The following is a 57,671-nucleotide window of genomic DNA, read 5'->3' as shown; positions in this document are numbered from 1 at the left end:
AAAAGTACAGCGTACGAAGGACCTGTTAGTGACTTTTAAAGCGGTACGATATGCAACAGGGGATCATTACCTGCTTACAGTGGGAGTTAATGGACCAGGAGCAGTCAGTGTAAAAGAGTTTGACGTTATGAATGTGGCTAGTCCGAATTCGAACCTAGAAGCATGCCGAGCGGCATGGCAAGCTCCAGAAGCGACATATTCTTTTGTCGTGACAGGTGCGACTGCCGAAACGCAAGTGTGGTTTTTGGGAGGAGCTTTTGATCAACGTGCCGGCAATTGGCCTAAAACGACAAATCGTATTTTTATAGATGATGTAGTCGTCACTGTTAAATAATTTATCACCTATAATTAACCCAGATCAAAGTCCGTGTAGAGTATTCCGCACGGGCTTTTTAATAACATTCAACGATGAGAAAGAAATTTCACTATAGCAGACGTTCGTTTATTCAAGCTTCTTTAGTGACGGGGTTAGGTTTGTCTTTAAATCTATACGGCTGTACAAAATCTGTAGCCGAACCAACAAAAGAACCTACTACCCCAGATTCTGGAGGAGGGGATGATGGTAAGTTCAGCATTACGGGGGTGCTTATTGCTGCATATATAGATGCGACCAAAGGTTCAGAATATAGTATTAGTGGAAAAGGATTTGCAGTCGGTGATCAGCTCTACTTTGAATCGCGGGCTAATATGACAGCAACAGGAAAACACACCATAACGAGTAAAACTGTCACAGCAGATCAGATTAGTTTTGTTTTCCCAATGGATATTCCTTCGGATAGCTATAGGATATCTGTAAAACGGGGATCACAGTCGTTGCTGTTGGGGACGACTATCCTTAATCTATACTTTAACGCTAATATACCAGATAGGGCGGGGATGACTATAAAAGGTGTGGTGTACGCTGCAGGTGCAGGATTGGCCAATGTGGTTGTATCAGATGGATTTGAGGTGACCACAACGGACGAAAACGGAGTCTACTATCTGCCCTCAACAAAAAAGGGGAGGTATGTTTTCGTCTCCATCCCGGGGAACTATGAGGTGGTAACAACAATGAATGCACCGCAGTTTTTTCAGCGGCTCAACCAACCGATAGATGTTGTTGAAACCAAAGATTTTGAACTTAAAGCGGTCAATAACGAGAAACATACGGTCATGATATTGGGCGATATGCACCTGGCACGACGTACGGATGATCTCAATCAGTTTCAAAAAGGTTTCTTGCCAGATGTCAATAAATCTATTCAGGCCTATAAGAATGCAGGAAATAAAGTGTACGCGCTGACGCTCGGTGATATGACATGGGAAAGCTATTGGTATTCGAATAATTATGCCCTGCCACAGTACCTGACCGAGATGAATAAAATAGAGGCTATGGTATTCAATACGATGGGCAACCATGATAATGACCCTAAGGCGGTTGGCGATTGGGAGTCTGAAAATACCTATAGATCGATTATTGGACCTACTTATTATTCCTTCAATCTGGGTAAGATCCATTATATCGTATTGGACAATATCGAGTACCTGAATGTAAATGATGCGAGAAATTACAATACGAAAATCGTGGAAAACCAGATCGAATGGTTGAAAAAGGATCTTGCTACATTAACCGACAAAAGTACACCTGTAGTAGTCGCGATGCATGCACATTTGCATAGTAATCCTTCATTAAATAGTAGTGGTAGTGAGACATCAGGCTATAGGATTATTAATGCGGATGATTTTGTCAATGCGTTAAAAGCTTTCACGACGGTGCATGTGATTACGGGACATACACATATCAATTATAATGTAGAAACGGCGGCGGCACCTAATATCATGGAGCATAATACTGGAGCGGTGTGTGCGACCTGGTGGTGGACAGGCAATGTAGGCTACGCTGGAAATCATATCTGTAAAGATGGTGCGCCAGGTGGCTATGCTATATGGGAGATGCAGGGTAGAGATTTGAAATGGAAGTACAAAGCGATTGGTGAGAACGAAGATTACCAGTTTAGAGCATATGACCTTAATAAGGTACACTTGACCAGGGAAAAATATGCGCCTGCATACAACGGCGCAGAATGGAACAACTACGCCGCTGAATATGCGAATGCAAGTACAGCCAATGAGGTGCTGATCAATGTGTGGAATTATGATAAAAACTGGAAGGTAGAGGTAATAGAAAATGGACAGCCTTTGAAGGTAACCCGTGTGCGTATGCGGGATCCATTACATATTATTTCGTACTCTGCGCAAAGATTGAATCGGAATGCGGTACCTACGGAAGATTTTGTAACGTCTTTGACGGCCCATATGTTTAAGGTGAAAGCTTCATCGCCAACTAGCACGTTACAGATCAGGGTTACAGATCGCTTTGGTAAGGTTTATCAGGAAAGTATGGTGCGGCCTAAAGCCTTAGGGTATTTAATGAAGTAGTCGAGTACGTCATGTCGCAGCGTCACGATTGTCGTCGACGAGCTTCCAGTATCGATTTATCGGGGACCTTGTGGAGACATCTATGGGCTATCTAGACGGTGAATATAATATTTATTGGTGTTAAAGTTTTTTAGAAATGAAATTCATATTAATATCTATTATTGGGATTTTTACGATTGTTTCCGCCGCACAGGCACAAACTGAATTTGGTCTCAAGGCAGGAGCTAGTTTTTCGTCTTATAAATGCGCTGATTCGGAAGTGCTTGGAGAGACAAAACCTCTTACCAGTTTTTATTTAGCAGGATACCTCGATACCCGTATTGCTTCAGGACTTTATTTTCAACCTGAAGTATCATTGCAAGAAAAGGGGAGCAAGCTGGTAGAGTCGCAGGTAAGAGGGGCATGGCAGATTGAACAGAAAACCAAATGGTTGGATTTTGCTTTTAACTTTTTGGGTAAAGTGCCTGTTGGGCAAATAGGTAAGGTATTTGTTGGTGCTGGGCCTTATGTTGGATTTGCGATGGACGGGACTAATGAATATACCGAAAAAGGTACTACCACAGCCGTGATTATATATGATGATAATGCCATGAGAAGCTTTGATTATGGCGTCAATTTTTTAACAGGGATTAAATTTGCCAAGCGATTTTCTGTGACAGCCAACTATCGGGTGGGGATGGCTAATATTGCAGAGAGTGGCTTCAAATGGTCAGATAATGTTAAAAACCGAGTGTTTTCTGTAGGTTTTGGGGTTGCTTTATAAGTGTATTTGGCGATAAACAAGTGTCTTTTTGCAATGCTAGTCGCTTGATTTATAGAATAGAAGAGGATGAAATTCAAATTGTCAAGTGTCGCTATCACTATGATTAAACAAAAAAGGAGCTTTTAAAGCTCCTTTTTTGTTTCTATTGATATCCTAGAAGTTTCATAACCTGCTTGGAGTTTTGCTCCTCGCCGAATACTTCGTAGTTGAATGTCTCGTCTCTATTACGTCGGATGATCACGTGTTTTGGAGATGGTAATAAACAGTGGTGTATACCGCCATAGCCGCTTAATACATCTTGGTAAGCACCTGTATGGAAGAATCCAAGGTATTGTACCTTACGTGTCTTAGGCATAAACACGGAGTTCATATGTGCTTCCTGATTGTAATAATCCTGTCCGTCGCAAGTAATACCACCTAGATTGACACGCTCGTACTCCGAATCCCAGTTGTTGATCGGTAATAGAATGTATTTTTGGTTCAACGCCCATACGTCCGGTAGGTTGGTAATGAATGAACCATCGATCATAAACCATTTCTCACGGTCATTCTGTAGCTTACGTCCTAATACTTTGTAAAGTATGCCTGATGCCTCAGCCACCGTATACTTACCAAATTCGGTAATAATATCCGGTTCCATGACCTCGTGGTGCGCACAAATCTGCTTGATACGGTTTACGATCTCATTGACCATGTATTCGTAATCGAAATCATGAACCAAAGAATCTTTAAACGGCATACCGCCACCGATATCCAAGGTATCTAGATCAGGGTTTACTTTTTTGAATTTACAGTATAACGTAACGTATTTCTCTAACTCATTCCAGTAGTACGGGGTATCCGAAATACCGGAGTTGATAAAGAAGTGTAACAACTTTACTTTGAAGTTGGGGTTGTCCGCGATCTTATTATTGTAAAACTCGATAACTTCTTCAATACGGATACCTAGACGCGAAGTATAGAACTGCGAATCAGGCTGCTCTTCGGAAGCGATACGGATACCTAAAGCACAAGGTTGATCCAATTCGATCTCATCGTCATATAGGTTAAACTCTTCCTTGTTGTCTAATACAGGAATGATGTTGGTATATCCATCGTGAATCATGTCGATGATATACTGCTTGTATTGATAGGTCTTAAAACCATTACAGATTACTGTAATGTCTTTGTTGACCGTACCCGCGCGTTCTAGAGAGTCGATCATAGGCATGTCAAATGCCGATGAAGTCTCCAGGTGGATGTCGTTTTTAAGGGCCTCCTCTACGATATGTTTAAAGTGGGAAGATTTGGTACAGTAACAGTACTTGTACGACCCCCTATAATCATGTTTAAGGATAGCGGTTTGAAAAAGAATCTTCGCCTGTTGAATTTTTTTGCTAATTATAGGTAGATAGGTAAACCGCAATGGAGTTCCATATGTCTCTATCATTTCCATTAAATTCAAATCATGGAAGTACAATTCGTCGTCGATTATTTCGAATCCGTCTTGCGGAAAACCAACACTTAAGTCAAGAAATTCCTGATAGCTCTGCATTTTTTATTATTTTTGGCAAAGATATGCTTTCGTAATGAATACCTAAACACTTTGGGTGTTATTTTTATCGTTCATTATCAATGGGATATGAATATTACATAATATTTACATGACTAATTCTATACAATTTACGCTCGTCCAAGAAACTGTAGCGGCGGTAAAGTCGCTTTATGGCGCTGATATTCCAGAAACTCAGATCACTTTGCAGGAAACCCGCAAGGAATTTGAGGGTCAAATAACCATTGTCACGTTTCCGGTAACTCGATTTTCGAAAAAGTCGCCTGAGCAGACGGGAATGGAAATTGGCGAATATTTGCAACAGCATATTGACTCGATTTCGGGCTATAACGTCATCAAAGGGTTCTTGAATATCAGCTTGTCCGATGCATATTGGATCTCCATGCTCAATGACAGGATCTCTAAACCGGATTTTGGTCAGTTTGCAAAAAATGGGAAGAAACTGATGGTGGAATATTCTTCGCCAAATACCAACAAACCACTGCATCTCGGCCATATCCGCAACAACTTATTAGGCTATTCGGTCGCAGAGATATTGAAGGCGTATGGTTATGATGTTGTCAAAGCTAATCTGGTAAATGACAGGGGGATTCATATCTGTAAGTCGATGCTGGCTTGGCAACGATTCGGTAATGGAGAGACCCCAGAATCTGCCGGGATGAAAGGTGACCACCTTGTGGGCAAGTACTATGTTGTATTTGATAAAGAATATAAGAAGGAAATAGAGACCCTGAAAGCGGAAGGACAGTCCGAAGAGGAAGCTAAGAAAAATGCGCCTCTGATCAAAGCAGCTCAAACTATGTTGCAACAATGGGAGGCTGGAGATGAGGAGGTCATTTCTTTGTGGAAGACGATGAACGGCTGGGTATACGCAGGTTTTGAAGCGACATACAAACAGTTGGGCGTTGACTTTGATAAATATTACTACGAATCGAATACGTACCTATTGGGTAAAGATATCATTCAGGAAGGATTGGAAAAAGGGGTTTTCTTTAAGAAAGAAGATAACTCGGTCTGGATCGATCTGACAGCCGAAGGCCTGGATGAAAAGCTGGTACTCCGTGGTGACGGTACTTCGGTATATATCACACAGGATCTGGGTACAGCACAGCTAAAATACGACGAGTTCCACATGGATGAGTCGATTTATGTGGTGGGCAATGAGCAGGACTACCACTTTAAGGTGTTATTTGCGATATTGAAAAAACTGGGTAAATCCTGGGCAGAGGGATTATTCCATCTTTCGTATGGAATGGTCGACTTGCCTTCGGGTAAGATGAAATCCCGTGAGGGAACGGTTGTTGATGCCGATGATCTGATGCGTGAAATGGTCGATACCGCAAAGGAACGTACCGAAGAATTGGGAAAAACGGAGGGGTTTGACGAGGAAGAAAAAGCACAGCTTTACGATATGATCGGTATGGGGGCGCTGAAGTATTTCTTATTAAAAGTAGATCCGAAGAAGAGGTTGCTTTTTGATCCAAAGGAGTCGGTCGATTTTCAAGGACACACAGGGCCATTTATTCAGTATACACACGCTCGTATCAAGTCGGTATTACGTAGGGCATCTTTTGACAGTGCTGCTGCTACTGTGGTGCCTTCTTCTTTTTCGCCTTACGAACGGGATCTTATCTTGGCGCTATCCAACTACCCGATGGTAATTGAATCTGCAGCAAAGGAGTTCAGTCCGGCACAACTGGCAAATTATGTTTATGAAGTGGCCAAGCTGTACAATAAATTCTATCACGAAGAAAGTATTCTTAAGGCAGAGCAGGAGGATGTGAAGACTTTCCGTCTGCATCTATCTGCAGCATCGGTCCGTATCATCGCTGAGAGTATGCGCATGCTGGGGATTGATTCGCCAGAGAGGATGTAAGTGAAAAGAGAAGTTATTTGGTTAACAAGTTAACAGGATAATCCCGATTAGATCGGGACAGGCAAGATCACAGAATAACAACATAATAGGTGTTCACTTTAAAGAGTTAGAAAAATGAAAAAGTTTAAAGTTGGGTTAATAGGATTTTCGATAGGAGGTTATGTATTTCATGCGCCTTTTATCGCTAGTAATCCAAATCTTGAATTATACAAAGTAACTGCTCGAAAAGAAGAGCAACAGAAGATGTTGGCCGAACGCTATCCTAATACTATAGGCGTATTGTCTGCGGAAGATATTATCCAAGATCCGGAGGTGGATATTGTGGTTATCGCTACTTCAAACGATGTTCATTTTAGCTTGGCCAAAGCGGCTTTAGAAGCGGGTAAAAATGTGATTGTAGAGAAGCCGTTTACCAATACGACGGAAGAGGCAGATATCTTAATAGCATTGGCCAAGGAAAAAGGTGTATTGCTATCGGTGCACCATAATGCACGGTTTCATTCGGACTATAAAACAGTGCAGAAGGTACTAGCCTCAGGAAGGCTGGGACGTGTAGTGCATTACGAAGCTCGGTTTGATCGGTTTCGTAACTTCTTGCGCGAGGGTGCTTGGCGCGAAGCTGCGCTTCCAGGATCGGGTATTCATTACGATTTAGGAGCTCATCTTATTGATCAGGCATTACAGTTGTTTGGTTATCCTGATGCAGTGTTTGCAGACTTGAGAGCACAGCGCGATGGGGCCAAAGCAGTGGATGATTTTGAGTTTATTTTATCCTACCCGAGTTTAAAAGTTTCGTTAAAGGGACAGATGCTCGCTAAAGAACCTACGCCAAGATTTGCAATATACGGTATGAATGGCTGTTTTGTAAAACGTGGTGTAGATCCTCAGGAAAACATGTTGCGTGCTGGTGTACGTCCTGAAAATGACCCTAAATGGGGGGTGGAACCAGCCGAGATACAGGGGAAACTCTCTTTGTTGGAAAATGGTGAAGATGTAGAGGAATATGTGCTTAGCGAAATCGGAACGGGACAGGATTTTTATAAAAACATTGTCGCGGCGTTGTCGGGAGAGGAAGAATTGTTCGTCAAACCGGAACAGGCTAGGGATGTAATCCGTATTTTGGAACTGGCAGAACAATCCTGGGCGGAACAAAGAACGGTGAAAACTGAAGGACAGTTGATTTCTTAATGAAAAATAAGTGATCAAGTGATCGGGTTATCAAGTTATCAAGTGAACAGGATAACTCGATAACTCGATAACATCATAACTTTTATAACTTGAATAACTACGACGCTATTATAATAGGGGCTGGGGCTTGTGGGTTAATGTGTGCGGTACAGGCTGGATTGTTGGGTAAGAAAACGCTTGTCCTGGAACGTAACGATAAACCAGGGGCCAAAATATTGATCTCTGGTGGTGGACGTTGTAATTATACAAATCTATATACCTCTACCGATAATTTCGTATCGGAGAATCCAAAATTTCTGAATGCAGTCTTTGCACAGTGGTCTGTGGATGATACGATAGCGTTTTTTGAGAATTTCGGACAGATTACGGGGCAAGAGAAGACACTAGGTCAGCTTTTTCCCGTATCGAATAAAGCTAAAGATATCGTAACCACATTTACCCAATTGATGTACGATACAGGGCAAGATATCTGGTTAAATACCTTGGTTAAGGAGGTGACTCCAAATGGAGAAGGGTATCGCGTCACTATAGAGCGGAATGGGAAAATGGAGGACCTACAGACTTCCAAGGTTGTCTTTGCTTCGGGCGGACTCCCTGTGGCGAAGCTGGGGGCTACTGATTTTGCCCTGCGTACCGCTCGTCGATTGGGATTAGAAATCGTACCGACAGCACCTGCTTTGGTACCACTTACTATTACGGGGAAAGATGCTGAATGGTATGCTTCGCTTTCTGGAAATTCGGTTTATGCCCGGGTGTATAGCGATAAAATATCTTTTGAAGAGAATATACTGTTTACCCATTGGGGGCTAAGCGGTCCCGCTATCCTGCAAATATCTTCGTACTGGCAGCCGGGTGAATCTTTTACCATGGATCTTTTACCAAGATTTAAGCTACAGGATCTAATTGCTGAAGAGCGTAATTTTGGCGGCAAACGTACTGTTGGACAGATGCTGCAAAGCCATTTTACCAAAAAGATGGTGGATGCCTTAGCTCGTTTTTTACCGGTGGATATCAAGATAGCTTCGCTTAGTAAAGCGGATGCAAAACTGGTAGTAGAGACTATTCATAAGTTTAAAGTCAAAGCTGCTGGTGATAAAGGCTACGACAAAGCTGAGGTGATGCGTGGCGGTGTGTCTACGACGGAGTTAAAAGCTAAAACATTGGAATCTAAAAAATATCCAGGGTTGTATTTTGGAGGCGAAGCAGTGGATGTAACAGGTTGGCTGGGTGGATATAACTTTCAATGGGCCTGGGCCGCAGGCTATGCGATAGCGCAAGATATATAGAAGGAGGTGATGGAGTTAACAAGTTATCCGGTGAACAAGTTAACTAGATAATCCCGCTTATATCGGGATAGGCAAGATAACAGGTTAACAAGATAACTCGATAACAAGATTACTTTCTATTCTTATAAATACTATCTACAATAACCGCGATAGCACCGTCTCCGGTGACATTACAGGCTGTCCCGAAGCTATCCATGGCAATGTACAAGGATATCATTAAAGCTTGATTCTGCGCATCAAAACCTAACATGGAAGCGATAACACCAATAGCAGCCATGATAGCGCCGCCGGGTACGCCGGGTGCAGCAATCATAGTAACTCCCAACATGCATACAAAACCTATCATCTGAATAGGGTCTATTGGCATACCTTGCATAAGCATCAGGGCTACAACACAGGCTACAATCTTTAACATACTGCCCGCAAGATGTATGGTGGCGCACAAAGGAACGGTGAAGTTGGCGATGTCTTCACTGACACCAGCTTTCTTTGCCTGCGCCAAAGTGACCGGAATGGTGGCTGCAGAAGATTGGGTGCCCAATGCCGTGAAATAGGCCGGCAGCATCGTGGACAGAAGACGAATCGGATTCTTTTTGCCGATAATGCCGGCTATAACAAATTGTGTCAGGAGCAAGAGGACATGCATGATGAAAATCACGCCGATGATCTTGATGAATACATACAATATCATTCCGACTTTGCCTGAATAGGTCATATCCAAAAAGATCCCGAAAATGAACAAGGGAAGGATAGGAATGATCAGCTTTTCAATTATAAACGATATTATTTTTTCAAAATCTATTGCTGCTTTTTCCAAGGTGGAATCTTCTAAACGTGCTAAACCTATGCCCACCAGAAATGCAAACACCAACGCGGTCATCACGTCAAATAGTGGCGGAAAGCTTAATGTAAAATAAGGTGTGAGGGCTTTGGTAGACTCTGCGATGTCGGTAGCTACCTGTCCTTGGATAAGAGAAGGAAAGATAGCCATACTACCGAAGTAGGAAGAGAAACCAGCAAATAAGGTCGATCCGTAGGCTATAGCGACGGTCATTAACAGGAGTTTGCCGGCGGTCTTGCCTAGCTTGGAAATAGCAGGAATAATCAAACCTACAATGATCAACGGGATCAAAAACTTGAGCAGTTGATCAAATAGAGAATTGAAAGTGGCAAAAATACGACCTATCGGCTCGGGAATAATATAGCCTATACCTATGCCTAGCGCTATGGCTAGGACAACGCGGAACAGAAGATTGTCTATCAGTTTTCTCATGTTCTTACTTTAATAAGCCTGCTCTTTTTAATAGGGGTTCTACCTGTGGTTCCTGCCCTCTAAACCGTAGATACAGCGTCATAGGGTGTTCGGTACCTCCTTTGGAAAGGATGTTGTCTTTGAATTTTGTTGCGATTTCTTTGTTGAAAATGCCATTTTCCTTGAAGTAGTCAAAGGCGTCTGCATCCAGTACTTCGGCCCACTTGTAGCTGTAATAACCGGAAGAATAACCCCCATTGAAAATATGGGAAAAGCTGGGACTCATCGCATTGTCTGCGACATCGGGGTACAGTTGTGTGGAAGCAAACTGCTCGGTTTCAAAAGCCTTTAGGCTCTTTATGAGGTTTGGATCGCCACCATGCCAACCAATGTCCAATAAACCAAAGCTGATCTGTCTTACGGTAGCCATTCCTTCTTGAAAAGAAGCAGATTCTTTTATTTTCTCGACCAATTCCATCGGTATGTTCTCTCCGGTCTCATAATGCTTGGCAAATAGTGCTAGCGCTTCTTTTTCGTAGCACCAGTTCTCCATAATTTGGCTCGGCAGCTCTACAAAATCCCAGTATACCGAAGTGCCGGAAAGGCTGGGGTAAGTGGTGTCGGCCAACATGCCGTGTAGCGCATGTCCAAATTCATGAAATAAAGTGGTAACCTCTTGAAATGTCAATAGGGAAGGTTTGGACGGTGTTGGTCGCGTAAAGTTACAAACGATAGATACATGTGGACGTTCTTGTATGCCTTGATACTGGTACTGCGGCTTGAAAGAGGTCATCCAGGCACCGTTGCGTTTACCCTTGCGGGGGAAGAAATCGGTGTAAAATATAGATACGAGTTCTCCGGCATCATTGGTCACTTCAAAGGTTTGAACCTCTTCGTGGTACTTGTCGATTGTAGTTATCTCTTTGAAATGTAACCCGTACAAAAGCCTTGCTGTTTCGTAAGCGCCCTCCAGTACTTTTTCAAGCTGAAAATAGGGTTTTAACTTTTCGTCATCGAGATTGAACCGCTCTTGCTTTAACTTCTCGGCATAGTATGCACCATCCCATTTTTGCAACTGGCTGATTCCATCTGTTTTCTTTGCGAAATCCTTAAGTTCCTGAAACTCGCGCTCTGCTGCCGGTTTTGCTTTTTCTAATAAATCTTGTAGAAACTCCTTTACTTTGTCGGGAGACTGCGCCATACGTTCTTCTAGAACGAAGTGAGCGTGTGTCGCATAGCCCAAAAGCTGTGCCCGTCGAAAACGTAATTGCGCTATTTTAAGGACATTACTTTCATTGTTGTATTCATTGTTCTGAAATGCTTTGCGTCCTGCTGCAAGGGCTAATTCCTGACGTAGCGCTCTGTTGTCGGCATAGGTCATAAATGGAATATAACTCGGGTAATCTAGCGTAAATAACCACCCCTCTTTTTCTTGGCTTTCTGCCTGGGCTTTGGCGGCTTCAATGACGCCTTCTGGTAGACCGGATAAATCGGCTTCCTCTTCGATTAGGAGCTGGTAAGCATTGGTCTCCGCAAGAATATTTTCGCCGAATTTTAATTTTGTAACGGCGAGTTCTGCATCGATCTGGCGTAATTCTTCTTTATCTCCATCTTGAAGTAAAGCCCCGTTACGGACAAAATCTTTGTATGATTTCTCCAATAGGGTATGTTGTTCTGCTGTGAGACGGAGATCGTCCCGCTGCTCATATACTTGTTGGATGCGTCTGAATAGATCAAAATTTAAGGTGATATCATTGCCCAATGCAGAAAGCTTAGGTGCTATTTCCTGGGCTATTTTTTCCAGCTCGTCGTTGGTCTCGGCAGAATGTAGATTGAAAAATATATTGGAAAGGCGATCTAGGGTCATTCCTGAAAAAGCCATGGCTTCTAAGGTGTTTAAGAAACTAGCAGGCTCGGGATTATTGACGATGGCATCGATCTCATCCTTTGTCTTTTGTATAGCCTCTTCAAAGGCTGGGATATAATCCTCTATGTTGATTTTTGAAAAGGGCGCTGTATCGTACAGCGTATCAAATTTGCGTGTTAGTATTGACATGGGTGTAAAGTTAACAAATATTTGTGCGGATTCTATCCGCACAAATAATGTGAAAAGTTATTACATCTCACGCTCTACGTCTTTGTCTCCTCTTCCGGATACGTTGACGATAGCTAAAGCATTTTTGTCTTTTAATAATTTAATAGCCAACGCTACTGCATGGGCACTCTCGATGGCTGTTGTAATACCTTCTAAGCGTGATAATAATTTATAGGCATCGATGGCTTCTTGATCGGTCACCGGATAATACTGCGCACGGTTGGTATCTTTGAGATAAGCATGCTGTGGCGATATTCCTGGATAATCTAATCCGGCAGCGATGGATTTGGAAGCGATCGGTTGGCCGTTGTCGTCGACCAAACAATAAGAACGTGTACCTTGAAATACGGTAGGCTTGCCGAAAGAAAGTGTAGCGGCAGTATTGGGGTAAGTCCCATCTCCACCTCCTTCTGCGCCGTGGATTGCTACCTTATTGTCTTCCAAAAAACCTGAAAAAAGACCTATGGCATTGGATCCTCCTCCTACTGAAGCGAATATGCTATCGGGAAGGCGGCCTTCAAAAGTTAGTATTTGCTGTTTCGCTTCTTGGCCGATAACGGACTGAAAATAACCTACCATTTTAGGGTAGGGGTGTGGCCCTACATGCGAACCTAAGAGGTAGTAAGCCGTTGGATTTTCGATGTAATAACCCAATGCGGCATCAACAGCATCTTTTAAAGTCTTACTGCCCAGTTCGGTGGCGATAACCTCCGCCCCTAATAAGCGCATACGACGGACATTGAGTGCCTGTCGCTCGACATCTACAGCGCCCATAAATACCTTGCAAGGGATATTTAACAAAGCTGCTGCTGTGGCAGTAGCTACACCGTGCTGACCGGCGCCTGTCTCGGCGATGATCTCTTTGGCTCCCATTTTCTTTGCCAACAGTATCTGACCGATCGCATTATTGATCTTGTGGGATCCGGTGTGATTGAGGTCTTCACGTTTTAGATATATCGTAGAACCTACGTAGGCACTTAGATTTTTAGCATGAAATAGTGCTGATGGTCTTCCTACGTAATTTTTCAAGAGCTGGATAAACTCTTCATTGAATTCGGTTTTTTTAGCTTCGTTGTCAAAAAAAACTGCAAGTTCCTGCAGTTGTTTTTCGAGTACAGGAGGGATATAAGATCCTCCATATTCTCCATAGTTTCCCTGATAAGCGAGCATGGATGGGTTTGGTTTGACTTCGATCATGGTTGTATGCTGTTGTTAAATTGTATGCTAAACTTAGAAAAATTACGGTGAATAAACAATAAGATAGAATCCGCATAATGGAGATGTATGGGACTTATTCAGATGGTAGCTATGCGTATCATTAGTAAAGGGCCTCTACTGGGCAATCTTGATGATTTCTGTAGAAGGCCCTATTATAGTTAGTGATTGGTTAAAAACTTGTTAATTTAATTGCAGGGAGGCTGGGCCGAACTCTTCAAAATGTATCGCATCATGCGATACTCCATTGGCTATCAGGTAATCGTAATGTTTACGGATAAAGGGTGCCGGACCACAAATATAATAGTCTGCTTTAGATCCCAGAATTTCATTTTTCAATACATCTAATTCGACACGGCCTGGATATCTATTTCCCACTGGAGCAGTTATATCCTCGTAGAAAATATGTTGATTGATCTGTTGGTAAACACTACTAATCTCGGTAAGTCTGTCCTTAAATGCGTGTATCTGCTCGCTACGGCAACCATGAATCCAGGTTACGGGGGCATGGTCTATCTGTGGCCGCGAAACAATATCTTCTAACATTGAAAGTAGGGGAGTCTGACCTACTCCTCCACTGATGAAGACCTTATGGGCATGGCTCTCTTTGTTCAGAACGAATGAACCAGCCGGGGCGCTTAGATCGACAGCGTCGCCTTCTTGTACATGGTCGTGTAGGCGGTTACTGATCATACCATCGGGATGTTGGCTACCCACTTCGCGTTTTACAGAAATACGATAATATGCGCCATTGGGCGAGCTGGATACGCTGTACTGACGGGGTTGTAACAAGTTGAGCTCCGGTAGAAACAAACGTAGACTGATGTATTGCCCTGGAAGATGATCCGCTACCTGTCCTTTGTCTGATGGGTAGAGATAGAAAGAGGTGATCTGTGAAGACTCTCGTACTTTTTGCTTGACAATGAATGGACGCCAGCCCGTCCAACCTCCTTGTTTGGAACTCTGTGTATCATATATTTTTTGTTCATGACCACTCATGATGCTAGCGAGTTGCTGATAGGCTAGTGTCCATGCTTCTAATAATGCTGGACTTGCGGATTCACCCAATACCTCAGAAATGGAGGCTATCAAATGTTTTCCTACAATGGCATAATGTTCTGGACGGATATCTAGGCTGGTATGTTTTTGACCGATATGATCGACTGTAGGCATTAAGGCGGCAGGGTTTTCAATATGTTCGGCATAAGCGAGCACGGCTAACGCTAAAGCAGTCTGCTGTTTGCTGTTTTGTTGGTTTCCCATATTAAATACATGTTTTAGCTCTGGATTGTACGCAAACATACGTTTGTAAAAATGGCTAGTCAATAGGACACCCTGCTGACGTAGTATAGGGGCAGTGCTTTTTACCAGTTGTATTTGTTCTTTTGTCATCGTGTATTAAATTATTAAAGGATATTTTTGTCTTTTATTGAGAGGCTTGTTTATTGTATAGTGGATATTTTTGTCTTCTATTTGTTAAAAAAAACTATTTGTTCAGTGTGAGTGCTCCAGACAATAGATCTTGGTTAAACTCGCCTATACTTGTATTATAAAGCATGTGAGTCAACTGATTTCTTACTTTTTTAAATTCGTTGTGAAGGGGGCAAGGGTTGCTTTCGGAGCAATAGCTTAATCCCATGCCACAGCCAGTGAATATTTCATCCCCCTCTAAACAGGTGATAATATCGGCCAGTGGTCTATTCATTCCATTCGATTCAATATAGAACCCGCCATGGGGACCCTTAATGGAGGATATGATTCCTGTTTTAGTGAGTTTTTGCAGTATTTTGGCTAAAAAATGCTCAGGTGAATTGATGTTTTCGGCAATCTCTTTTATACCAGGACGACTGCTACTGGTCGAGTGACTGGCAATATAAAAAACGGCCCGCATCGCATACTCACATGTTTTTGAAAACAACCCCATTTTGTCTAATTACCTTCTACGGCCTGTTGTACGCGTTCTACCCGATCTCCTTTATATAAAGATAACCTGATAATGCTATTTACAGATGCTTTGAGCTCATGGACCACATTACTTTCTAGACTGATAAGAGAGCCTTTGGGCAAGTCGTGGCGTTGGTTGCCTACACCAAAATCTATAAAACCATCCACAACTTCAATGACAATAGGGAATGGCGCTTTATGCGCTTTAATTTCTTGACCCTCGCGAAATACAATGCGTATTTCTTTGCTATAGTCGTTATTGATCAATACTTGCGCCGAAGGGTGGTTCTCCGCGTAGTTGATGTTTGTTAGTAGTGACGTAATTTCCATAACATTAAATTCCCTTTAAAGGGTATTTCATAGATCAAAGGTAGTGATTATTTAATAAAAGATGAAAATGTCTTTTATTATTTTGTCCTTAATTTCGTATACTAGCATATATATAGCCAATAGTATGACAATGGAAAAGGTAGGATTTATAGGTTTAGGTAGTATGGGGTACCCCATGGCGAAGAATTTGGAAAGAGCCGGGTTTCCACTCTCCGTATATAATAGAACGGCAGCCAAGGCTACAGCCTTCGTTGCGCAATCGAAGGTGTCGCCAAATGTAGAGACATTGGTATGCAATAACGATGTTATCTTTACAATGTTGACCGACGACGAGGCGGTGGTCACAATATATGATATCATTTTACAGCAGGATATCGAAGGAAAATTGTTTGTAGATATGAGTACAATCTCGCAAAAACGAAGCCTGGGACTTGCAAGGGCCTTGCGTAGCAAGGGGGCTACTTTTGTAGATGCTCCGGTGGCTGGAAGTACGGTGCCCGCAGCCGAGGGGACATTGATCATTATTGCTGGGGGGGAGGTAGCGGATATTGCCCGCGCTAAGCCTTATTTTGACAAGATGGGCAAGTTAACAAAGCATGTGGGGGTAAATGGACAAGGGATAGCTGCGAAGCTCGCTATTAATTATTTTCTATCCACGTTATATCAGGGATTAGCCGAGACGGTTCTTTTTTCGGAAAGCTTGGGGCTAGCCCGGAAAGATATGTTAGAGATTATTAATGAAAGTGCAAGCGGTAGCGGAGCGACTAAAGTAAAGACTCCACTTCTGCTAAATGAAGATTATAAGCCTGCTTTTGCGTTAGATCTGATGTTGAAGGATGTATTGCTGGCACAGGAAGCAGGAGTAGATTACCCATTGACCAACCCGCTGATTGAGACTTACCGTACGGCTCAAAAAGAGGGCTTGGGACAACAGGATGTAATAGCGGTTATCAATTGTTTACGAAAAAAATAACTTGGAAAACAGATGAAAATATATACAGCTCAACAAATGAAGGAGATAGACAAGGTGACCGCAGAACAACAGTGTATCTCTAGTTTTCAATTGATGGAACGTGCTTCCGGGGCGCTTCTGTCAGCTTTGAGCCGTAGATTTGTGTTGTCAAAGCAGCGCTTTGTGATTTTCTGTGGAAAAGGAAATAACGGCGGTGATGGGTTGGTCCTCGCTCAGTATCTTCGCCAGCATCTGGCCAGAGTGACGGTGTATCTGCTGGAGTCTGATTCGTATTCGAAGGATAATATAGAGGCACAGAAGCGTAACCCCATTTCGCTGACTCAGAAGTTTTCACTTGATGAACAACTGGATATACCAACAGATGCTGTAATATTGGATTGCCTGTTTGGATATGGTTTAAAGAGGGAACTGGATGTTACATGGAACCGTCTTGTAGAGGAGATCAATACCTCAGTGTGTAGCGTTATAGCTGTAGACATGCCATCAGGATTACTCTCTGATAGTCCTACTCCAAAGGAGGCCGTGGTGGTATATGCCGATGAAGTCTTGACTTTTCAGAGTCCGAAGCTAGCGCTACTCATGCCGGAAAATCAAAAGTTTTTTGGATCTTTCGAGGTCTTGGATATCGATCTTAGCAAAGATGCTACGGATGCAGTTGATTCGCCCTATTCGTACGTGACAAGGGAGGATGTTAGGATGTTTTATAAGAAGCGTAAGAAATTTGACCATAAAGGGGTATTCGGTCACGCACTTATTATTGGAGGAAGTCATGGTAAGATCGGTGCTGTACAACTGGCTGCGAAAGCGGCGTTACGATCGGGATGTGGTCTACTGTCAACTTATGTCCCGGAATGTGGCTGCCCGATTATTCAAACAGCAGTGCCCGAAGCGATGGTTATTACGGATGTACAAACAAATTTGATTTCTTCTATGCCCCAAGTGATGACATATCAGGCGGTAGGTATTGGGGTAGGAATGGGGACAGATGAAAAGACAAAGGTTGCGTTTTGTGAATTTTTATCGGCATTAGAACATCCTCCTCTGGTGCTCGATGCTGATGCCTTGAATATATTGGCGGAAGAGCCTACTCTGTTGTCGAAAATCCCGTTGCATAGCATCCTTACCCCGCACCCCAAAGAATTGAAAAGAATAATCGGGAACTGGGATAACGACTGGGATAAAATAGAGAAAGTGAAACTCTTGGCTGCAGAATATGAGTTGCATATATTGATCAAAGGTGCTAATAGTGTCATTGTTTTACCGAACGGGATGGTTTATTTCAATAGTACTGGGAATGTGGGCATGGCTACAGGCGGGAGCGGTGATGTGCTGACGGGAATCTTGACGGCACTAATCGGTCAAGGATATACTGCAGCTGATGCTTTGAGAATGGGGGTATACCTGCACGGTAGGGCCGCAGATATTGCTGTGCAGCAATATGGAACTTATGGTTTATTGCCTTCGGATATTATCAGTTCTTTGCCGCAGGCTTTTTTGGAACTGGAAAAGGGGGAGTAAACTTATTCCATAAACTCTTTTGGGTAGACCACTACACCTGACTTATTCTTAAGAGCATCCTCGGTCAGACCTATAACCATACAATTTTCTTTGGGTACTTCAAAAGGAAGAAAAATTCCATAATCTTTGGCCTTTTCATATCCAAATTTAGGATAGTATTTTTCGTGGCCTAACACTACAATAGTGTCAAAACCTAATGCTTGAGCCTTGCTGTGCGCATGTCGAATCAGACTACTGCCGATACCTTGATTTTGATAATGGGGATGGACCGCCACAGGTGCTAAGGCGAGGGCGTCCATTGTCGACGAATCGCTGACAATTTGAATCTTGGACAAAAGGAGATAACCGATAAGCTGTCCATCAATTTCTGCAACAAAGGAGAGTTCTGAAATGAAGTCTTTCGATTTGCGAAGTCGATCTACTAAATGCTGTTCCTGATGGTCGCTGTGTGTCTCCGATTCGAAAGCGGTGCGTATCAAATCAAATACTGCTGCATAATCTTGTGGGAGCTCCTGCCTGATGTTCATACGTACTAATATAGTGGATAAAATTTGGATATTAACGTAACAGATAAATAATCAAAATTAATTGTAGATATTGTTAATATATGTAAACCATTTTAGTTAAGTTTGGAATATCGTAATCTCAACCTAATCAAAACGATAAGCCATTAATGAAGTATTATTGCTCTTTTTTCTGCTGTCTTTTATTCTCTTCGCTATGTTGGGCGCAGGATGAAAGAAAGGAAGTTGTTTCTTTTGAAGATGCCTATAAACGCATATACAATATTACAAAACTTTCGGAGGAGCGTCCGCGTATCGATGGTAAGCTCGATGAAAATATATGGCAGGAACAAGGCGAATGGTCTGAGAAATTCTCACAGGTTATCCCTTTTGAACGTGCCTATACAGCATCTTGGACCCGAGTGAAGCTTTTTTATGACGACGTCAACATTTATATAGGGGTCTATTGCAAGGATGTGCGTCCAGAGACGATGAATGCTTTCATCGGAAATAGAGATGATAATAGTAACGGGGATCTGGTTAGTATTGCTTTTGATACCTATTATGACTATAGGGTGGCCTCGGAGTTTAATATTAATCTGGGTGGAAATAAGACAGATCTGACTGTTACAGATAAGCTGTCTGTAAATTTGAGCTGGAATGCGGTGTGGGAAGGACAGACGCATATCAATAAAACAGATTCTTGCTGGACTGCTGAATTACGTATTCCTTTTAGCCAGTTGCGGTATAACCAGAAAAATGGGGATGGAAAATGGGGACTGCATGTGCGCCGTATCATTCGTAGGAATAATGAAGTGCAGAATTGGAGTTTGATCCCGATTAAGAATAATGGTCATGTCTTTTCTTTTGGAGAGATGCATGGTATGAGCGAGCTACCTAAACCGAAGGGAATTGAATTTTTACCATATGCAATGGCTAAATTTACGAAAGAGCCTAAAATCCTGAACAGTCCTTTTCAGAAGGGAAATCGGTGGGGACGAAATATAGGACTGGATACGAAGGTGGCATTGAATGACTTTACGATGGATCTTACGATCAACCCGGATTATGGTCAGGTAGAGTTGGATCCTTCGGTGATGAATCTGTCTGCTTACGAAATATTCTATGATGAAAAGAGACCGTTTTTTTTGGAAGGTAAGCATATTTTAGAGTTTGATAATAATGAGGGGGGAATGATGTTCTATTCGCGAAGAATAGGAGCAATGCCTTCTTATCAACCTAAAGGAATAGATAATGTCAGCAATTACGCGAGTATGGCGAATCCTATACCGATACTCGGTGCCCTGAAACTGACAGGAACCAATAAAAGTGGAGTGACAGTAGGACTTTTGGAAAGTATAACTGCAAAAACTACATCCCGGGTGATGCGTGAGGGAGTCTATGATCGCGAAATAACGGAACCACTGACTAACTATACGGTAGCACGGGTACAAAAAAACTGGGAAGGTAATACCTTGTTGGGAGGAATGGTGACAGCGGTAAATCGGAATCTCAAAGCGGGTCATCTGAAGGAGGCGTTGATCGAAAATGCATTTGCTGCAGGAATTGATTTTACCCAGTATTTTGCAAATCGCTTGTATTACGTCGATGCGAAGGGAATGTTCAGTACGCTAAATGGTTCGTCGACGGCAATTTTGAATACCAAGCGAAATGCAGCTCATTATTTTCAACGGGAGTCGGGTGCTTCTTATTTGGATCTAAGGCCCGACCAGACGTCGATGCAGGGCAGTAGTGGCTATGTGAAAGTAGGTAAAAAGGGAAATGCGGTGTGGAACTTTTCGCAGACCTTCAGTTGGGCATCTCCAGGGTTTGATCTGAATGATGTGGGGTATATGAAACAGTCTGACTATAAGTTAAATGAGTCGGAGGTGGTGTTCAGGAGGACGGATCCATGGGGACCTTTTCGTTTTGCAGGAATTAACCTGACGCAAAAGAATATTTGGAACTATGGAGGGAAAGCTGTCAATAATGATATTGCGGTCCGATGGCGTAGCTTGAGTATCAAGCGGAGAATTGAGATGGATATCAAGGAGACTTTTAGCTGGAATACTATCGACAGCCGGAGGTTGCGAGGAGGACCGGATATGCGCTATAATTCGAATTTTGAAACAAATGCAATGGTTAGTACCGATCGGGCGAAACCTATGATGGTTAAGATGGAATATAATGGACGGCATTATTTGGATGAAAAAACGGGATACAATGCGCTACATCCGAGCATGGTCTTTCGTGTAGGTAATCATGTACGGGTGGCGGGACAATTTAACTATTCCTGGAATAAAGATAACCTGCAATATGTAGGCACGGTAAAACCTTCTGATAATCCTGAGAATTCAAATGCGTATATTTTGGGCCGTATGGATCAGAAGACCTATGGTGTCACGTTAAATCTACAGATGAATGTGACACCGGATATTTCCATCCAATATTATGGTTCGCCTTTTACTTCAACAGCGACCTATGATAAGTTTAAGCTGGCACAAAATATGGATGCCAAACGCTATGAGAATAGATTTGTTGATTTTGAGGATCAAGCTCTCACAGCGGGGGATGGTGGCTATATTGGTACATCGGGTAATCATACCTATACGTTTAAGAATCCTAATTTTAGTTTTAATGAATTTCGTTCCAATCTGGTGGCACGCTGGGAGTATCTACCAGGGTCTACGGTTTATGTGGTCTGGGAACATAATCAATCGCGAAATGAGATGGTGTATCAACCAGGCTGGGGAAATAATCTGGACAGGATGTTTGGATTGCCAGCCAGCAATACTTTTATGATTAAAATCAATTATTGGTTCTCATTGTAAAAGCAAAGTTATAAGGGGGGAGGCCCCCCTTATAACCTAGTGTTGGGATAATTTTTCGATAAATTGTTTTAAAACATCGATCTGTACGTGATCCATAACCACTATTTTGTACCATTGTGAGGCATCGCCGTGTGAATCTGGTACCAAACCAAATTCGGTAACTAATGCGATAGGGATATCTGCGGCACGTATGGTAATGATATTCATCTGTGGATTTCTATAATAACGTATACCTAGCTCGTCCAGATCTCCACAGCATACGGTGGTTCTGTACAATAAGGTGTTCAACTTTTCTAGCCATCCGTGTGGACCGTAGGTTTGTAATATCATCCATACTGCTATGGCATTGGCACCGGATCTGCTACCACTCAGGGTGATGTCCATGCCGTTAACGTATTTGGCCTCGGCAGTGAGCACATAGTTGATCAGTCCTTTTCTAGATAAAAAGATGCCGGTTCCGTAAGGTGCCTGAAGCATTTTGTGGGCATCTAAGGTGACGGAAGATACATGCGGATTATTGAATCCTATGTTATTCTCCGATTGTACTATGGGGTATATAAAACCTCCAAAAGCTGCATCCATGTGAATTTTGAAGTGCAGTTCGTATTTGGCAAGGACTGTTGCATAACTATCTGGATTGTCTACACTACCGAACATGGTTGTGCCCACATTGGAAATTACGATAGCGTATTTCTTTCCAGACCGTTGAGCTTGTGCTACCAAGCAGTCTAGTTCGGATTCAATAAGTTCTCGGGTATCCATTTGAACAGGGATGGAGAGAAAGTCGATCTGAAGCAGATTAGAGGCTTTATGGACGGAATAATGAGTGTCTTCGGAAGCGATCAATAGGATCTCGTCGAGACAGGCTCCGTACTCTTGCATGAAAAAATTTCTATACATCCAACAGGCCTGAATATTAGCTTCGGTGCCACCTGTTGCGATGTAGCCATCACAACTGTCTTCTGTGGCTTTTAATATGTCCTCACTCAATATTTTTATGACTTCCCGTTCGATTTCCTGAGTTCCTGCAAAATAAGGTTCCGATTCGCCAAGGGTGTGACAACCGATATGATTGGGGTTTTGCACGATTGACTGTAGGAAAGGAGCTTCTTTGAGAAAGGAGGCTTGGTCGTAAAACACCTGACTGTCCAATTTGGAACCAGGTACGCCTAGGGTTATAATCTTTTGATAGTCTATGTTTTTTGAAAGCGCATCTGCGATATGTTGGCGCTGTTCGTCAAAATTTATTTTTTTCCAGTATTTCATCTTGCTGTTTAGTTCTATTAGTTACGGACTGTATGTAAAAATACACCATCGAGCACCTTAAGGGGTGTTGAAAAATCCTTAGCCTAACAAAAGTAAAGTATCTTGAGCGATTTGTGTTCGATCACCATATACTTCCGAATATTTTGTAGAATTCTAGTGCCTTTTGGGGATTGTTCTGATATTATTTCGGTACATCTATTCTTTGTCTTACGTTTTTTAGTACATCTTACTTTTTTTGAAAATAAGGTGTTTGTTAATTTAAGTGAAAGTGATGTTGTAGATAAGTGCTTTACTTTATAGTAGTGACATGTTATTAAAGTTTTGTTATAAAATAGTCTTATGAGGATCCTGTACAAAGATTTTTGTACTTTTGGGCAGATAGGGATAAAATGTTGGATTATTAATTAAAAACAGTCAGGTGAAAATACTACGCGCGTATACGGATTCCTTTAAGGGCTTATCTCAAGAGGCTTGGATGCTTTCGATTGTGATGTTGATCAATCGTACCGGTTCTATGGTTATTCCTTTTTTGGGGGTGTATATGGCAGATCACCTGAAGTTTGACATTACGCACACAGGTATTGTACTTAGCTTTTACGGTATAGGTTCGGTAATCGGATCTTGGTTAGGTGGTTTTTTTACGGATCGATTTGGCGAGTATAGGGTGCAAAGCTTAAGCTTATTCCTCAGTGCACCTTTATTTGTGCTAATTCCATTTTTTCCTACTGTAGAGGGGATGGCTTGTATTATATTGGTGCAGAGTATTATCAGCGAAACATTCCGACCCGCCAATTCTGTAGCTATAACAAAGTATGCCAAACCCCAAAATCTGACGCGGGCATTTTCATTGAATCGAATGGCTGTGAATCTTGGTTATTCCATTGGACCCGCTTTAGGAGGGATTCTTTCTGCTATTTCTTATGAGTTTTTGTTTTCTATAAATACGGCCGGAGCTTTGATCGCGGGGATTGTCTATGTCAAGTTTTTTAGGAAAAGGCATAAACAGTATCAGGCAAAGGTCCAAGAACGTGAAAAACATAGAAAGGAGCTAAATATGCAATCTACGGTGAAAAGTAAATCACCTTACCGTGATATACCGTTTGTTGTATTTTGTTTTTTCTGTACAATATTTTCCATCTGTTTTTTTCAGTTTTTCAATACCATTCCTATCTTCTATAAGGAGGTTGCCCAAATGGATCAGGCTACGATAGGCTATGTGTTGGGATATAGTGGCTTTATAATCGTTTTGTTAGAGATGTTGGTGGTTAATTTTGCTGATAAATACCTGACGATTGCTAAAACTATTCTTTACGGAGCCTTGTTGTGTGCGATTGCCTATGCTATTTTAGCATTCAATCATCATATTTCTATATTGTTACTGTCTATAACGTTGTTGAGTGTTAGTGAGATATTGGTGCTACCGTTTATGTCAACAATTACAGCGTTGCGATCTGGAAAACAGAGCCAAGGTGCTTATATGGGGTTGAATGGGATGAGTTTTTCGTTCTCTTTTATTATTACGCCCTTATTGGGGACACAAATCGTACATCAATTGGGATTTGATACATTGTGGTTGGGAACTGGAAGTATATTGGCATTGTCGGCGGTAGCCCTGTATTTTGTAATACGATGGATGCTGCCGAAGGATAAGTATACACAGGCCGAAGGCCTAGGGGACCATTAGGTTATCTGCAAATACTATTCGCAAAAAAAGGTTGCTCCTGATAATTGAGCAACCTTTATGATGTATCGATGAACTATAAACAAAATTACATCAGTTCTACTTCAGAAATCTGATTGCCTTGTTTGGTTCTTGTGTATTTGTACTTTACTTTTTGATTTAGCGTCAATACCATCCCCGCTAGTTTGTCGTTAAAGTATACTGTCTCGCGGCTCTCGTTGTCCCTGATGAAACCATAATTTCCAGTTTCGTTGTAATAGGAAACTTTACCGTAAAGGAATTCGTCTTCATTATCAACAGGGCGTTGCAAATCTTCTTCCTTAAACTTATAAACCTGTGTAGGAGGTGTATCCGAGATGTTTCCGAATTCGTCAACGTAAGCAAACATTTCTTCCAATGATTTTCCTTTGTTATTATTGGATTTGTTTACCTCACGTCTTTCTTGCTTTTCTTTTTTCTTCTGTTGTTGTTTCTTCGCGCGTTCTTTTTTGTTGAATGTAAGTTGACTTTTAGCCATTAAATAGAATTAAAGATTATTATATAAATAAAAATGAAAGGTGTATGTCTTAAATTAGCGGACTTGGCTCAAGGATAAGAAATAGGGGCCTTTGTGATATTGGAACAAAGATACAAACTTTATTTGATAAAAACTAACAGACAGACGTCTAACCGTCAAAGTTAACTACTGGTAATAAGGCGTCTAATTGTAGATAAGGGATTTTTTTTTTAGGTTTAAGGAACAAATTAAATCAAGATTGCGATGAATTTTAAAATAGTATTTTTCTTTAGTCTATTTTTCTGGACGATATGGGGATTAAAGGCGCAAACGTCTTTGGACTATTGTAACGACCGGATTCGGACGGGGGCTGAGCGGACAGAAAGCTATGTTCCTTATCTGAAAGGCAAGCGTGTCGCTATTTTGGGAAACCCTTCTACAGTTATTAAAAAAGAGCATCTGGTTGATAGTCTATTGAAGTTGGGGGTAAAGATTGTAAAGATATTCGGACCTGAGCATGGTTTTAGAGGTAATGCGAGTAATGGTACAGAGGTGAGTGATGAGGTGGATGTAAAGACGGGAATACCGATCTTTTCTTTGTATGGCAGTAAAAGGAAGCCTTCTGCTGCAGATCTTGCCGATATCGATGTTTTTATTTTTGATGTTCAGGATATGGGTGTACGTTTTTATACGAATATCAATACGCTACGCGATATTATGGAAGCCTGTGCGGAGCAGGGTAAAGAATTGTTGATCCTTGATCGGCCTAACCCGAACGCGTATCTGATCGATGGACCTATCCTGGATATGAAGCACAGGTCAGGTATAGGTCAATTTCCGGTGCCGATAGCCCACGGTATGACGATAGCGGAATTTGCACAGATGATAAATGGAGAGGGCTGGATGTCAACTGCGAAGAAGTGCAAATTAAAGATTATTCCTGTAGAAGGATATGCGCACCATATGTTGTATAAATTGCCCGTGAGCCCTTCGCCTAATCTAAATACAGAACAAAGTATTCTTTTATACCCGAGTACCTGTCTGTTTGAAGGCGTTAAAGTGAATCATGGCAGAGGTACTGATTATCCATTTACAGTTATTGGGAGCCCTGCCTACAAAGGTATCTATAGCTTTTCTTTTACGCCGGTGAGTAAGAAGGGCATGAGTGAGAAACCGTTGTTTATGAATGAAAAGTGTTATGGACTGGATTTACGCGGATATGATCTGCATAGCTTGGTAAAGCGTAAAAAGCTTAATTTAGCATGGATTATGGAATTGTATGAAAAATCGCCTGAAAAGGATAAATTCTTTGACCAAAGTTTTTCAGATCAGATCGGTCGTTTTGAAAACTTGTCGGGTGTAGATGATTTACGTCTACAGATTGAGAGAGGTACTAGTGAGAAAGAGATACGCGCCAGCTGGGCAGATGCGTTGGCCAAGTATAAGCTGATGCGTAAAAAGTATACAATTTATGAAGATTAAGGAGTTAACAGACAAAGATAATATGGGTATTAAATCTAAGGAGTGAATGCAGGAGAAAGTGAATTTATTTTGGTTTCGTAGAGACCTGAGGTTGGAGGATAACCATGGTTTATTTAGGGCCTTGAATGAGGGGGGAGAGGTGATCCCAATCTTTATTTTTGATCCTGATATATTATCTAAACTACCGACTGTCGAGGACCGGAGGGTGGATTATATTCATCAAGCCTTATGCTCGCTACAGGAACAGTTAAGGATATTAGGTACGGATATCTATGTATATGTCGGAAAGCCCCTTGCTGTTTTTAAGGAGTTGACACAGGTGTTTAACATTGATAAGGTGTACAGCAATAAAGATTATGAACCCGATGCGGTTGGAAGAGATATTGAAGTTGGAGCTTGGTTGAAAAATGAGGGGATAGGATTTAAGTCCTATAAAGATCAGGTGATCTTTGAGGAATTTGATGTCTTAAAAAAGGATGGAACCCCCTATACGGTGTATACTCCTTATAGTCGTATATGGAAATCTAAATTGTCTGCGAAAGATTTGGTTCCCTTTGAAATCATTGATGCTGGCTTCAAAAAACTTCCTTTTAAAGAGATACCTACACTGGCAGATATTGGTTTTCAAAAGACGGACATTCATTATGTGAAGCCTAAATTGGAAGGGCAAGATATCAAAGACTACGATAAAAACAGGGATTTCCCGGGATTGGATGCTACTAGCAGAATTGGAATAGCCTTACGGTTTGGGACTATTTCTATTCGTAAATGTGTGTCAATGGCCCAACGGTGGAATGAAGTGTGGCTGAATGAACTGATCTGGCGCGAGTTTTTTATGCAGATTATCTTTCATTATCCGCAGTCGCAACGTGAATGTTTTAAATCTGCATATGAGTCGATACCATGGCGCAATGATGAGTCGGCATTCGAACGGTGGTGCAAAGGAGAGACGGGGTATGCGCTGGTTGATGCGGGTATGATCGAGCTGAATGAGACAGGATTTATGCATAATAGGGTGCGGATGGTGGTCGCTAGCTTTTTGACCAAGCATCTTTTGATTGATTGGCGTTGGGGCGAAGCTTATTTTGCAGGAAAGCTATTGGATTACGATTGTAGTGCAAATGTAGGAAATTGGCAATGGGCGGCGGGATGTGGTTGTGATGCGGCTCCGTATTTTCGGGTATTCAATCCGGATGAACAGCTTAGAAAGTTTGATAAGGACTTAAGTTATGTAAGACGTTGGAATCCTGATTTTGAATCTAAGTCAATGAATCGTATTGTCGAACATGTTTTTGCGAGAGAACGCGCATTGCGTACCTATAAAGAAGCTTTACAAAATAGGGGGTAAACCGTGAAAATAGGGGCATAAAAAAAGGTTTTCAAACGGGGAGAATGAAAACCTTTATAACCAATTATAAACCTAAATTATGATGCCACAAAGATAGTGTATCTTTTACACAAATGCAAATTTATTTTTATATATGTTAAGCGAGCTCTTGTAACCATGTGATGTTACCAGAATAACGTATATAAAGCTGCTGTAATACCTAATACCAATAATGCACCGACAGCAAACGAATGGTCGAGTTTGAACATCTTTACATCTATCTCAAGCCCCTTTGGTATCACTCCTTTTTTGTTTTCATATATACTTATTAGATACATTCCTATTAAACAGGTAATAAATACCATAGCAACTCTATCTATAAACGGTATTTCATAGATTCCGTTGACCGGAACAGCAAATCCGGCGGACGCTAAGAAGGACAGGTCTACCATTTTGGGTAAAAATTTCAGAAGCAAAGAAAATAGAAAACCTCCGATCGTCGCAAACAAAGCCGCGTTGGAGGTAGTCCGCTTCCAGAAGAAACCCAATAAGAACATAGCGAAAATCCCGGGAGACACAAATCCGGTGTATTCTTGTATATATTGAAAGCCTCCCTTTTTGTCTATTCCTAAGTGTGGGGCTATTATTACGGCTAATAGCATAGAGACTACAATTGTTATCTTACCAATATTGACCAGTTTTTTTTCTGAAGCCTCTTTGTGAAAGAGGTTTTTGTAGATGTCTAGTGTGAATATAGTGGCAATACTATTTGCTTTTCCTGCTAAAGAAGCGACGACGGCGGCAGTCAATGCTGCAAAGGATAAGCCTTTTAGTCCTGTAGGGAGAAGATTCAGGAGGACAGGATAGGCCCGATCTGGATTAAGCTCTCCACCGCTGGACATTTCTTGTTGAAAGAGTCCTTCTTTATAGAGTACGTAAGCAGCAATGCCTGGCAAAACAACGATAATAGGCATTAAAAGTTTTAAAAAGGCCGCAAATAGGAGTCCATTCCGTGCAGTCGAAAGGTCTGCTCCTAAGGCCCGTTGGGTAATATATTGATTACAGCCCCAATAGCTTAAATTGATCACCCACATACCTCCGATTAGGACACTTAGTCCGGGCAGGTCTATGTAATTGGGATTATCGGGGTGTAATATCATATGGAAATGTTCTGAGGCATGGGTCGTGACATGCCGGTAACCGTCCAAAATGCCAGTGCCGCCGAAGTGGCTGGATACTAAATCTAAGGCCAAATAGGTGGTGGCCAGTCCGCCAAAGATTAGAAAGAATACTTGTATAACATCGGTATACCCGATTACTTTCATACCGCCCAGGGTGATAAATATCGCAAATATGGCTAACCCATACATGCATAGATTAAAGTCTAATTCTGAAATACTGGATACCGCAAGAGCGCCAAGAAAAAGTATGGAGGTGAGATTGACAACGATATAAAGTAATAACCAAAAGACCGCCATAATTAAAGCAACGGTCCCATTGTACCGTTGATGGAGAAATTGTGGCATGGTGAAAATCTTATTTTTTAGATAGACTGGAAGAAAAAATACCGCTACAACTAGTAGGGTAACAGCGGCCATCCACTCGTAGGTGGCTATAGCTAACCCTATTTTGAAACCAGAGCCACTCATACCTATAAACTGTTCGGCGGAGATATTAGAAGCGATCAGGGAGGCACCGATAGCCCACCATGTCAAAGAACCTTCTGCTAAAAAATAGTCTTTGGAACCTTCGATAGCAGATTTTTTCTTGAAGTAGATATATATTCCATAACCTGCCACGATAATGAAATACACTAAAAAAACGATATAATCTTGAATAGCCATATTGGGTTTATATAAAGGTTGTTTGGTTAGATTGTTCTCAATGGAAATACACGGATTACTTTTTGACTTTAATATTCTAATAGTGAGGTCCCGTTGCTTAGTTTTACTTGTATTGGCGAAATAGACTTTCCAAATCGATCGAAGTAAGCGGTGGCTATTTTATCAATCAGTGCGGTTGAACCGCCTTTTTTGATAATGTTGATGGTACAGCCTCCAAAACCACCGCCCATCATACGGGCGCCTGCTACTGTGGGAAGTCCTTGTACAAAGTGTACCAAAAAGTCTAACTCTGCACAACTGACTTCATAATCCTTACTCAAGTCCCAGTGTGCTTCATAAAGAAGCCGGCCAAACTGCGTGATGTCTTTACGTTGAATAGTGTCACTGGCTTGCTGTACTCGCATATTCTCTTGGACAACGAACCTGCATTTTCTAAATATATCCTCGGATAGAGGACGAACTATGTCGTCCAACTGCTGTAGATTGATATCGCGCAGGGTGTTTAATTCAGGATACTTTTCTTTTACCCATGCGACACCTTGCTCACAGGTTTCTCTACGTTTGTTGTATGCTGAGGAGGCGAGATTGTGCTTCACATTGCTATTGAGAAGGAGAATTTCATATTCTGGCCATTGTAATTCAAAATAACGGTATGATAGGTCTTTACAGTCTAGGACAAAAGCTTGGTTTTCTTTGCCCATAATAGAGGCAAATTGATCCATAATGCCACAATTGACACCGATGTATCTGTGCTCGGTCTGCTGTCCTATTTGTGCTATTTCTAAACGCGATAATCCCAGTTGAAAAAGTGTATTGATTCCAAAACCTGTGGCACAGGTTAGCGCGGCCGACGAGGATAGGCCTGCCCCAAGAGGAATATCTCCGTCTAGAAAGAGGTTGATACCCGATTTTATACTTTTTTTGTCGTTTATTAGTTGTACGACCCCCAATATATACCTAGCCCATTCGGGAGCTGATTCCGAGGCCTGTTGATGTAGTGTAGTTTTAAAGTAGGTATTGTAGGCGGCAGAGAAGATATGGATTTCATTGTCTTCTCTGATAGATAGCGCTACATATATGTATCTGTCTATTGCAGCGGGAAAAACAAAGCCTTCATTGTAATCGGTATGTTCGCCGATAAGATTTATACGTCCCGGTGATCTGGCTATACAGCTAGGGACGACTTGAAAGTGTTGAATAAATTGTTGATTAAGGTATGTTTTGGTGTACATGATATATTATCGGGTGCTTTTGTAGTGTATGGTTGACTGATTGCGTAATATCTCGGCGGCGGATTCTGGCGTAATATCTCGTTGAGGATTGGCGAGCATTTCATAACCTACCATGAATTTTTTGATGTTTGCAGATCGCAACAATGGTGGATAAAAGTGCATATGCCAATGCCAACCTGTGTATGCTCCGCTATTGACTGGAGACTGGTGCATACCTGCAGAATAAGGAAATGAGGTCTGAAAAAGATTATCGTAACGTATGGTAAGCTTTTGAAGGATGTTGGCTAGGTCATTTTTTTCGTCTATTTTAAATTGACCTATGTGCTGTATATGCCTCTTGCTGATGATCAATGTCTCATAAGGCCAGGATGCCCAAAATGGAACTACTACTGCAAAATGACGGCTTTCGGTGACTATTCGTGTTTGTTCTCTTAACTCGAGTTCAAGATAATCTGAAAGAAGAGATGTTTTATATTGTTGGTAGTGTTTTTCAAGATGGTATGTCTCTTTCTCAATCTCTGTCGGTATCGACTGCTGTGCCCATATCTGGCCATGCGGGTGTGGATTGCTACATCCCATGATAGTCCCTTTATTCTCAAATATCTGTATGTATTTGATCCATTCTATCTGTTGTAGATTTATAAATTCGCTCTGCCAAAGATCAACCACAGACGTTATTTTGTCAAGTTCCATTTCGGGTAATGTTAGATCATGCCGAGGACTAAAAACAATAACCTTGCAAATACCTCTTTCATGAGTGGCTTGTAATAAGTACTTTGTGTCTGCTGGTTCTACAATGGGCTCGTTAATAGTATTATCTAACAGTGCTGAAAAGTCATTGATAAATACATAGGGGTCTTTATAATCTGGATTGTTGGCTCCTCCTGCTCTCGAGTTATTGGGGCATAAGTAACATTTAGGGTCGTGTGGAGGCATGGCGTCGACAATAATGTCTTCCATTTGTCCCTGCCAAGGGCGTTTATTTCTTTGAGGAGATACCAATACTCTTTCACCTGTTAATATATTGGTGCGTAAATGTGGGCTATCGAAGTTTAAGTTCATTTTACTACAACATGGCTAATGAATCGGAAGATTCCTTTTTTGGAATACAAAATACGAATATGTGTGCTGAAAACATAATGCTTTTGTAATATCTGGCTGCCTTTGTTGTTTTTTAGAATATACATATATTCGTCTACAATTCTATAATATGGTGGGATTGATTAATTAGTGATTTATGAATAAAATTTATGATTTTTTTAATTTACACCAAGGGGAGGACGCTAAAGATAAAGTCCTGGAGAATGTGTTGTCTAACATATCCTTTCGTGGGGCTAACCTGTGGATTCTTGCCTGTGCTATTGTAGTTGCATCGGTCGGACTTAACGTGAACTCGACAGCTGTTATCATTGGAGCGATGCTAATATCACCATTGATGGGGCCTATTGTAGGAGCTGGATTTGCACTAGGTACGTACGATTTTGAGTTGTTGAAAAAGTCCTTAAAAAATCTGGCCATCGCTACATTGGTGAGTCTTTTGGTATCTTTTTTATATTTTGTATTGAGCCCGTTTAAAGATGCTCAATCTGAACTTTTGGCCCGTACCTCGCCGAATATTTATGACGTATTGATTGCCTTTTTTGGTGGCTTGGTAGGCGTTATTGCTATTACGAGGGTGGAGAAAGGAAACCCCATTCCGGGGGTTGCAATTGCGACAGCGTTGATGCCACCATTATGTACAGCAGGTTATGGGTTGGCAATAGGTAATATCAGTTACTTTGCAGGTGCCCTATACTTATACACGATAAATTGTTTTTTTATCTGTATTTCAACATTCCTGATTGTAAAGCTATTGAAGTATCCTAAAGTGAAATTTGTTGATGAGGAACGGGAAAAGCGGATAACAAGAATCATATCTTTATTAATACTGGTTATGTTGGTGCCAAGTTCTTATTTGGCTTATGCGCTGTTGCAAGAAAAAAAATACGCTCAAAATGCAGATCGGTTTATCAAAAGTGAATTGATCGACAAAGGATATACGTTGATTTATGAAAAGATAAGTTTTAACAGCCGTCCGAAGAAAATTGAATTGGCCTTTTTGGATAAACGCTTTACAAACCAGGAATTGACCATGCTGAACGATAGGCTGGAAGCCTATCAGATAGGAGATACAGAGTTGCGTATCAGACAGGATAGTACCGATCTGAAACAGGATATCCTCAAGGAAATAAATAGGCAGTCGTATAATGTTTCTGAAAAAGACCTCACTATTCAGAATTTAAGGAAGCAATTGGCTAGTTATACCTTTGACGATAAGCAGTTGATTCAAGAGATCAATATCTTGTTCCCGGATCTAGCCCCGTTTTCTATCGGAAAGCAGTTGGTCGTGGTGAATGTAGATAGCAGCTATCATGAAGATGTACTGCTGTATGGTGCTAAGAAAGATTTGGGAGCAGAGTCCGTAAAAACTTTGGAGAACTGGTTGCGGACGAAACTCAATTCGGATAAGGTACGGGTGAGTAAAGCTGAAATGTAAGTTTGATTTATGATACAGCGCGATCTGTAGAATTACGTCGTCGATAGATCGCGCTGTATTTAATTTATTTAAGACTTTTATTTTGAAGAGACTTTGCCCGAAAGCAAGGTCAGATAACCGATAATCCCGGCCAATAAAGACGTTATTAAAATGGAAAGCTTAGCTTCAGAAACATGTAATGGGTCACCAAAAGAAAGGATGGCTATAAATATGGACATGGTGAAACCAATACCGGCTAAGAGACCTACCCCCAAAATATGACGCCAGGTACTACCTTCCGGTAGACTACTTAATTTTAGTTTTGTACATAGGTAAGAAGTTAACAGGATACCTACTGGTTTGCCCAATAATAGTCCCAAGGAGATACCTAATCCCAGTGAAGATGTTAGTCCAGCCAGCATTTCGCTTTCAAGTGTGATGTTTGTATTGGCAAAGGCGAACAGTGGGATGATGAGGAAGTTGACCGGCTTGGTCAACGCATGCTCAAGACGTTCTAACGGGGACTCTATATCTGTATCGTTGGTAGGAATAGTCATGGCTACCAATACACCAGCAATCGTAGCGTGTATGCCCGAATGGTGGACAAAATACCAAATAAATATTCCTGGTATAAGATATAGATAAGGATTGAGTACGTTCATTCTATTCATGATAATCAGAACTACGAGGCCAATAGCTGCATACAATAGGTAGGTTGTCTCGATACCTGAGGAATAGAAAAATGCAATGACGAGGATGGCTATTAAATCGTCCACAATAGCCAGAGCGGCTAGAAATATCTTTAGACTGCTTGGTATACGGTTGCCCAATAGATTGATCACAGCTAATGCAAAAGCGATATCTGTCGCCATTGGAATTCCCCAGCCTGATGCGGTCTCTTGTCCAGCATTGAGACCCAGGTATATGATGGCTGGTACTACGGCTCCGCCTATAGCACATAAAATAGGTAAAGATGCTTTTTGAGGAGATGACAATTCTCCTTCTACAATCTCCCGTTTGATCTCTAAGCCAACTAGAAGGAAGAAAATAGCCATTAAACCGTCGTTAATCCAGAGAAGGATAGGGTAGCGGAGATGAACACTTTCGTTCTCAAATCCGATAGGATGATCAAGTATATTTTGCAAGGGGACGGCAAAATCGGTGTTTGCTAAAATCATGGAGATAATAACACAGATAAATAGAATAATCCCGCCTGCATTACTTGATTGAAAAAAGTCTTTAAAGACATTTAAATTGATAAGTTTTGTCATCGCTTACGATAAAGTTAAAATATGAACCCTTTGGAGGCTTTTAAATTATGTTTGGCAATGGCGTATTTTTATTCACGTATCTGATCTACACTTTTTAAAATAGCCGTTGAAAGCTTAGCAGGAGATTGTACTTTTCCTTTCTAAGCCTTGCTAAAATAGGAAAAACAGAAGGTGCTGCCTTGAATTATTGCATAGATTATATCTATTGCAATCACAATTAGTTATTCGATTTTTTGTATTTTGCGGGTTTAAAAAGGTTAACAGCTGCTTTTGATCAGACGCTGTGCCGAATCGGATGCTACCACTAGACCAGCTGCGAGCATGATGATATCTTTCAGTACCAATCTACCTGCACCCGATAGGTAGGGAAATCCGTAGTGGGGAGTAGCGAAGTCGCCCCCGAGATTAGGAACGTATACCTCAGGCGTAGTAACAAGAAAGGATAAGGTGACTAAGGACATACCAAATGTCAGTATTCCTCCAATCAACCCCAACTTCGCAGACCATATCCCCGCTAAGGTGAGAAGACCGATAATAACAATGACCGAACCGAGTGCATACGAAAATGCATAGGTACCGTTTGATAGATGCCAATCTATGTTCTTCTGTACGGTTTTGCCTTCTGGGTTTTTATAATTTTGATATTCAGGGGCTGATTTTTGATAGAAAAAGCTCATAAATGGACTGTTGGCGACAAAGGGGACAATGCCGTCGGCTTCATATTGAAAAGCCTTTAACCCACCTATCCATGCCATTACAATAAAGATACTGATTCGCATTAAATGTATGAAGTTCGATTGTGAGTTTGCTAGAAACTGTAAGATGTACTGCATATCTGTGACTTTCTTTGGTATACACAAAAATATGTTATACTTGATGATCACGGAATGGACAAATTCGACTATACCATAGATTATTTTGCTACGATGGATATGCCTACCTTCTCTCGGTATTGAGACGGGGAGATGCCAACATTTTTCTTAAAGTATCGACTAAAATAATATTCGTCATTGAAGTTTAAGGTTTCTGCAATCTCTTTAATAGGTAAATGGGTGAGGTGGAGTAGTTTTTTTGCTTCTAAAACAGTGCGTTCCTGAATAAGTAAGGATGGGGATTTGCCGAGTTGTTGTCTGATTTTTTTGCTGAAACTGTCCAAATTTATATTTGCTTGATCAGCATAATATTTTACCGATTTTTGGGTGCGGAATAGTTGTTCTAACTGTTTCTGAAAGGTGTTACCTATAGTGTGGTTAATCTGGTCTAATGGCGTGAATCCTTCCATTATTAACTTCTTCTCTTTACTACAAAGTGCCAATAATAGCTGTAGGTAGGCTTTTATGATAGAGTCTGAATTGTCAGGAGATAAGGAGATTTCGTCTGCTATTTTTTGGTATATCCGTTCCATTTCGTTGAATAAGGATGTTCCAACTGTTACATAGGGTTGTATATAAATATTATTGAATAGTATGCCGTTGCAGGCTACCTCTTTTTTATGGTATTCGATGCAATAATAATCTCCATGAAAGGTGAGCTGTCTGTAACATAAATGAGGAGCGCCGTGGATTTGTAAGTGTTGATAAGGACTGAGAAAAAGAATCGAATGCGCAGGAATAGTGTATGCTGTGAAATCGACTTGTGTAATAGTAACTTTGTCTACTAGTAAAATCTGGTATAGGGGAATTTGATAATCATCCGCTAATAGGATGGAGTCTAGTTGGTTAATTCTTATTAGTTCCTGTTGACGATCCACTTGCTCCATGATTGTAATACTTAAGTTATCGGTGAAGACTAAAAATAGTAATATTCTGTGGTATTTGGGTCGGATAAGGGAGGAATAGGTACGAAGAAATCTTTAATAGAGAATGTTGTTGGAATAGCTGGAATTTTAATAGCTTCGTATTCAAATGAACATGAAGTGAATAAGGTACTAATTATTGATGACGAAGATAAATTAAGGCAGTTAATGGCCAAGATTATCGGTCTGGAGGGGTTTGAAGTCTTTCAGGCAGCTGATATTAAAGCGGGATTGAAAAGGTTGGAGTCTACGGATATCGATGTGGTGATCTGCGATGTGAAGCTTCCCGATGGAAGTGGTGTGGATACCGTAAAGTATATCAAGGAAAAATATCCTTGCGTGGAGGTTATCTTATTGACAGCTTACGGCAATATACCCGACGGTGTACAGGCGATGAAGAATGGTGCCTTTGATTATATTACGAAGGGAGACGATAATAATAAGATAATCCCACTTTTATATAAGGCGAATGATAAAGCTTCTTTGGCGAAGAAGGTGAATCAGTTGGAAAATAGATTGGTAAAAAAATATTCTTTTGATAAAATAGTGGGTAAATCTAAAATTTTACAACAAACCATAGATTTAGCAAAAAGAGTAGCTGCTACCGATACCACGGTATTGCTTACAGGAGAGACAGGAACCGGAAAGGAAGTCTTTGCACAGTCAATACATCAAGAAAGCACCCGCTCCAAGTCAAACTTCGTCGCTATAAATTGTTCGGCATTCAGTCGTGAGCTTTTGGAAAATGAACTTTTCGGACATCGCGCAGGCGCTTTCACTGGCGCAAACAAAGACCAAAAGGGATTATTTGAAGAAGCGCATCGAGGTACTATATTTCTGGATGAGATAGGCGAGATGGCAGTTGAGCTTCAAGCTAAAATATTACGGGTACTGGAAACAGGAGAGTTTTTAAGGGTAGGAGATTCTAAACCTACGAAGGTGGATGTGCGTATCATTGCGGCAACTAATCGGAATCTCGAAGAAGAGATTGCTAAAGATACTTTTCGTAGTGATCTGTTTTACAGACTTTCTGTTTTTGTAATTCACCTTCCGGCTCTGCGTGATAGGAAGGAGGACTTAAAGGGCCTTGCTCTACACTATATTCAGGAATTTTCACTTAAGGCGGGTAAAAAGCCCTTGTCCCTGAGTCCAGAGTATCTAGAGCTACTGGAGAAAAACGAATGGAAAGGTAATATCAGGGAACTAAAGAATGTTATCGAACGAAGTGTAATCTTAGCAGATAATGATAGTGTAGATGTAGGAACATTGCCTTTAGAAATGCAGTACGACGGTTTAAAAAACAGTAGCTCATCTTCTATGGCGTTGACTGAAATAGAACGTATCCATATTCATAAAGTACTACAGCACACTGGTGGTAATAAAGCGGAGGCTGCACGCCTTTTACAGATTGGCATAGCTACCCTGTATCGGAAGATAGACGAATATAAATTGTAAATCATATTAAAATAAAACGCACTCATTTTGAGAAAGAGCCTATCATTTTGATAGGCTTTTTTTGTTGATGAATAAGTACTTCTGTTTGTTTTTGGTTGATAGATAGTTGTTTGTGTTTTTTTGGATTGACTTGGAATAAACTTTGGCATTAAGGAGTAAACAAAGAAAAATATGTTGTCAATTATTTTATTAACTGTGGGGCTTATCTGTTTTTGGTTATTGTTCAGATCAGTCTCTTTTTTCGAGAATATCTAGATGATAAAGACAGTAAAAATGGAAACCAAAATTAAAAGTACGCTAACGCAATGGATTCCGGGAATCCAGCAAGCCTGCGATGAAGAGTCAGATTATCAGATGTTGCGACGTCTGGCCTGTTCCTGTATGGATAGAATCCGTACAGGAACAGATGAAGACTTACAATGGGTGGAAGATATAGGCAAGGTGGTGAATCTTCTATATCAAAGTGGTAATAGGTACACCAAAAACGCCATAGAAAATGAATTTCTGTGCGAACTGATACAGGAAGAATGTCCAGCCAGTCTAAAGCAGCACATGGCTCTGCTGCCCAAAGAGCTGCGAAAGGAATATTTGAAAGTTATCTTAGAGAACTAATTAATATGAAAAGGGTAAATGAAGAAAACATGGCTACCTATCTAGCACATGATTGTAAAGAGATCGAAGAAGAGATAGATCTGCTTTCAAAGAAGCGCAACATCGCTGGAGTGCTACAGGCAGTGGTCAATTTTTTGAGGACGTTATTACTGACAAATCGCTTAAAGGATGCCTGTATGCATATACGGTTCTTAGGACAGGTATACCAAAAGGGGGATAAGTACGTGCGCTATCTAATTGAAAATATGGTAGTACGTGCGTTTGAGAGCTTTAGACGACAGTGTGACCAACAGCAATGGGAACAGTTTTATAGACGTATTCCATATCAGCTACAGGGGGTGTATCAACAACAGGTAATCGAGAATCAAACTCAAAAATCAAGACTATGAGTATCCTATTTATAATCGCAGTTGCAGTATTTATATATATCGCTTATGTGCTGCTCAACCCGGAGAAGTTTTAAATTTTAGAAGACGGATATTTTAAAAAATATACATATATGAACACAGAAATATTAAGTATTGTAATTCTTTTCCTACTGACCATAGTTCTGGCTATTCCATTGGGGAGATACATAGCTCGGGTTTATAGTGGTGATAAAACCTTGTTTGATGGTGTTTTGGGACCTCTTGAAAGATTCGTTTTTAAGATCAGTGGTATTAATCCATCGCAGGAGATGAGCTGGAAGCAACAGATGGTCGCGATGTTGACCATCAATATGCTATGGTTTATTATAGGTATGCTACTCTTGATGACGCAGGGTAGTCTGCCGTTGAATCCAGATAACAATGCTAGTATGTCTGCTGATTTGGCCTTTAATACAACGATCTCTTTTGTGGTGAACTGTAATTTACAGCATTATTCGGGCGAGACAGGGGTCAGCTATTTAGCCCAATTGTGGCTGATGTTTTTACAGTTCGTCAGTGCAGGTACTGGGATGGCGGCAGCGGTAGTGGTATTTAGGGCGTTTCGGGATAAGACGGCAGATAAATTGGGGAATTTTTATAATTATCTCATGTTATCTTGTACACGAATTTTATTGCCTATTTCACTTTTTGTTGCGATAGTTTTGATTTTTCAAGGTACGCCGATGACATTCGAGGGTAAGGGGACGATGCAAACATTGGAAGGGGATACGGTAGAGGTTTCTCGTGGGCCGGTAGCCGGTTTTGTCGCGATAAAACATGTTGGTACAAATGGAGGTGGATTCTTTGGTACGAATGGGTCTCACCCTCTTGAAAACCCCACTTACCTGACAAACATGTTGGAGATGATGGCGCAGATGATTATTCCGTTGGCTATGTTGTTTGCTTTCGGATATTTTAAGAAGCGTCTTCGTTTTTCATGGATGATGTTTTCAGTCATGACCTTTGGTTTTTTACTGTTGGTGATACCCAATGTATATATGGAGATGCAAGGAAATCCTGCAATAGGGAACATGGGGATCGATAATAGACTAGGGGCTATGGAAGGGAAGGAATTGCGTATTGGGGCCGCAGCTTCGGGCTTTTGGAGTATTGCTACTACCGTTATTTCCACGGGTTCGGTGAATAGTATGCACGACAGTACAATGCCGCTATCTGGGATGAATGAACTGTTGGCTATGATGATTAATAGTTTTTACGGTGGTGTGGGGGTAGGTATACTGAACTTTTTTGTCTTTGTGATACTTGCTGTTTTTATCAGCGGCCTTATGGTGGGACGTACTCCAGAGCTTTTTGGTAAAAAAGTAGAAGCGCGGGAGATGAAGATCGCTATGATTGTGGCACTGATTCATCCATTTCTTATTCTTGTCGGCACGGGTATTTCTACAGCATTTCCTCAGTTGACGGCAGGAACATTAAATAATCCGGGATTTCACGGTTTTAGTGAGATATTATATGAGTATACTTCTGCATCTGCCAATAATGGTAGCGGATTTGAAGGCTTGGGAGATAATACGCTTTGGTGGAATATCAGTACGGGGATTGTGTTGATCTTAAGTCGTTTTCTGCCCATTATAGGTCCTGTGGCGATTGCGGGATTGATGGCGCAAAAGAAATTTATACCTGAAGGGGAAGGAACCTTAAAAACAGATACGACTACTTTTGGTATGATGATTTTTACAGTTATCATTATTGTTGCCGCATTAGCCTTTTTTCCAGCCCTGACTTTAGGCCCTTTGGCAGAATACTTTTCTGCACGTTAATTTAGAGATAGAAGACTTTTAGAGGGAAATACACTATTAATACTATACTAATGGAAAATACTAAATCCTTGTTTCAAGGAAATATGATAAATGATGCCTTGAAGCAATCTTTTGTAAAGCTGCATCCAAGACATATGTACCGCAATCCTATAATGTTTACCGTAGAATTGGGTACCGTGATTATGCTGTTTGTCTGTGGATGGATTGCCTTTGGCGAACAAGAACAAGGTAGCTTACTATACAATTTTGTGGTCTTTCTCGTATTGCTGTTGACATTGCTTTTTGCAAATTTTGCAGAAGCTATAGCGGAGGCTCGTGGTAAAGCACAGGCCGATAGCCTTCGGAAGACCCGTGAAGATACGCCTGCAAAGTTATCGGACGGTAGGATAGTTTCCTCAGCGACACTTCGTAAAGGTGACGTGTTTTATTGTGAAGCTGGTGATATTATTCCCTCGGACGGGGAGATTATCGAAGGATTGGCTACTATAGACGAGAGTGCTATCACAGGAGAGTCTGCTCCGGTCATTCGGGAATCGGGAGGAGATAAGAGTTCGGTCACTGGAGGTACGAAAGTGCTTTCTGATCGTATTGTGGTGCAGGTAACTGCTCAGCCAGGAGAGAGCTTTTTGGATAAAATGATTGCCCTTGTGGAAGGAGCGAGTCGCCAAAAAACTCCAAATGAAGTCGCTTTGACCATTTTGTTGTCAGGATTTACGTTGGTGTTTGTTTTAGTCACCATCACCTTGAAGCCTTTTGCTGATTATGCTAATGTACACATCACTATAGCTTCATTTATCGCATTATTTGTTTGTCTTATTCCGACTACAATCGGTGGACTGTTGTCTGCGATTGGTATTGCTGGTATGGATAGGGCGTTGAAGGCGAATGTTATCACGAAGAGTGGTAAAGCTGTAGAGACAGCAGGAGATATCGACGTATTATTGCTGGATAAAACCGGTACGATCACTATAGGAAATAGGAAGGCTACTCACTTTTATCCGACAGAGGGGCATGGTAGTAAGGCATTAATTGAGGCTGCATTACTGAGTTCTGTAGCGGACGAAACTCCGGAAGGAAAATCTATTGTGGAGTTGGCGAGTGTAACTGATAATGCTAGGCTTATCACAGATAAGGAGAGTATCTCTTATATAAAAGATGGGGTGGTGTCATTCGACCATAAACTATCGGAATTGAGTTTTATTCGTTTTACAGCAGAGACTCGTAGTTCTGGTGTGAATATAGGGGATAGGTCTATTCGAAAGGGTGCTACAGATGCCATGCGTGTACAGGTGGAGCAAGCTGGAAATGTATTTCCGAAGGACACTTTAGAACATGTGAAAACAATTTCGGAAAATGGGGGTACACCACTGGTCGTAACGGAGAATAATCAGGTGTTGGGTGTGATTGAGTTGCAAGATGTGATTAAAACAGGTATTCAGGAGCGATTTGAACGCCTTCGGAAGATGGGAATTAAGACGGTTATGGTAACGGGGGATAACCCATTGACCGCGCGGTATATCGCTGAAAAAGCAGGAGTAGATGATTTTATCGCCGAAGCAAAGCCGGAAGATAAGATGAACTATATCAAGAAGGAGCAACAGGAAGGTCGCTTGGTAGCAATGATGGGAGACGGTACAAATGATGCTCCTGCCCTGGCACAAGCTGATGTTGGTGTCGCTATGAATAGCGGAACACAAGCTGCCAAAGAAGCCGGTAATATGGTAGATCTGGACAATGATCCTACCAAGCTGATTGAGGTCGTTGAAATCGGTAAGCAATTGCTCATGACCAGAGGTACTTTGACGACTTTTAGTATAGCTAATGACGTAGCTAAGTATTTTGCTATTATTCCGGCATTGTTTGTTGCGGCGATACCAGCGCTGCAGGGGCTTAATATTATGCGTCTACACAGTCCGGAAACAGCTATACTTTCGGCTGTAATTTTTAATGCTATTGTCATCCCCATATTGATCCCGCTGGCATTGAAGGGTGTGGCCTACAAACCAATAGGTGCAAGTGCGTTATTGCGACGTAACCTATTGGTATATGGTCTAGGGGGTGTGCTAGTGCCATTTGTCGGTATTAAACTGATCGACATACTGGTGGCTTTATTCTTTTAGTATTTTAAATAGTTATACATATGAAAACAAATATATTACCAGCTATAAAGCTGACATTTATCTTAATTCTTTTATTTGTTGTGTTATACCCATGCGTATTATGGGGTGTAGGACAATTGTCAAAAGACAATGGAAGGGGAATCTTGGTCACACAGGATGGGAAAGCGTATTATAAAAACATAGGTCAATCGTTTAAAGAAGCAAAGTATTTCTGGTCACGTCCTTCTGCTGTTGATTATAATGCAGCTGGTTCGGGCGCTAGTAATAAAGGACCTAATAATGAGGAATACCTTCTGCTTGTCAAGCAGCGGATAGATGAGTTTGTGCTGCAGAATCCTACGGTAAAAGTCTCTGATATTCCGGTTGATCTTGTCACCGCTAGTGGCAGTGGATTAGATCCTCATATTTCTGTTGCCGCGGCACGCATCCAGGTGGATCGAATCGCACAGCAACGTCAATTGGATACTGCACGTATTCACGTGTTGATTGATAGCTGTATTGAGCATCCCCTCTTAGGTTTGTTTGGTCCCGAGAAAATCAATGTTCTGGAATTGAACCTCGCTTTGGATCAGTTGGGTAAATAATTAAAAGATGATAATAAGTAATATACATATGGAAAGATATATAGCTGCATGGGTAGGTGCTATCCTATTAGGAGGAGTTTTTTTAAAAGCAGGTGCACAAGATAATAAGGGACTGCAGGTTAGTGGCAACGCTGAAGTTTATTACCAACATGATTTTGGCTCTCATAAATCAAATCAAAGACCTAACTTTATATATAGTCACAATCGCAACAACGAGATAAGCTTGAATTTAGGGGTTATAAAAGCTTCCTATGAGGCAGAGCGAATGCGGACTAATTTAGCAATGGGGATAGGGTCGTATATGAGCGCCAACTATGCTGCGGAGCCTGATGTCTTAAAAAACATTTATGAAGCCAATGTTGGTGTGCGGCTTTCTTCTACTAAAGACTTGTGGTTGGATGTTGGTATATTACCTTCTCATATTGGTGCGGAGAGCGCAATAGGTATGGATTGTCCGACTTTGACACGCAGTTTGATGGCTGAGAATTCGCCTTATTTTGAAACAGGAGCAAAGCTGTCGTATCAGACGGTTAATAAAAAATGGCAATTGGCGTTATTGGTGCTCAATGGGTGGCAGCGCATACAACGGGTCGACGGAAATACAACACCTGCTTTCGGGCATCAATTGACATATCGCCCCGCAGAGCGATTAACATTTAATAGCAGTTCTTTTGTAGGTAGTGATAAACCGGATAGTACAAGGCAGATGCGTTATTTTCACAATTTGTATGGACAGTTTCACTGGACCGAGAACCTGAGTATTACTGCGGTATTTGATATAGGTGCAGAGCAACGGGAGAAGGGAAGTGACAACTATAATATATGGTATTCGCCAGCACTAATATTGAGCTATAAAGTTGGTACGGCATGGCGTTTTGCTGGACGTGCCGAGTATTATAAAGATCGCAAAGGTGTTATTGTTTCCGTTCCAGCTGTAGAAGGGATGCGTAGCTTTGGAGCATCGGTGAATGCAGATTATCATATTTTACCAAATCTGCTGTGGCGGATAGAAGTCAAAGACCTGATGCAGGACAAAAGGCAGCATTGGACCGCGACAACTGCGTTGGCTGTTAAGTTTTGACAGCCTGATAAATAAAGAGGTATGGAAGAAAATAAACGTGCGGAGCATTTTCTTGAACTGATCAAAAAGTCAAGAAAAGGAAAATTTAAACTCTACATTGGGATGAGCGCAGGGGTGGGGAAGACCTATCGTATGCTACAGGAGGCGCATTCGATGCTAAAGAATGGAGTTGATGTAAAGATTGGCTTTATAGAAACACATTATAGAAAAGAGACGCATTCGCTCCTAGAGGGACTTCCGATCATTCAGCGGAAACGCATGTTTTATAAAGGCAAGGAACTGGAGGAAATGGACCTCCAGGCCATCTTGTCTGTACGGCCAGAAGTGGTAATCGTTGACGAACTGGCTCATACCAATATGGAAGGCAGTGCCAATGCAAAGAGGTGGCAGGATGTGATGGATATTCTGGCAGCTGGAATTAATGTGGTTAGCGCGGTGAATATACAGCATATCGAAAGTTTGAATGATGAGATTCGTGCCATCACAGGTGTGGAGGTCCGTGAACGTATCCCCGATAGCGTCGTAGCATTGGCCGATGAAGTGGTGAACATAGACTTAAGTGCAGAAGAACTAATCGATCGCTTGAAAGAGGGAAAGATTTATGACAAAAATAAAGTCGATGCCGCATTGGCTAATTTCTTCAAAAGTGATCATATTCTTCAGTTGCGTGAACTGGCACTGAAAGAGGTTGCTTCGCAGGTACAGCGGAAGGTCGAATCGGAGATAGCTCCCTTGCGCTCTGTTAAAAAGGAACGTCTTTTAGCTTGTATCAGTTCAAATGAAAAGACTGCGCGAACCATCATCCGTAAGACGGCTAGATTGGCCAATTACTATAACGCGATCTGGTACGTGCTTTATGTGCAGACCAATAAAGAGCGACTGGACAAGATTGCGCTGGATAAACAGCGGCATCTCATTAATAACTTTAAGTTGGCTACGGATTTAGGCGCAGAAATCATCAAAATAAAAAGCAATCGTATTACCCAAACTATTCTATCACAATGCGAAGACCGAAGAATAACAACGGTATGTATCGGTAAACCGCATTTGACGTTGTTAAGGATAATTTTGGCTACCGATACTTTTAATACTTTATTAAATAAATTATCAAAAGAAAATATAGATTTGGTGATTCTAAGCTGATAGTTATAGTCCCAATTAAAGAACAAATGGTATGAACATAAAGGCAAAAATTACGTTTGGTGTAGGGATGCTCTTCCTGCTGATCGTCTTGTTGGCATCTGTAAGCGGTTGGTATGTAAATCAACTGAAAAGAGATACGAATAATATACTGGTGGCCAACTATAATACGTTGCAGTATAGCAATAATATGCTATTGGCTTTGGAAGATTTGGAAAGGGATCCTGTGTCAGTAAAACGTTTTCGGGAAAATCTGGATAAGCAACAACTAAATGTGACGGAGCTTGGCGAGCAGGAGGCTACAACGCTTATTGTCGAACATTTGGATGCATTGATGAAGAATCCGAAAGATCAGAACTTAACGTCGGCAATTCGTCAGGATGTCGCTGAATTAATGCGCTTGAATATGGAAGCTATCGAACGAAAGAGTGTCATTGCCGATGAGACCGCCGAGCGAGCAATTATCATAATATCTATAACAGGAGCTTTATGCTTTTTGATTGCTTTCGTTCTATTAGTAAATCTACCCTCTTCGATTGCGAATCCCATAACGGAGTTGACGGAGAGTATTAAACAGATTGCGAATCAAAACTATAAGAAACGTGTATTTTTCTCCGGGCATAAGGAGTTTGTGGAGTTAGCAGACTCTTTTAATACGATGGCTGAAAAGCTTGAAGAGTATGCGGAGAGTAAATTAGATAAACTATTGAAAAGTAAGAAACGCATCGAGACGTTGATAGACCGAATGCATGATCCGGTAATCGGTACAGATGAAGATGAGATCGTTCTGTTTGCTAATGAGCAAGCCTGTAAAGTGACCGGAATGAGAAGGGAAGAATTGGTCGGTTATTCTATCCGGGATTTGGCATTGCGAAATGATTTGATCCGTGATGTGTATAGAGACTGGAATAGGGATGGGAATGTTTTTTTAGGAAACGGTACGCTTAAAATATATGCTGACGATAAGGAGAGCTACTTTGAGAAGGAACTTATTGACATAGGGATAGTTCCTACGGGCGAACGTGGAGAACAGTTTATCGGGCGTGTGGTCTTATTAAAGAATGTTACGACGTTTAAGGAGATGGACTTAGCAAAGACTAATTTCATAGGTACGGTTTCGCATGAGTTTAAGACACCGATCGCTTCTATTAAATTAGGAATACAACTGTTGGAGAATAAGCAAATAGGGGTATTAAACGAAGAGCAGTCGAATTTGGTTACAGGGATCAAAGACGATTTGCAACGCTTGTTGCAGATTACTGGGGAGTTGTTGAATATGGCTCAGGTGGAAAGTGGCGCTATTCAGATGAATATAACGGCGACCGAAGTGAAGCCTATTGTTAACTACGCTGTAGAGGCCAATCGCGCACTGATGGAGCAACGTCATATTCAGATTGCTGTGGATATCGAGGAGCCTATGGTCAAAGTTCAGGCAGATTCAGAAAAGACAGCTTGGGTGTTGACGAATTTGATTTCTAATGCATTGCGGTATTCGCATGACGATTCTCATGTGTATGTACGGGTATATGTTAAGGAAGATGAAGTTTGGTTTTCGGTGGGTGATACAGGTCAAGGTATTTTGCCCGAGTACATGGACAAGATCTTTCATCGTTACTTTCGGGTACCCGGCGTAAAAAAAGAAGGAACGGGACTGGGACTCAGCATTAGTAAGGATTTTATTGAAGCGCAAGGTGGAATGATCACTGTTGACAGTGAGTATGGGGTAGGTAGTGTTTTTTCTTTTTTCCTGCGGGCTGAAAAACGCTTGTAGTCAACTCAAAATCGTGCTCACTTTTAGATAGGTCAATCTAATTTTTCCAATATTTTAAACGAACCTCAGCGAAAAGTCTGAGGTTTTTTGTTGTTGTTCAATTGTGGTTGAACGTTGTGTGGACAACCATTAATATATACGCGAGTGTTTTGTAGCTAAAAGTTTACAAAATGAAATTAAAAAGTTCTCTAGAGTTAAAACTATAACACGCGTCACTAAAAAAAGTGATATATATCACTTTTTTTAGTGACGCGTGTTAACTCTGTGGTGAAAGTATTTAATGACTTTATTTTTTTTGAATCGTTTTAGGAAAATATAGCTGTGTTTATAATGATTATTGTTTAAGCATGTTTATTTTTTTTGTTGTTTTATGTTGTTTTGGTTAATAAATATTCTGAAAATAAATTTTAAATTTTCGTTTGAATAATTTTTTTTAATAAAAAGTAACATATAGATTTGTAGTGTAATCATCATGCTAGACATAGTGATTACTACCTATTAGAAATTGTAATGTTGTATTTGAGGTCATGAATTTTGTGATCTGAAAAGACCATACCAAGTTGTTGATTATATGAAAAACGCAAATCAAGCCCCTGGATTGTTGCGAAGCCGTTCGTTTAGCTTCGTGTTTATGCTCGTTACTTATTGTATATTATTGCTGATGCCTGGCTGGGCTAGAGGGCAGACGAAGCAGTATGCTACGGTTAGGCCGAGTTCAGCTAATTTAGGGCATTATATTACTTTAGGAATTCCAACTATTGCTGAAAATTCTAATGCAGCAGAGGTAAGTGGAGCTACCAATGTAATGGATGATAGTAACAATAGTGCTTTTTTAAAAGCTTATTATACTAATATTTTGGGCCTTATTAAGGCGGAAGGTGAGGCGTGGATTCAGGTTAAGTTTCCTGATGACAATTTTGTGGCTGGCACACCGGCTTATATTCGAATAGATGAACCTGTCTTAAAAGGAGTATCACTTGATTTGTTAGGACTGATAGGTGATTTGACTGGCCTTTTTTCTAAAGAGCTTGTCGTTTTAGAGGCTTATAGTGGTGCTAGTGCTGATTCGGATGGGAATAAGGTAGGTAATGTTGTAGGTGATATTGTTGCTGATGAAGAAGGAAATCTATATATTAAAGCAACGCCGAATGAAGCATATAATTCTATTCGTGTAAAACTGAGATATCGTGGAGGATTATTGGGATTGGCACTAGGTGCTTCAATAGAAATGAATGTTAATAGTGCGTTTGTATTGAATGGTGCAAACGCATGTGATGAAGTTGCTTTTACGGATCAAGGTAAGTCAACGGGAATCTCTGTTAATCTAGAAGATGTGGTTAAAAATCCATCAAACGCTATTGATGCTAACACATCAAATTATTCTGAGATTTCGACAGGTACGTTAAATATTTTAGGATCTGCTTCTCAAAACATTTATTTTCCGACACTTTCCGAGGCAAATTCCACGTTAAAGGTTCGCTTACAGGTGAGTTCTTCGACCGTAAATGCAAATTTATTGGGTGCTTATCATATTCGGGCATATAATGGCAATACATTGGTTCAAAATGTGAGTTTGGGTGGCGGATTAATCAGCGGTCTGGATTTATTGGGACTATTAAGTAGTGGGGGAATTGCGACTATTCCGGTTGAGGTGGCCAGTCCGTTTGACCGTGTAGAGATAGGATTGTACAGTACGGTAGGTTTAAATTTAGCAGCTTCCGATTTACGCATTTACGGTGTAACACGTTCAAGTGTGTCTTGTCCGGCGCCGACACCGACACCAAATCCGTTATTTAGCCCAGAATGTGCGAATACCACCATTGTTTCGTCATCAAATGCTGATGATCCTCAATTTGCGGTAGATGGCAACTTTGATAGCTACGCTACGATACGCTCCGATGCAGGAATTCTAGTAGGCCTTGCTAGTAGAGCTGGATATTTGGAAGCAAAGTTTGATGCTCCAGTTCCTATTGGTAAAACTACTTATATCCGTATAGACTACGATCAAGATGTCTTGAAGTCTCTATTGGCTGGAAGTATAGGGGACTTAGTCGGAGGACTGGTAAATGGTCTCGTATTGGGGAATCATTTCTTCGAAGTACAGCTCAAGAATGGTAATTTAGAAACATTGAATACATCGAGTGCTAACCTTTTTGCTTCTTCAGCAGGTCAGGTTAAAATTGTACAGGATAAGGCCGGTCGTTATTATATTGCGATTAAGGCAAATGAGTCTTTTACGAATATTAGGTTAACAGATAAAACCACCTCTGCTGTAGGGCTTTTATCTTCTGATAAATATTTAAATGTTTATAATATATGCTACGATGCTAGTAACGCAATTTGTGATCCTGCTTTTTCTACCTCTTACGAGGGGAGTGGTATTTCAGTAGATTTACTGCAGCTTGGCAAGACAGGCGTCATCAATGCTCAAAATGCGATTGATGACAGTGATGTAACATTTTCTGAAATTAACCTTGGTGTATTGAGTGTGGCAGGCTATATGTCGCAATTCATAAATTATAACTCACTAAGTGATTCAAAATCTGTATTTAAAATAAAACTAGCTTTAGCTGCTAGCAAAACATTAAATGTTGACTTGTTAGGAGCATATGAAGTACTGGCTTATAATGGCAATACGGAAGTATATCGTCGTACATTAAGTTCAGGTTTATTAAACGGCACCGATCTTCTCGGCTTGTTAGGAGGACAAGAGTCAACAATTACTTTTGCACCTGGAAAGGCTTTTGATCGTATTGAGATCCGAGTAAATGGCTTGTTAGGAGTTAGCGCTTTTGAGTCAGCCGTAAAAGTATATAATGTGAAACGTTTTGGGCCTGACGGTTCAGCTTGTCCTGATCCAGATTTTGTGTTGCCTGCAGCCACTCCAACGCCATTCGAAGTCCCAGCCTGTGATGCCAAAGTTATAGATTCACAACACGCGGATTACCCTTGGCTAGCTGGAGATGGTAATAACGAGTCCTATGCAACCTTAAGGGCTGGCAGTGGATCCTTATTGGGAATTGGTGCGTACTCAGGATTCTTAGAATATGAAATAGCTAATGGAGTTGCAGCTAATAAAACTACCTATGTACGTATAGACATGGAAGATAATATCTTGGATCGTCTGCTAAGTGGTACATTAGGTAATTTAGTAGGGGCAGTTGGGGGGCTAGTTCTAGGTGATCACTATTTTACAGTGGAGGCTAAAACGGAAACTGGAGGAACTACGGTACTAACAGGCTCAAGTGCAAATGCTTTTTTTGGAACCAGTGGTGGAGACTTACGCATTGTTCAGGACAATATTGGACGTTACTACATAGCTATTACACCTAATCAGGCGTATAAAAATATTAAAATCACAGAGCACTTCCCTGCATTAGTTGGAACTACGAAAGATGGTGCGACAATGAAGATCTTTGAGGCTTGTAGAGAAATTGGAACAGACAACTGTCTGCCAGCTCAGTTTACGTCTTTTGATCAATCGGGACTTTCGTTAGGAGTTTTAAATGGTGCTGGTGTAAAAGATGCAGATCATGCAATCAGTGATAACTCTTCCGATTATTCGGAGATTAGCACGGGAACTGTAGCGGTGGCGGCAGAAGTTGCACAACGCATCTATTTCAATAAGCTTTCTGCTGCTGGAGATACTTTAAAAGTACGTCTACAGATGGACCCAGCTAGTTTAGTAGCAGTAGATTTGGCTGGACGTTACAAAATCGTTACTTACAATGGAAGTGCGGTAGCCGAAACATTCACCTTACAGCAAGGACTGATTAATAACCTTAATTTGTTGGATTTGTTCAGTTCTGGAGGAGTACAGACCTTGACCTTCAAGACTAATACATCTTATGATCGTGTAGATGTAGTTGCTGGGTCACTGCTAAATGCAGCTCTAACCCCTGCAATTCGTCTTTACGAAGTGAAACGTATAGGTGCAGGATGTCGGTTAACAACGACTCCTTCTCCATTCGAAAATCCAGTATGTGTGACTACAATTAGAGCATCCTCAAATGCCGATAATATTTCGAATCTATTCGATAACGATTTTGATTCGTATGCAACCCTAAGATCTGGATCTAACTCTTTATTAGGACAGTTATTAGGAGGTCAACCGAATCAATATACTGGATTTGTTGAGCTAGGATTTGATGCACCAGTGGATGCAAATAGAACAGCCTACGTACGCATTGATTTTGAACCAACATTATTAAGTAAGTTGTTAGCAGGAAGTGTTGGTGGTGCTTTAGCAGGATTGGTCGACAATCTGTTGCTTGGAAATCATTACTTCAGTATTCAAGCGAAAAATGGAAACGCTATTGTACTGGAAGGTGCTACTAATAATAATTTTGGAAATAATAATGATGGTATCCGTATTGTTCAGGATGCATTAGGACGTTACTACATAGCTATTACGCCAACGCAACAATTTGATGCCATTCGTATTACTGACCATACCAATACAGCTTTTGCATTGACTTCAAATGGAAATTCAATGAATGTATATGGTGCTTGTGTAGATAATCCGTTGACAGACTGTCAGCCAGTATTTACTACATCATATGATGCTAAAGGGCTTTCTTTGGACGCGGCTGGTTTGGCTGGAGGTAGTGGCGTTACAAATGCAAATCATGCTATTGATGCGAATACCACTAACTACTCGGAGATTAGTCTAGGTGTAGTAGGAGTGGGCACGTCAGTAAAACAGATATTTGACTTCCGTAAAGTAGCATTAGCTAGTGAAGTTGTTAATATTAAATTGCAGTATGGTTCAGGCGCTTTAGATGCCAACCTCATAGGTGGTTTGGAAATCGTCGCTTATAAAGGCGCTATTCCAGTTAAAACCTTGGATGTACAAAGTAGATTGATTAACGGACTGAATGTCTTAGATATATTGAACAATGGAGCAACTGGAATTATTCCGTTTGCACCGGGTGTTGAGTTCGATCGTATCAGTGTAGGATTGAGTGGTGCTGTTGCCGTAGGCGTACTTCCGGCTTTACGTGTATATGCAATCGAGAAAGATTGTAATACGCCGATGTTTAAATCTTGGAAATCATTTGTCGTCGGTACTGACGCTAATGTCAAAACTGTAAAAGGTGGCGAAGAGGTAACGTATACGATTCATGTTCGTAATACAGGTACTGTAGCATTGAATGATTTCATCATTACGGATGCTGTTCCTGCCAATACAACTTTTGCATCTGCCGCTAACGGTGGAAGTGAGGTTGGAGGTATTGTGACATTTAATGGTGTTGATATTGCAGCCGGAGCTACAGCAAAGGTGAGCTTTAAAGTGGATGTGGATGCGGACTTAACAGGTGTTACTGAAATACGTAATGTAGCATTGGTTAAGAAAGACGCTACGGATTCTGGTACGGAGACATTGCCACCATCACCTACGGATCCTAACGAGCCGGATGAGACAGGTGGCACGGGAACTATTATACCAGTGACACCAGTATCTACTATCGCTACTTGGAAAGCAGCAGACAAAACGGCTGTACAAGGAGGCGAAGATATTACTTATACAATTTATATTAAAAATACAGGTAATCAGGCCTTGACCGGATTGTCGGTCAAAGATCCGATTCCGACTGGTACCACATACAAATCTGGAGGTACGTCAAATACGGCAACAGAAGTTACTTTTACGGGTATTGATGTTCCTGTAGGAGCAATTGTTCCAGTAACGTTCATTGTTACGGTGAAGAATGATCTTACAGGCTTAACAAATATCAGCAACGTAGCTACTGTCACAGCTGGAGGTACACCAGTGCCGACGACTCCGGCAGACCCTACAAATCCTAAGCTTGGGCCTGATGTGACGAAAAATCCAGGAGACCCTACGTTGGTGCTAGTTACAGATAACTTTGCGTTAGTTTCTTGGAAGAATGCGGTTGTCAATAATGACCCTGCTGTTACTACAGTAAAAGGAGGGGAAGTAATCGAATATAGTATTTATGTACGCAATACAGGTAATAAGGATTTGACCAATGTGGTTATCAACGATCCTTTGCCTGCAGGTACGACTTTGGTTTCCGGTAGTTTGCCATTCACCATTACGACATTGAAGGTGGGGGCCACATCTATAGGTTATACCTTTAAAGTCAAGGTTAATCAAAATCTTACAAATGTTAGCGAAATTAAAAATATTGCAAAAGTAACTAGTACGGAGATTACGACTGAGCAGGAAAGTTATCCTTCTGATTTAGGTAATCCGAACGAACCGGATGTGACTAAACCAGCGGGTACTGTGACTTCGGTAACTCCGGTAAATAGTATTGATTTAACATTAGCAGGTGTTAGTAACGGAGCTGTTTCTAGCATGGCAGCTAGTGACGATCAAATAACTTATACAGTTACCGTAACAAATACAGGCAACCAGGATTTAGTGGCTCTTGATTTGGCAACCACTATTCCTACAAATACAACTTCTGTAAATGATGGTGTTTTTACTGCCAATGGAACAGATTTGACTTTTACCATACCGACTTTGAAGGTTGGTCAGACAGCGACTTATAGTTTTGTTGTCAAAGTGGGCACGATAGATAACGTTACAGTACCTTCTATCGATAATAGTGTTAAAGCTAGTAATACGGTTGTGTCTGATACGAAACCGCATACAATGTTGACGAATTGTACACCGGTTGTGGCTGGCAATTTGACATTGACATCTTCTGTCTCAAGTGTATGCATTGGCGGATCCATTACCTTAGAAGGTGCTGTTAGTGGTGTTGCAGGAGTAGATCCAAGTATGATCAAATGGTACCGTGCTTATAATGAAACTACAGAGGCCGTAAGTGGTTCTTTAGGAGCTGGGGCATCTGTGGTGGTAACTCCTACTGGAGTTGGCACTATTACATATTATGCTGTTGTTGAAGGAGCTGGGGTCTGTTTCGACAATCCACCTGCAAAGATATCGATTATCGTGAATGCTTTACCAGCTACGCCAACGATTACACCGAGTTCAGCTACTGTTTGTGAAGGTGAACAAGTTACATTGACAGCTACAGGTGGTGTGACTTATGTCTGGTCGAAAGTTGGAGAGGCAACTCCTCTTGCAGAGACAACCGGTACATTGACTCTTCTTGGAGCATTATCTGATGCAGGAAAATATACAGTTAGGGCTGTAAATGAAGATGGCTGTACAAGCGACGCTTCGACAGCTGTGGAAGTTGTAGTCAACCAGAAACCTGTTGCATTAATAAGCCCATCTTCTTCGTCAATTTGTGCGGGAGAAAATATTATTCTGACCTCTAATAGTGCTACTAATAACAAGTGGTATAGAGATGGAGTACTGTTGTTGGATGAGGCCGGTAATACTTTGACAGCAGAGACAATTACGGTTAATAAATCTGGAAGCTATACCTTGGTGATAGTTGATGCAGTAACAGGTTGCGAAAGTTTACCTTCTGTACCTACAGTCATCACAGTTAACCCACTTCCGGTAATTACGTTGATTGGAGAGACTCAAATGACAGTAGCTTTGGGTAGCTCTGTTGCATTGCCTACAATTTCGAATCCTGATGCCGATGTCACCTATACTTGGTATGATGAAAAAGGAAAAGTGATTGATCCACTTTTGCCGGTTACCTTAAACTCGGCAGGTGTGTATACGTATACAATCGTCGCCAATAATAATGTGAGCGGATGTATGGCGTCAACAACGGTAATTATTACAGTTTTTGACAGTAATGGCTGTCCTCCAATCTATAAAAGACATTATGCTTCTTCACAGAAATGGGTGAGCACACTACCTGGATTGAATGGAGTGACTGATGCTGGCAATGCAGTTGATGGCAATCCGAGAACGTATTCGAAATTATATGTGACAGCTGTTGCCTTAGGACTTGGTACGACATATCAAGATTTGAAATTTAATGATAAAATTGATAAAGGTACTCCTGTAACCATAAAGGTTGGCCCAGGTGGCGGATTATTAGGATTGGGAGATGGGCTATCCATTGTTGGTAGACGAAATGGAAGTGACATTAGTACCATTCAGCCTGTGGATGGTAAGCTATTGAGTTTGATCGATGGTGAAAGTTCTTACGAGTATACATTTGTACCAGCAAACTCCAATGGGCCTCAGGATTATGATGAGGTACGTATTATTTATGGTGCGTTATTGTCCGCTGCAAAAACCTTCAATATTTATGGTGCCTATATTAATGAACCAGTTTCTCAGTTAGATTGTAACCAACCGGAGATTATAGACGTTCTATCTGGGACACAGGATTTAGGTTTAGCGGCACTTACTGCTACAATAGGTGTAAGGGATGCTTGGAATGTGGTAGATTCAGATTCTACTAATTATGCCCAATTATATAGTGGAGTAGGTGTTTTAGCTGCTGCTCAATTGACTGCAACCTTTAAATCTGTCAGTCTTCCAGGAGATAAGCTGGAAATTAAAGTTTCTAATCCAAATCAGATACTACAGTTGAGTTTGTTGAGCGGGATGGAGGTGCAACGTTATCACGGTACTACACCTGTGGGTTCAGCATTGAGTTCTGATGGAAACTTGCTGAAATTGGTGTTACTTTCTGGAAACAATGATGGAAGGATTATAGTAGATCCTCAAGATGATTTACCATACGATCGAGTGAAAATTTCGTTAGGCGGTACAGTGAATGTGCTTGATTTCTTGAATGTATATTACATTAAGCGGACACCGAAGATTGAAATTACTAATCCTGTGGTAGATGGTAAAATTGAGTTATGTCCTAGTGAGTCGTTGAACTTGACTATACCGCAATCCTGCGTTACTTACGAGGTGTCTTACAATGGCCAGCTTTTGGATCCTATCCAAGGAACCCCAGGAGGATTTAAATTACCTAGCGGGTTGACAGCAGGTGAGTATACTTTGTTGGTACAACAAAAACGCTACGGTTGTAACTTTGGCGAACCCCAAGAAGTCTTATTGACTTTGTTACCATCACCAGTTTCGACTGTCAAGCTCAATGATGTGGAACAAACAGCAATTACGTTGGCGCCATACGAGGAATTAAATGTAGAGGTTACAACAGATGCGACTACAACTATAGCAAAATGGGAAATTAATGAAAATGGTACGTGGGATGATTACACTATAGCTAGTACAGCGAAAACATTTACATACGATGTGCCATTAAAACCGGCTGGTTCTCAAGTCAAATTCAGAGCTTTATTAACTTCTGATAAAGGATGTGATGCGTATACAGGTGAAATTGTATTAAATATCAAAGCTCAAGAGGTTGATTATGATAATTCGAGACTTGTAGTTAAAAAAGGTACAGCCGTTGCAAATGGTTCGGATATGAATGCGATCGAAGCACAGATACGCGATAAGTTTGATATGCCTATTGCGGGTATCACGGTAGCGTATACCGTTTCAGGCTTGCCAGAGGCTCAGCCATCCGCGTTGACGGGTACTTCGGATGCAAATGGTCAGTTCGAATTGACATTGACCAGTGAGAAGATCGGTACAGCTAGTATCACAGCTACTGCTGGTGGTACAGCGATCACGGTAGGAAGCCCGGCATTGGTTACGTTTGTTGCCGGTGCTATTGATTTCCGTAAATCAAACATCGAGGTTGTAGATAACAATGCTACAGCGGATGGTATATCTAAGAACAAAGTTGTCGTCAACTTAATGGATGCGTTCAGTAATCCGGTTGCTAATGCTTCAGTAGCATATACTGTTGCAGGTTTGCCAGAGGCTCAGCCATCCGCGTTGACGGGTACATCGGATGCAAATGGTCAGTTCGAATTGACATTGACCAGTGAGAAGATCGGTACGGCAAGTATCACAGCTACTGCTGGTGGTACAGCGATCACGGTAGGAAGCCCGGCATTGGTTACGTTTGTTGCCGGTGCTATTGATTTCAACCTATCTAATATTGAGGTTATTGATAATAACGCAACTGCAGATGGTGTTGAAGAGAATAAAGTACGAGTCAATTTAGTGGATGCTTTCAATAATCCGGTTGCTAATGCTTCTGTGGAGTACACCGTTTCAGGTTTGACAGGCGTTCAGACATCTACATTAATTGGTACTTCAGATGCTAATGGCCAGTTTGAACTAACGT

40 protein-coding genes (1 of these 40 running past the window's edge) are annotated in these 57,671 nt (G+C 41.2%); 24 read left to right on the top strand and 16 right to left on the bottom strand.

The window, feature by feature from the left end; translation table 11 throughout:
- The 3 genes from G7B18_RS02650 to G7B18_RS02640 all read left to right on the top strand — a co-directional run.
- Positions 1-334, top strand: partial view of a BACON domain-containing protein gene (locus tag G7B18_RS02650; RefSeq protein WP_240452754.1) — the 3' portion only. It extends 938 nt beyond the left edge of the window; the window shows 334 of its 1,272 coding nt (coding positions 939-1,272); its start codon lies beyond the left edge, outside the window; its stop codon occupies positions 332-334.
- A gap of 74 nt (positions 335-408) precedes the next feature.
- On the top strand, positions 409-2,418 hold the full coding sequence (locus G7B18_RS02645) for a calcineurin-like phosphoesterase C-terminal domain-containing protein (RefSeq protein ID WP_164122025.1): 2,010 nt from the start codon (positions 409-411) through the stop codon (positions 2,416-2,418).
- Positions 2,419-2,554: 136 nt separating this feature from the next.
- On the top strand, positions 2,555-3,181 hold the full coding sequence (locus tag G7B18_RS02640; protein ID WP_164122024.1) for an outer membrane beta-barrel protein: 627 nt from the start codon (positions 2,555-2,557) through the stop codon (positions 3,179-3,181).
- 142 nt (positions 3,182-3,323) lie between these two features.
- On the opposite strand, the gene G7B18_RS02630 is transcribed toward G7B18_RS02640, so the two are convergent.
- Positions 3,324-4,715: an arginine decarboxylase gene (locus G7B18_RS02630; RefSeq protein WP_079642657.1), complete on the bottom strand. Its 1,392-nt coding sequence runs from the start codon at positions 4,713-4,715 to the stop codon at positions 3,324-3,326.
- A gap of 109 nt (positions 4,716-4,824) precedes the next feature.
- On the opposite strand from G7B18_RS02630, the gene argS reads away from it, so the two are divergent.
- From argS to G7B18_RS02615, 3 genes are all read left to right on the top strand, one after another.
- On the top strand, positions 4,825-6,609 hold the full coding sequence (gene argS, locus G7B18_RS02625; RefSeq protein ID WP_164110667.1) for an arginine--tRNA ligase: 1,785 nt from the start codon (positions 4,825-4,827) through the stop codon (positions 6,607-6,609).
- Between the two features lie 114 nt (positions 6,610-6,723).
- Complete coding sequence (locus G7B18_RS02620) at positions 6,724-7,797, top strand: Gfo/Idh/MocA family oxidoreductase (protein ID WP_164110665.1); 1,074 nt, start codon at positions 6,724-6,726, stop codon at positions 7,795-7,797.
- An 89-nt stretch (positions 7,798-7,886) separates the two neighbouring features.
- Positions 7,887-9,083: an NAD(P)/FAD-dependent oxidoreductase gene (locus G7B18_RS02615; RefSeq protein ID WP_262886560.1), complete on the top strand. Its 1,197-nt coding sequence runs from the start codon at positions 7,887-7,889 to the stop codon at positions 9,081-9,083.
- 109 nt (positions 9,084-9,192) lie between these two features.
- Here G7B18_RS02615 and G7B18_RS02610 read toward each other — a convergent pair whose 3' ends face one another.
- From G7B18_RS02610 to G7B18_RS02585, 6 genes are all read right to left on the bottom strand, one after another.
- The gene (locus G7B18_RS02610) at positions 9,193-10,356 is read right to left on the bottom strand and encodes a dicarboxylate/amino acid:cation symporter (protein ID WP_164110663.1); all 1,164 of its coding nucleotides are present in this window, start codon (positions 10,354-10,356) and stop codon (positions 9,193-9,195) included.
- Positions 10,357-10,360: 4 nt separating this feature from the next.
- Positions 10,361-12,391 (bottom strand): M3 family metallopeptidase, encoded by a 2,031-nt coding sequence (locus G7B18_RS02605; RefSeq protein WP_164110662.1) that lies wholly within the window; start codon positions 12,389-12,391, stop codon positions 10,361-10,363.
- A gap of 60 nt (positions 12,392-12,451) precedes the next feature.
- Positions 12,452-13,627 (bottom strand): tryptophan synthase subunit beta, encoded by a 1,176-nt coding sequence (gene trpB / locus G7B18_RS02600; protein ID WP_240452753.1) that lies wholly within the window; start codon positions 13,625-13,627, stop codon positions 12,452-12,454.
- Positions 13,628-13,828: 201 nt separating this feature from the next.
- Positions 13,829-15,037, bottom strand: a complete 1,209-nt coding sequence (hmpA, locus tag G7B18_RS02595) for an NO-inducible flavohemoprotein (protein WP_164122023.1) — start codon at positions 15,035-15,037, stop codon at positions 13,829-13,831.
- Between the two features lie 94 nt (positions 15,038-15,131).
- The gene (locus tag G7B18_RS02590) at positions 15,132-15,569 is read right to left on the bottom strand and encodes an RrF2 family transcriptional regulator (RefSeq protein WP_164110657.1); all 438 of its coding nucleotides are present in this window, start codon (positions 15,567-15,569) and stop codon (positions 15,132-15,134) included.
- A gap of 5 nt (positions 15,570-15,574) precedes the next feature.
- Positions 15,575-15,919 carry a cupin gene (locus tag G7B18_RS02585; protein WP_164110655.1) on the bottom strand — a complete coding sequence of 115 codons (345 nt, stop codon included), beginning with the start codon at positions 15,917-15,919 and terminating at the stop codon, positions 15,575-15,577.
- Between the two features lie 124 nt (positions 15,920-16,043).
- On the opposite strand from G7B18_RS02585, the gene G7B18_RS02580 reads away from it, so the two are divergent.
- Together G7B18_RS02580 and G7B18_RS02575 are read left to right on the top strand one after the other, a co-directional pair.
- Positions 16,044-16,892 carry an NAD(P)-dependent oxidoreductase gene (locus G7B18_RS02580; protein ID WP_164110652.1) on the top strand — a complete coding sequence of 283 codons (849 nt, stop codon included), beginning with the start codon at positions 16,044-16,046 and terminating at the stop codon, positions 16,890-16,892.
- 12 nt (positions 16,893-16,904) lie between these two features.
- Entirely contained in the window at positions 16,905-18,410 is a 1,506-nt protein-coding gene (locus G7B18_RS02575) for an NAD(P)H-hydrate dehydratase (protein ID WP_164110650.1), read from the top strand.
- Between the two features lie 2 nt (positions 18,411-18,412).
- Here G7B18_RS02575 and G7B18_RS02570 read toward each other — a convergent pair whose 3' ends face one another.
- Positions 18,413-18,937, bottom strand: a complete 525-nt coding sequence (locus G7B18_RS02570; RefSeq protein ID WP_164110648.1) for a GNAT family N-acetyltransferase — start codon at positions 18,935-18,937, stop codon at positions 18,413-18,415.
- Between the two features lie 146 nt (positions 18,938-19,083).
- Here G7B18_RS02570 and G7B18_RS02565 point away from each other — a divergent pair, with 146 nt between their 5' ends.
- Positions 19,084-21,744, top strand: a complete 2,661-nt coding sequence (locus tag G7B18_RS02565; RefSeq protein ID WP_164110646.1) for a DUF5916 domain-containing protein — start codon at positions 19,084-19,086, stop codon at positions 21,742-21,744.
- A gap of 36 nt (positions 21,745-21,780) precedes the next feature.
- Here the strand turns inward: G7B18_RS02565 and G7B18_RS02560 are convergent, their stop codons facing one another.
- Positions 21,781-23,010, bottom strand: a complete 1,230-nt coding sequence (locus G7B18_RS02560; RefSeq protein ID WP_164122022.1) for a pyridoxal phosphate-dependent decarboxylase family protein — start codon at positions 23,008-23,010, stop codon at positions 21,781-21,783.
- A gap of 418 nt (positions 23,011-23,428) precedes the next feature.
- On the opposite strand from G7B18_RS02560, the gene G7B18_RS02555 reads away from it, so the two are divergent.
- Entirely contained in the window at positions 23,429-24,694 is a 1,266-nt protein-coding gene (locus tag G7B18_RS02555; protein ID WP_240452752.1) for an MFS transporter, read from the top strand.
- Between the two features lie 85 nt (positions 24,695-24,779).
- On the opposite strand, the gene G7B18_RS02550 is transcribed toward G7B18_RS02555, so the two are convergent.
- The gene (locus G7B18_RS02550) at positions 24,780-25,208 is read right to left on the bottom strand and encodes a cold-shock protein (protein ID WP_205600311.1); all 429 of its coding nucleotides are present in this window, start codon (positions 25,206-25,208) and stop codon (positions 24,780-24,782) included.
- Between the two features lie 243 nt (positions 25,209-25,451).
- Here G7B18_RS02550 and G7B18_RS02545 point away from each other — a divergent pair, with 243 nt between their 5' ends.
- Positions 25,452-26,669 carry an exo-beta-N-acetylmuramidase NamZ domain-containing protein gene (locus tag G7B18_RS02545; protein WP_164122021.1) on the top strand — a complete coding sequence of 406 codons (1,218 nt, stop codon included), beginning with the start codon at positions 25,452-25,454 and terminating at the stop codon, positions 26,667-26,669.
- A 46-nt stretch (positions 26,670-26,715) separates the two neighbouring features.
- Positions 26,716-28,017, top strand: coding sequence for a cryptochrome/photolyase family protein (locus G7B18_RS02540; RefSeq protein WP_164110640.1), 1,302 nt, complete (start codon positions 26,716-26,718; stop codon positions 28,015-28,017).
- A gap of 164 nt (positions 28,018-28,181) precedes the next feature.
- Here G7B18_RS02540 and G7B18_RS02535 read toward each other — a convergent pair whose 3' ends face one another.
- The 3 genes from G7B18_RS02535 to G7B18_RS02525 all read right to left on the bottom strand — a co-directional run bounded on the left by G7B18_RS02535 (position 28,182) and on the right by G7B18_RS02525 (position 32,134).
- Positions 28,182-29,840: a sodium:solute symporter family transporter gene (locus G7B18_RS02535; RefSeq protein WP_164122020.1), complete on the bottom strand. Its 1,659-nt coding sequence runs from the start codon at positions 29,838-29,840 to the stop codon at positions 28,182-28,184.
- Between the two features lie 68 nt (positions 29,841-29,908).
- Positions 29,909-31,072 carry a galactokinase gene (galK, locus tag G7B18_RS02530; RefSeq protein WP_164122019.1) on the bottom strand — a complete coding sequence of 388 codons (1,164 nt, stop codon included), beginning with the start codon at positions 31,070-31,072 and terminating at the stop codon, positions 29,909-29,911.
- 6 nt (positions 31,073-31,078) lie between these two features.
- Entirely contained in the window at positions 31,079-32,134 is a 1,056-nt protein-coding gene (locus G7B18_RS02525) for a UDP-glucose--hexose-1-phosphate uridylyltransferase (protein WP_164122018.1), read from the bottom strand.
- Between the two features lie 175 nt (positions 32,135-32,309).
- Here G7B18_RS02525 and G7B18_RS02520 point away from each other — a divergent pair, with 175 nt between their 5' ends.
- Complete coding sequence (locus tag G7B18_RS02520) at positions 32,310-33,608, top strand: DUF389 domain-containing protein (protein ID WP_164110632.1); 1,299 nt, start codon at positions 32,310-32,312, stop codon at positions 33,606-33,608.
- 77 nt (positions 33,609-33,685) lie between these two features.
- Here the strand turns inward: G7B18_RS02520 and nhaA are convergent, their stop codons facing one another.
- The 3 genes from nhaA to G7B18_RS02505 form a co-directional block, all read right to left on the bottom strand.
- On the bottom strand, positions 33,686-34,858 hold the full coding sequence (nhaA, locus tag G7B18_RS02515; RefSeq protein ID WP_164110630.1) for a Na+/H+ antiporter NhaA: 1,173 nt from the start codon (positions 34,856-34,858) through the stop codon (positions 33,686-33,688).
- Positions 34,859-35,115: 257 nt separating this feature from the next.
- Positions 35,116-35,691: a reactive chlorine resistance membrane protein RclC gene (gene rclC / locus G7B18_RS02510; RefSeq protein ID WP_164110628.1), complete on the bottom strand. Its 576-nt coding sequence runs from the start codon at positions 35,689-35,691 to the stop codon at positions 35,116-35,118.
- Between the two features lie 80 nt (positions 35,692-35,771).
- A complete protein-coding gene (locus G7B18_RS02505; protein ID WP_164110625.1) occupies positions 35,772-36,617 on the bottom strand; it encodes a helix-turn-helix domain-containing protein in 846 nt (281 codons plus the stop codon).
- Between the two features lie 156 nt (positions 36,618-36,773).
- Between G7B18_RS02505 and G7B18_RS02500 the strand changes: the two genes are divergently transcribed.
- The 11 genes from G7B18_RS02500 to G7B18_RS02450 form a co-directional block, all read left to right on the top strand.
- Positions 36,774-38,108, top strand: a complete 1,335-nt coding sequence (locus G7B18_RS02500) for a sigma-54-dependent transcriptional regulator (protein WP_164122060.1) — start codon at positions 36,774-36,776, stop codon at positions 38,106-38,108.
- 273 nt (positions 38,109-38,381) lie between these two features.
- Positions 38,382-38,720: a hypothetical protein gene (locus G7B18_RS02495; RefSeq protein WP_164122017.1), complete on the top strand. Its 339-nt coding sequence runs from the start codon at positions 38,382-38,384 to the stop codon at positions 38,718-38,720.
- A 5-nt stretch (positions 38,721-38,725) separates the two neighbouring features.
- Positions 38,726-39,109, top strand: coding sequence for a hypothetical protein (locus G7B18_RS02490; protein WP_164110621.1), 384 nt, complete (start codon positions 38,726-38,728; stop codon positions 39,107-39,109).
- On the top strand, positions 39,106-39,183 hold the full coding sequence (locus tag G7B18_RS19360) for a potassium-transporting ATPase subunit F (RefSeq protein ID WP_079642702.1): 78 nt from the start codon (positions 39,106-39,108) through the stop codon (positions 39,181-39,183). The genes G7B18_RS02490 and G7B18_RS19360 overlap by 4 nt, the downstream gene beginning before the upstream one ends.
- 36 nt (positions 39,184-39,219) lie before the next feature.
- Positions 39,220-40,908, top strand: a complete 1,689-nt coding sequence (kdpA, locus tag G7B18_RS02480) for a potassium-transporting ATPase subunit KdpA (RefSeq protein ID WP_164122016.1) — start codon at positions 39,220-39,222, stop codon at positions 40,906-40,908.
- 50 nt (positions 40,909-40,958) lie between these two features.
- Positions 40,959-43,028, top strand: a complete 2,070-nt coding sequence (gene kdpB, locus G7B18_RS02475; protein ID WP_164110617.1) for a potassium-transporting ATPase subunit KdpB — start codon at positions 40,959-40,961, stop codon at positions 43,026-43,028.
- Between the two features lie 20 nt (positions 43,029-43,048).
- Entirely contained in the window at positions 43,049-43,612 is a 564-nt protein-coding gene (gene kdpC, locus G7B18_RS02470; protein ID WP_164122015.1) for a K(+)-transporting ATPase subunit C, read from the top strand.
- Positions 43,613-43,640: 28 nt separating this feature from the next.
- On the top strand, positions 43,641-44,693 hold the full coding sequence (locus tag G7B18_RS02465) for a porin (protein WP_164110613.1): 1,053 nt from the start codon (positions 43,641-43,643) through the stop codon (positions 44,691-44,693).
- A gap of 21 nt (positions 44,694-44,714) precedes the next feature.
- Positions 44,715-45,836: a sensor protein KdpD gene (locus G7B18_RS02460; RefSeq protein WP_164110611.1), complete on the top strand. Its 1,122-nt coding sequence runs from the start codon at positions 44,715-44,717 to the stop codon at positions 45,834-45,836.
- A 31-nt stretch (positions 45,837-45,867) separates the two neighbouring features.
- The gene (locus tag G7B18_RS02455; RefSeq protein ID WP_164122014.1) at positions 45,868-47,604 is read left to right on the top strand and encodes an ATP-binding protein; all 1,737 of its coding nucleotides are present in this window, start codon (positions 45,868-45,870) and stop codon (positions 47,602-47,604) included.
- A gap of 571 nt (positions 47,605-48,175) precedes the next feature.
- Positions 48,176-57,671, top strand: a 9,496-nt coding sequence (locus tag G7B18_RS02450; protein WP_164122013.1) for an Ig-like domain-containing protein, incomplete at its 3' end; no start/stop codon positions are given.

The sequence above is a fragment of the Sphingobacterium sp. xlx-130 genome, from assembly GCF_011007405.1.
GTDB classification, from domain to species: Bacteria; Bacteroidota; Bacteroidia; order Sphingobacteriales; family Sphingobacteriaceae; genus Sphingobacterium; species Sphingobacterium luzhongxinii.
Note: the sequence above shows the minus strand (reverse complement) of the source record. Positions and strands in the feature narration are given on the sequence as shown.

Excerpts from the sequence above, each read along its gene's own strand:
- G7B18_RS02645 (WP_164122025.1), top strand. The coding sequence starts at position 409 with ATGAGAAAGAAATTTCACTATAGCAGACGTTCGTTTATTCAAGCTTCT.
- G7B18_RS02640 (WP_164122024.1), top strand. The coding sequence starts at position 2,555 with ATGAAATTCATATTAATATCTATTATTGGGATTTTTACGATTGTTTCC.
- G7B18_RS02630 (WP_079642657.1), bottom strand. The coding sequence starts at position 4,715 with ATGCAGAGCTATCAGGAATTTCTTGACTTAAGTGTTGGTTTTCCGCAA.
- argS (WP_164110667.1), top strand. The coding sequence starts at position 4,825 with ATGACTAATTCTATACAATTTACGCTCGTCCAAGAAACTGTAGCGGCG.
- G7B18_RS02620 (WP_164110665.1), top strand. The coding sequence starts at position 6,724 with ATGAAAAAGTTTAAAGTTGGGTTAATAGGATTTTCGATAGGAGGTTAT.
- G7B18_RS02610 (WP_164110663.1), bottom strand. The coding sequence starts at position 10,356 with ATGAGAAAACTGATAGACAATCTTCTGTTCCGCGTTGTCCTAGCCATA.
- G7B18_RS02605 (WP_164110662.1), bottom strand. The coding sequence starts at position 12,391 with ATGTCAATACTAACACGCAAATTTGATACGCTGTACGATACAGCGCCC.
- trpB (WP_240452753.1), bottom strand. The coding sequence starts at position 13,627 with ATGATCGAAGTCAAACCAAACCCATCCATGCTCGCTTATCAGGGAAAC.
- hmpA (WP_164122023.1), bottom strand. The coding sequence starts at position 15,037 with ATGACAAAAGAACAAATACAACTGGTAAAAAGCACTGCCCCTATACTA.
- G7B18_RS02590 (WP_164110657.1), bottom strand. The coding sequence starts at position 15,569 with ATGGGGTTGTTTTCAAAAACATGTGAGTATGCGATGCGGGCCGTTTTT.
- G7B18_RS02585 (WP_164110655.1), bottom strand. The coding sequence starts at position 15,919 with ATGGAAATTACGTCACTACTAACAAACATCAACTACGCGGAGAACCAC.
- G7B18_RS02580 (WP_164110652.1), top strand. The coding sequence starts at position 16,044 with ATGACAATGGAAAAGGTAGGATTTATAGGTTTAGGTAGTATGGGGTAC.
- G7B18_RS02575 (WP_164110650.1), top strand. The coding sequence starts at position 16,905 with ATGAAAATATATACAGCTCAACAAATGAAGGAGATAGACAAGGTGACC.
- G7B18_RS02570 (WP_164110648.1), bottom strand. The coding sequence starts at position 18,937 with ATGAACATCAGGCAGGAGCTCCCACAAGATTATGCAGCAGTATTTGAT.
- G7B18_RS02565 (WP_164110646.1), top strand. The coding sequence starts at position 19,084 with ATGAAGTATTATTGCTCTTTTTTCTGCTGTCTTTTATTCTCTTCGCTA.
- G7B18_RS02560 (WP_164122022.1), bottom strand. The coding sequence starts at position 23,010 with ATGAAATACTGGAAAAAAATAAATTTTGACGAACAGCGCCAACATATC.
- G7B18_RS02550 (WP_205600311.1), bottom strand. The coding sequence starts at position 25,208 with ATGGCTAAAAGTCAACTTACATTCAACAAAAAAGAACGCGCGAAGAAA.
- G7B18_RS02545 (WP_164122021.1), top strand. The coding sequence starts at position 25,452 with ATGAATTTTAAAATAGTATTTTTCTTTAGTCTATTTTTCTGGACGATA.
- G7B18_RS02540 (WP_164110640.1), top strand. The coding sequence starts at position 26,716 with ATGCAGGAGAAAGTGAATTTATTTTGGTTTCGTAGAGACCTGAGGTTG.
- G7B18_RS02535 (WP_164122020.1), bottom strand. The coding sequence starts at position 29,840 with ATGGCTATTCAAGATTATATCGTTTTTTTAGTGTATTTCATTATCGTG.
- galK (WP_164122019.1), bottom strand. The coding sequence starts at position 31,072 with ATGTACACCAAAACATACCTTAATCAACAATTTATTCAACACTTTCAA.
- G7B18_RS02525 (WP_164122018.1), bottom strand. The coding sequence starts at position 32,134 with ATGAACTTAAACTTCGATAGCCCACATTTACGCACCAATATATTAACA.
- G7B18_RS02520 (WP_164110632.1), top strand. The coding sequence starts at position 32,310 with ATGAATAAAATTTATGATTTTTTTAATTTACACCAAGGGGAGGACGCT.
- nhaA (WP_164110630.1), bottom strand. The coding sequence starts at position 34,858 with ATGACAAAACTTATCAATTTAAATGTCTTTAAAGACTTTTTTCAATCA.
- rclC (WP_164110628.1), bottom strand. The coding sequence starts at position 35,691 with ATGCAGTACATCTTACAGTTTCTAGCAAACTCACAATCGAACTTCATA.
- G7B18_RS02505 (WP_164110625.1), bottom strand. The coding sequence starts at position 36,617 with ATGGAGCAAGTGGATCGTCAACAGGAACTAATAAGAATTAACCAACTA.
- G7B18_RS02495 (WP_164122017.1), top strand. The coding sequence starts at position 38,382 with ATGGAAACCAAAATTAAAAGTACGCTAACGCAATGGATTCCGGGAATC.
- G7B18_RS02490 (WP_164110621.1), top strand. The coding sequence starts at position 38,726 with ATGAAAAGGGTAAATGAAGAAAACATGGCTACCTATCTAGCACATGAT.
- G7B18_RS19360 (WP_079642702.1), top strand. The coding sequence starts at position 39,106 with ATGAGTATCCTATTTATAATCGCAGTTGCAGTATTTATATATATCGCT.
- kdpA (WP_164122016.1), top strand. The coding sequence starts at position 39,220 with ATGAACACAGAAATATTAAGTATTGTAATTCTTTTCCTACTGACCATA.
- kdpB (WP_164110617.1), top strand. The coding sequence starts at position 40,959 with ATGGAAAATACTAAATCCTTGTTTCAAGGAAATATGATAAATGATGCC.
- kdpC (WP_164122015.1), top strand. The coding sequence starts at position 43,049 with ATGAAAACAAATATATTACCAGCTATAAAGCTGACATTTATCTTAATT.
- G7B18_RS02465 (WP_164110613.1), top strand. The coding sequence starts at position 43,641 with ATGGAAAGATATATAGCTGCATGGGTAGGTGCTATCCTATTAGGAGGA.
- G7B18_RS02460 (WP_164110611.1), top strand. The coding sequence starts at position 44,715 with ATGGAAGAAAATAAACGTGCGGAGCATTTTCTTGAACTGATCAAAAAG.
- G7B18_RS02455 (WP_164122014.1), top strand. The coding sequence starts at position 45,868 with ATGAACATAAAGGCAAAAATTACGTTTGGTGTAGGGATGCTCTTCCTG.